Origin of the sequence: Accumulibacter sp. (genome assembly GCF_029255125.1) — a bacterium.
GTDB lineage: Bacteria > Pseudomonadota > Gammaproteobacteria > Burkholderiales > Rhodocyclaceae > Accumulibacter.
Genome location: NZ_JAPUVR010000101.1, coordinates 1 through 56,446, shown reverse-complemented (window position 1 = coordinate 56,446; position 56,446 = coordinate 1). Strand labels below are relative to the sequence as shown.

The following is a 56,446-nucleotide window of genomic DNA, read 5'->3' as shown; positions in this document are numbered from 1 at the left end:
GTCGCTTGCTGTCGTTCGGATGGAGAAAGGCCATTTCGCCAATCACCTCGCCCGGCCCGAGGCGGCAGATGACGCGCCCGCTTGATGATACCTCGACGAAGCCGTCTACGATGATGCCGAACTTGCGATGGCTGTCGCCCTCGCGAATCAGCGTCACCTTCTCCGAGATTTCCCGCCAGACGCTGATGCGCAGAACCTCCCAGAGTTCGATATCCTCGAATTCGCTGAAGAATTCCAGATTGCGCAGGCGCAGGAAGCGCGCCTCATCCTGCTGCGTCTGATCGTCCTCCATGATCTGATAGCGCACCGCGGAAAGGTCCTTGGCAAAATCCGCACCATTGCGATAGCGGTTGTAAAGGTCCTTCTCGAGCGCTTTCTTGATGATCGGATCGAGTCCTGCCGGCAGATTGGGGTTGAGCGCGCAGACCGACGGCGAGTCCATGTTGATGATCTTGTAGACCAGCGTGGCCGGATTGTTTGCGCGATACGGCAGGCGCCCAGTGAGCAATTGGAAGAGAACGACGCCGAGCGAGTAAAGGTCGGTCTTCTGGTTCAGCGGGTAGTTCTTCACCTGCTCCGGTGACATGTAGGCCGGCGATCCCACGCCCATCACGAAGGTCGAATCCTTTCCCATGTCTTTCAGCAGGTTGAGACCGAGGCCGAAGTCGGTGATCTTGGGATTGTCGGCGCCGTCGATCAGGATGTTGGCTGGCTTGATGTCGCGGTGAACGATTCCCTTGCGAAAAGCGTGGTCGAGCGCCAGACAGCACTTGAAGACGATGCCGATCACCCGGTGCAAAGGCAACAGACGATTGATCGCGCAGAACTTGTCGAGCGCCGTACCTTCGACGAATTCCATGACCAGGTAGGCCTGGTCGGCCTCGACGACCGCATCGTAGACGCGAACGATGTTGGGATGCTCCAGGCGCCGACCAATTGCGTCTTCGGTCTGGAAGATCTTGCGCAGGCGCCTCGACATGGCCGCGCTGTCCTCACCGAAACGGATCAACTTGATTGCCACCTCGCGTGCGGCCGATGGGTCGCGCGCCAGATAGACGTTGGCTGTCGCTCCTTTGCCCAGGAAGCGAACGATCTCGTACTTGCCAATTTTCTCCGCCATGCCTTCCTATGCTCACCCGACAAGGATCAAAACCGCCACCACGATGCGCCGCGCTTCTCCGCGGACGAGATTATGCTTGAAATGGCCGCCCCGATGGGCTGACTGCGCGCGCGAGAAAGCCTTGAAATCCGGTAACTCGTCCCCATATGCCGAGCGTTTTCCCGGAGACCGACAACCATGGATGTGAACGACAAGACAATCGACGAGATTCCCGTCGCCGTTACGGAGTCCGAGGCGGCTGCTGCCGCCCCCGTTGAAGAGGCACCCGCAGACCCTTCGCATGCCCTCGAGGAGGCGCTCAGGCAGGCCGAAGCGAAGGCCGCCGAGCACTATGATTCCTGGTTGCGGGCCAAGGCCGAGACCGAGAACATACGCCGTCGCGCGCAGGAAGACATCGCCAAGGCGGCCAAATTCGCGGCCGAGCGCTTTGCCAAGGATCTCCTGCCGGTCAAGGACAGCCTCGAGGCAGCGCTGGCCAGCGATGCAGCGAGTGCCGAGAGCCTGCGCGCGGGGACCGAACTGACGTTGAAGCAACTGATCGCTGCTTTTGAGAAATCTGCCCTCAGCGAAATCAATCCGCTCGGCGCGAAGTTCGACCCGCATCGCCATCAGGCGATCAGCGTCGTCGAATCGGCCGAGGAAGCGAACACCGTGGTGACCGTCCTGCAGAAAGGCTACCTGCTGGCCGACCGCGTCCTGCGCCCGGCGCTCGTCATCGTTGCCAAGGCGGCGACTTGAAAGCCCTGTCGTAGTCCCCATCTAGGCAGCGTCTTCCGACATTCGCGACAAGCATAGGAATGTCGCCACAAATTTACCGAAACAGGAAAGGATTCAGACATGGGCAAGATCATTGGCATTGATCTGGGAACGACCAACTCGTGCGTCGCCGTCATGGAAAACGGCAAGCCGAAGGTCATCGAGAATTCCGAGGGCGCACGCACGACCCCCTCGATCGTTGCCTACGCCGACGATGGCGAGATTCTCTGCGGCGCGCCGGCCAAGCGGCAGGCGGTGACCAATCCGAAGAACACGCTGTACGCGGTCAAGCGCCTGATCGGCCGACGCTTCGAGGAAAAGGAAGTCCAGAAGGACATTTCCTTGATGCCGTTCAAGATCCTGCGCGCCGACAACGGTGATGCCTGGGTCGAAGTGCGCGGCAAGAAGATCGCGCCGCCGCAGGTCTCGGCGGAAGTCCTGCGCAAGATGAAGAAGACGGCCGAGGACTACCTGGGCGAGGAAGTCAGCGAGGCGGTGATCACCGTCCCGGCCTACTTCAACGACAGCCAGCGGCAAGCGACCAAGGACGCAGGCCGGATTGCCGGCCTGGAAGTAAAGCGGATCATCAACGAGCCGACTGCCGCGGCGCTTGCCTTCGGCATGGACAAGAAGCAGGGTGACAAGAAGATCGCGGTCTACGACCTGGGCGGTGGGACCTTCGACATCTCGATCATCGAGATTGCTGAAGTCGACGGCGAGCACCAGTTCGAAGTCCTGTCGACGAATGGCGACACCTTCCTCGGCGGCGAGGATTTTGATCAGCGCTTGATCGACTACATCATCGAGCAGTTCAAGAAGGAGTCCGGGGTCAACCTGAAGAACGACGTTCTTGCCCTGCAGCGCCTGAAGGATGCGGCGGAGAAAGCGAAGATCGAGCTTTCCTCGGGCCAGCAGACCGAGATCAATCTGCCCTACATCACGGCCGACAGTTCGGGCCCGAAGCACCTGACGCAAAAGATCACGCGCGCCAAGTTCGAATCACTGGTCGACGAGCTGATCGAACGCACGATCGAACCCTGCCGGATCGCCCTCAAGGACGCTGGCTGCAAGATCGGCGACATCAACGACGTGATTCTGGTTGGCGGCCAAAGCCGTATGCCGAAAGTACAGGAGATGGTCAAGGAGTTCTTCGGCCGCGAGCCGCGACGTGACGTCAACCCGGACGAAGCGGTCGCCGTCGGCGCGGCAATTCAGGGCGGCGTTCTGCACGGCGAAGTCAAGGACGTTCTGCTGCTTGACGTCACGCCGCTGTCGCTGGGCATCGAGACGCTGGGCGGCGTGATGACCAAGCTGATCAAGAAGAACACGACGATTCCGACGAAAGCGCAGCAGGTCTTCTCGACCGCCGACGACAACCAGTCGGCGGTGACGATTCACGTCTTGCAGGGCGAACGTGAAATGGCGGCCGGCAACAAGAGCCTCGGCCAGTTCAACCTGACCGACATCCCGCCAGCCCCGCGCGGCATGCCGCAGATCGAGGTGACCTTCGACATCGACGCCAACGGGATTCTGCACGTGTCGGCCAAGGACAAGGCGACTGGTCGCGAGAACAAGATCAAGATTCAGGCTTCGTCCGGGCTCAACGAGGAGGAAGTGCAGCGCATGGTGCGTGACGCCGAGCTACACGCTGAAGAAGACCGCAAGGCGCATGAGTTGGCCGAGGCGCGCAATCAGTGCGATGCGATGATCCACACGGTCAAGAAGTCGCTCGCGGAGTACGGCAAGGAACTGTCGGACGACGAGAAGGCGAGCATAGACAAGGCGATGAAGGCAGCCGAGGACGCGATTCGCGGCAACGAGATCGACGACATTCGGGCCAAGAGCGAGGCGCTTGGCAGCGCGGCGCAGAAGCTGGGCGAGAAGATGTACGCCAAGCAACAGGCGCAGGCGGGTGGCGGCGATGCCCACCAGACGGCCGGCAGTGAAGCCAAGAAAGACGACAGCGATGTCGTCGACGCGGAATTCACCGAAGTCAAAGACAAGAAGTAAGCCGGGCAAGCAACTGCCCGCCAGGGGAGGCGCGTATAATCGCGCCTCCCCTTCGTCCCATCGAGTGTTCGAGAACCAATGGCTAAACGCGACTTTTACGACATTCTGGGCGTCAATCGCGACGCATCTGACGAAGAAATCAAGAAGGCCTATCGCAAGCTGGCTATGAAGTACCATCCCGACCGTAATCCGGACAATCCGAAGGCGGAAGAGCACTTCAAGGAAGTCAAGGAAGCCTACGAAATCCTCACCGATGGACAAAAGCGGGCGGCCTACGATCAGTATGGTCACGCCGGCGTCGATCCGCAGGCGGGCATGGGGGGTGGTGGGCCAGGTGGCTTCAGCGACGCCTTCGGCGGCATTTTCGACGAGATCTTCGGTGGCGGCCGGGGCGGACGCTCGAACATCTATCGTGGCGCGGATCTGCGCTACAACCTCGAAATCACCCTCGAACAAGCCGCTTTCGGGACGGAAACCAAGATCCGCATTCCAACCATGGAAGTCTGCGACACCTGTCGCGGGAGCGGTGCGAAACCCGGGACGCAGCCCAAAACCTGTCCGACTTGCCAGGGCAGCGGTCAGGTCCGCTTGCAGCAGGGATTCTTCTCGATCCAGCAGACGTGCCCGAAATGCCACGGCACCGGGCGCTTCATTGCCGATCCGTGTACCTCATGTCACGGCGCCGGGCGCGTCAAGCAGCACAAGACACTGGCGGTGAAGATCCCGGCCGGGGTCGACGAGGGCGATCGCATCCGCCTGTCGGGTGAAGGCGAGCACGGCATCAACGGGGGGCCGGCCGGTGACCTCTACGTGCAGATTCACCTGAAACCACACACGGTGTTCCAGCGCGAGCAGAACAACCTCCACTGCGAGATGCCGATCAGTTTCACCACGGCTGCGCTGGGCGGCGAGATCGACATTCCAACGCTCGACGGGGCGGCCAAGATCCGCGTTCCGCCGGAGACGCAGTCGGGCAAGACCTTCCGTTTGCGTGGAAAGGGAATCAAGGGCGTGCGCAGCCACGGGTACGGCGATCTGTTCTGCCATGTCGTCGTCGAAACGCCGGTGCACCTGACTGAGCGGCAAAAGGAACTGCTGCGCGAACTGGAAGACTCGAGCCGCGAGAACTCGGCGCAGCACAACCCGCGCGCCAAGTCGTGGATGGACCGCGTACGCGAGTTCTTTGCCGCAAACTGACAGGCGGCTAGCCGGGAGACGCCAGGGCGCCCGGACGGGCGGCACCTTGTAAGCGATCTGTCAGTTTTTGGCCCCATCCTGCGAGGAGAGGCGCTCGTTGCACGAGCCCAGCCTGGACCTACGGGGGAGAGAGGCGATGAGACTGGCCAAGGCGTTGCTGCTGGGGCTGTTGACCTGGATGGGCGTCGCCGTTGCCGGCGAAATTGGCGTCGGTGAGCACAGCGTGCTGATCGGCATGTCGGCGCCCTTTTCCGGCCCGAGCGGGGTCTACGGGCTGGACATGAAGTCGGTGATCACGGCCTATTTCCGGCAGGTCAACGACACTGGCGGCGTGCACGGGCGACGTCTCGAATTGCGCGCCTTGGACGACGGGTACGAGACCGAGCGCACGGTTGCCAATACCAAGACGCTGATCAGCAACGAAAAGGTCTTTGCCCTGCTGGCCTACTACGGATCGAGTCCGACGACCGCGGCGATGAACGATGTCTTCGGGTTGGCTCGCGTGCCGCTCGTCGGGACGATTTCCGGGGCTGATTCGCTGCGCCAGTCACCGCGCGAAAATCCGAACAATCGCTACCTGTTCAACGTGCGCGCGAGCTATGCCAACGAAACCGAGGCGATCGTCAACCAGTTGATTTCGCTCGGCTTCAGCAACATTGCCGTGTTTTATCAGAACGACGGTTTTGGCAAATCGGGCCTCGAGGGCGTCGTCGCCGCGCTGAAGAAGCATGGCCAGACGCCTTCGGCGGTGGCGAGCGTCGAACGTAACTCGGTCGATGTCGCAGCGGCCGTGCAGACCATCGGCAAAGCCAATCCACAGGCGGTGGTCATGGTTACGCTGTACAAGGCGACGGCAGCTTTCGTGCGCGAAATGAAACAGGCTGGGCAACGCCCGACCTTGATGACCTTGTCGCCGGTAGGCGCTGACGTTCTCGTCCAGGAACTCGCGGAGAATGCGCGCGGCATCGGCATCTCGCAGGTCATGCCCTATCCCTGGAACGACACGACGCCGATCGTGCGCGATTACCAGAAGCTACTCGGCAAACAGGGTAAACCGTCGTATTTCGGCATCGAGGCCTACGTCATGGCGCGTGTGCTGGTCGAGGCGATGCGCAAGGCGGGCCGCGATCTGACACGCGAGAAGCTGATCGCCAGCCTGGAAGGCATGCAAAATCATGATCTGGGCGGTTACCGCGTAAACTTTTCAGCGAGCGAGCGGCAGGGCTCGCGTTTCGTCGATCTGACCGTCATCGGCAGCGGCGGCCGCGTCTTGCGCTGATTTCCGGCACCGGCGACTGAACTGGCGCGACACGCTCCCGCTGCCGACTGCCCCGCCAGCCAAGTTCAGGCTCGTCGCCAGGTCGTCCCCTGACTACTGTCTTCGAGCACGACACCCGCGCTGGTCAGCGCGCTGCGGATGCGGTCGGCTTCGGCGAAGTTTTTCGCCTTGCGGGCGGCCAACCGATCGGCGATCAAGGCCTCGATCTGCGCCGTTGTCAGGTCTCCCGCCTGGCCCGGCGCGGCTTGCAGGAACGCCGCCGGATCGCGCCCGAGCAGACCGAGGATGCCGGCCAGACCACGCAGCAGCCCGGCGATCGCCGGTGCGCGCTTGCGGTTGAGCTCCGTGGCGAGTTCGAAGAGCACGGCGCACGCTTCGGGGGTGTTGAAGTCGTCGTCCATCGCCTGACGAAAGCGAGCCGCATAAGGCGTCTGCCAGTCGATTGCTGTGCCTTCCACCTCGACATCCTTCAGCGCCGTGTACAAACGCGTCAGGGCGTGCCGGGCGTCGTCCAGATGCGCATCCGAATAGTTCAGCGGGCTGCGGTAGTGCGCGCGCAGGATGAAGAAGCGCAACACTTCCGGATCATAGCGTTCGAGAATCTCCCGGATGGTGAAGAAATTGCCCAGCGACTTCGACATCTTTTCTTCGTCGACGCGGACAAAACCATTGTGCATCCAGTAGTTGACGAATGGACAGCCGTGCGCTCCCTCGGCCTGTGCAATTTCGTTTTCGTGGTGCGGAAACTGCAGATCCTGGCCGCCGCCGTGGATGTCGAACTGCTTGCCGAGCAGTTCGGAGCTCATCGCCGAACACTCGATATGCCAGCCGGGGCGGCCCATTCCCCAGGGCGACGGCCACGTCGGTTCGTTCTCTCTAGCGTGCTTCCAGAGAACGAAATCGAGCGGGTCATGTTTGGCCGTGTCGACTTCCACCCGCTCACCGGCGCGCAGGTCGTCGACCGACTTGCCGGAAAGCTTGCCGTAGCCGGGAAAACGACGCACCGAAAAGTTGACGTCACCATCGACCGCACGGTAGGCGAGTCCATTGGCGTGTAGACGCTCGATCATCGTGAGCATTTGCGGGATGTACTCGGTAGCCCGCGGTTCATGGTCAGGCTTCTCGACACCCAGGGCTGCAGCGTCTTCGTCCATGCAGCGGATGAAGCGTGCGGTGAGTTCGCCGATGCTCTCGCCGTTCTGTTGCGCACGCTGGATGATCTTGTCGTCGATGTCGGTAATATTGCGGACATAGGTCACGTGCAGCCCTGCCGTGCGCAACCAGCGTTGCACGATGTCGAAAACGACCAGTACGCGGGCGTGGCCCAGGTGGCAGTAATCGTAAACCGTCATACCGCAGACGTACATTCGGACATGGCCCGCTGCGAGCGGTACAAAGTCCTGTTTTTCCTTCGTCAGCGAGTTGTAGATTCTCAGCATTCCTGGACTCATCGTGATGGCGCACGCAACCGCGCGCAGAGCATTTTGGATTCGCCCTGCTTCTTGTTAGAATCTCCGGTTTGGGCGACCTCAGGTGGCGTCGAGTATACCATGACGATGCGCTTTTCCTCCTTGTTTGGGCGGTGGCCGGCGGCTCTCCCGGCGCTCCTCGGTGCGCTGCTTACGGTCGGCCTGCCGTCTTTCGCGCTGGCCGACGCCCTGGCCGAAGCGCAGCGCCTGATGAAGCAGGGTCAATGGTCGTTGGCGATGGAGCGGGTGGACGCGCATATCCGCAGCGCACCGCGCGATGCAGAGGGGCTTTTCCTGAAAGGCGTCATCCTGAGCGAGCTGGGGCGCCCGGCGGAGGCGATCGCAGCCTATACCCGGCTGAGCGAGGAGCATCCCGAACTGCCCGAGCCCTACAACAACCTGGCCGTTCTGTATGCGCAGCAGAAGCAATTCGAAAAGGCGCGCGCTTTGCTCGATATGGCGATTCGCGCGCATCCGGGCTTTGCCACCGCGCACGAGAATCTCGCCGACGTCTACCTCAAGCTCGCTAGCCGATCGTATGAGAAAGCACTGCAGTTGAATCCCGGCAGCAAGCAGGCGAAGGCGCGCCTGGCGACGATCAGCAACGTGCTTGCCGTTCCGGCGGGAGCCGAGGGCAAATCGCTTCCGGCGGTGCGCCGCGACGGTGATGGCGCTGCGCAGGCGGGCGCCGATTCCGCACGATCGGTGCCCGCCAGCGGGATCTTGCCCGTAACCGGCGAAACGTCCGGGGATGCGCCGCCGACCGGTGTGGCGGCAAGCGATGAAGCGAGCGTGCGCGAGGCCTTGCTCGCTTGGGCAGCCGCCTGGTCACAGAAGGATACCAGGGCCTACTTCGAACTCTACGCGGCCGACTTTCGCCGGCCTGGGGGCATGTCGCGCAAGGCCTGGGAAGCCGAACGGACGCAGCGTCTTGGTCGGTCGGGCAAGGAGACGATCGAGGTCGACGACATCCGGGTCTCGTTTGTCGACGGCAAGGCGATCGCGCGTTTCAGGCAGGACTACCGCTCGGCTTCGGTAAAATCCTCGGTGGTCAAGACCTTCATCTTCGTCAAGTCGGGCGATCGCTGGCTGATCCAGGAAGAGCGCTCGGGCTGAGTGGTGGCCGGCAGCGCGCCAGTCAAAACAGGATCCTTGAAAGGGAGTCCATGCAAAAGAAGCTTCTCTGTCTGATCGGCAGCGTGCTGCCGCTCATTGCGCTTGCTGCACCAAGCGTCGAACTGCTCACCAGCAAGGGTCGCATCGTCGTCGAACTGGACTCGGAGAAGGCGCCGAAGAGCGTGCAGAACTTCGTTCAGTACGCGCGCGAGGGGTTCTACAACGGCACCGTGTTCCACCGTGTCATCCCGGGCTTCATGATCCAGGGGGGTGGCTTTACCCCGGCGATGGAGCAGAAGAGCGCCAGCCGAAGGGTCGAGAATGAGGCGAAGAATGGCTTGAAGAACGATCGCGGGACGATCGCCATGGCCCGCACCAGCGAGCCGCATTCGGCCAGCTCGCAGTTCTTCATCAATCACCGTGACAACGGTTCGCTCAATCATCCGTCGCCGGATGGCTGGGGCTATGCCGTATTCGGTAAAGTCACCCAGGGGATGGATGTCGTCGACCAGATCGCCAAGGTGCCCACCGCTGCGCGCGGCGGGCACGAGAATGTACCGGTCGAAGCGGTCGTCATCCAGTCCGTCAGAATTCTCCCTTAGCTCAGACGAGGACAAGCATGATCAAGCTGCATACGAATTTCGGCGTCATCGGGATCGAAGTCGATTCGGAAAAAGCGCCGCTCTCGGCGAAGAATTTTGTCGATTACGTGACTGCCGGACACTACGACAATACGATTTTTCATCGGGTCATCCCGGGTTTCATGGTACAGGGGGGTGGTTTTGCCCCGGGAATGAAGCAGAAGCCCTGCCGCGAACCGATTCGCAACGAGGCCGACAACGGCTTGCGCAACGACGCTTACACGGTTGCCATGGCGAGGACGAACGAACCGCATTCGGCGACGGCGCAGTTCTTCATCAATGTCGTCAACAACGACTTCCTCAACCATCGGGCACCCAGTGCCGAGGGTTGGGGCTATTGCGTTTTTGGCCGGGTGGTCGAAGGCAGCGAAGTCGTCGACAAGATCAAGAGCGTCAAGACGGGCAGCTCCGGCTTCCACCGCGACGTTCCGCTCGAGGATGTGGTGATCGAGCGCGCCGAGTTGTGCTGACGCCGGCGGGCGTGCGTAGCGACCAAGCGGAGCGCCGAATCGGCGAGTGGTGCGATGGCCTCATCGCCGCCGTTGACTGGCCGGCAGCAAGCCCGCCCCGAGCGCCCGGCGAGTCTGCCCGACGGAGTTGTTGCGCTTGATTCTGTTCATTTCGGATCTGCATCTCGCCCCCCAGACAGCCGGCGTTCAGCGGCTGTTTCTTGCCTTTCTGGCGGGCCGCGCGCGCACCGCCGAGCAGTTGTTCATTCTTGGTGATCTGTTCGAAGCGTGGCCGGGCGACGACTGCCTGGACGATGCGCAAAATCCACTTGCCGGCGTCGTTGCCGACGCCCTACGCGAATTGACCGACCGTGGCGTCGCCGTTTCGCTGATGCACGGCAACCGGGATTTCCTGCTCGGTCACGCGTTCGCACAGCGCAGCGGCGTTCGCCTGCTGCCTGATCCACATGTGTTGTCGGTTCCCACGTGGCAGTTCGTTCTCTCGCATGGTGATGCCTTGTGCACCGGCGACGCTGACTATCAGCGCTTTCGCGCGCTGGTCCGCCAGCCTGCGTGGCAAAGCGACTTTCTTGCTCGCCCGCTCAGCGAGCGCTACGCGCTGGCGCTGGCGCTACGCCGCGAGAGCGAACTGGCCAGACGCAGCAAGCCCGACTACCTGATGGATGTCGATCCGGCGGCGACTGACGACTTTCTGCGCCGCCATGGCTATGCCAGTCTGATTCATGGTCACACGCACCGGCCGGCGCGTCATGATCACATTGTCGATGGGATTCACGTCGAACGTTGGGTGCTGGCGGATTGGCGGGAGGAGGAGGGCGAGTGCCTGGCCTGGAACGGCGCAACGCTGGCGCGCGAGCGCCTGACCGGATGATCGTGCCACGGCTGGCCGACGGGCGGCGCTTGCCGGTCGGCGGTACGCGGCGCCGGACGGCATCGACCGAAGGGAGCGGCTGGACGCCAGGACGCACATGAAATCGCCGGCCAACGAAATCCTCGCGCGGGTTTTCGGCTACCCGTCGTTTCGCGGGCAGCAGGCGGCGATTGTCGAGCAGATCATTGGCGGCGGTGATGCGCTGGTCCTGATGCCGACCGGCGGCGGCAAGTCGCTGTGCTATCAGATCCCGGCGCTCGTTCGTGCCGGCGTCGGCGTCGTCGTCTCGCCGCTGATCGCCCTGATGCAGGATCAGGTGGACGCCTTGCGCCAGCTTGGCGTCAATGCCGCTTTCCTCAATTCGTCGCAGGACTATCGCAGCGTCGTCGACACCGAGCGGCGCCTGTTGCGTGGCGAACTCGATCTGATCTACGTCGCGCCCGAGCGCCTGCTGGGCGAGCGCTTTCTGGGTCTGCTCGAGCAACTGGTCGCGCGCCGGCAGGTCGCACTCTTTGCCATCGACGAGGCGCACTGCGTGTCGCAGTGGGGGCACGATTTTCGTCCGGAGTACATTCAGCTCGCCCTGCTGCACGAACGCTTTCCAGAGGTTCCGCGGATTGCCCTGACGGCAACGGCCGATCAACTGACGCGTGAGGAAATCCGCACCCGGCTTGGCCTGCACGAAGCGCGCGTCTTCGTCGACAGCTTCGACCGACCGAACATCCGCTACACGGTCGTCGAACGAGACAACCCACGCCAACAGTTGCGCGATTTTCTCCAGCAACACGCCGGCGAGGCGGGCATCGTCTACTGCCTGTCGCGGCGCAAGGTCGACGAAACCGCCGCCTGGCTGAATGCGCAGGGGGTCAGCGCGCTGCCTTACCATGCGGGCATGGCGGCGGACGACCGTCAGCGTCACCAGCAGCGCTTTTTGCGTGAGGAAGGCATCGTCATGGTGGCGACGATTGCTTTCGGGATGGGAATCGACAAACCCGATGTGCGCTTCGTCGCGCACCTCGACCTGCCCCGCAGCATCGAGGCCTACTACCAGGAAACCGGGCGTGCCGGCCGTGACGGCGGCGCCTCGGAAGCGTGGATGACCTACGGGCTGAACGATGTCGTCATCCACCGCCAGATGATCGAGGACTCGGCCGCCGCGAGCGAGCAGAAGCGGATCGAGCGGCAGAAGCTGGACAGCATGCTGGCCTACTGCGAATCGGCCGAATGCCGACGGATCGTCCTGCTCAACTACTTCGGCGAGACCGCTGCGGCCTGCGGCAACTGCGACGTCTGCCTGGAACCGCCGATTGTCTGGGACGGCACGATTGCCGCGCAGAAAGCGCTCTCGGCAGCTTTGCGTACCGGTCAGCGTTTCGGTGCCGGGCACCTGGTCGATATTCTGCGCGGCAAGCTGACCGACAAAGTACAGCAGTTTGACCACAACCGCCTGCCGACTTTCGGTGTCGGGACAGAACTTGATGAAATGGCGTGGCGCTCGGTGTTTCGCCAACTGCTCGTGCGCGGCGTACTTGAGGCCGATGCGACGGCTTATGGCGCCTTGAAGCTCACCGATAGCGCGCGGCCGATTCTGAAAGGCGAGATCGCGCTCGAACTCCGGCGTCGGTTGGCGCCGGCCAAGCCACGCCAGAAAAAGACACGGACGACCGGCCTTGCCGGACAGCCGGCAAAATCTTCACCGTTGTTGGCCGGGCAAGCCGACCGGACCTCTCCGCTGGCGACGAGACTGCGCCAATGGCGCGCCGATTGCGCGCGTGAGCAGGGGGTGCCTGCCTACGTCATCCTGCACGACAGCACGCTGTACGAGCTGGCTGGGCGACGCCCCGCGTCGCTCGCTGAACTGCTTGATGTGCCCGGCATCGGACAGGCCAAGGCGCAGCGTTACGGCGACCAACTGCTCGCGCTGTTGGCTGCCGAGTCTTGCTAGCGCTCGGCAACGCCGCTACGCGAGTGGTAGAATTGCGCGCTTGAACTCTTCATTTAAGGGACTTGTCATGAGCCTTGCCGAACGCCTCGAGAGCGAAATCGAGTGCAATGTCGCGGCGGCGCTGGCGGAGGACGTCGGCAGTGGCGACCTGACGGCACAACTCGTTCCCGCCGATGCATATGGGCGAGCAACGGTCGTTGCGCGTGCGCCGGCGGTGCTGTGTGGCTGCGCCTGGTTCGCGCGCTGTTTCACCAGGCTCGATCCGCAAGTCGAGATCGTCTGGCAGGCGGAGGATGGTCAACGGATTCGTCCGGAGCAGGTGCTCTGTGAGATTGCCGGGCCGGCGCGCGTCTTGTTGACCGCCGAGCGCAGTGCGCTCAACTTTCTGCAGCTCCTTTCCGCTGTGGCGACCAAGGCGCGGCAGTTCGCCGACCAGGTTGCCGGCACCGCAGCGCAGGTGGTCGATACGCGCAAGACGGTTCCCGGCTTGCGTCTGGCGCAAAAGTATGCGGTGCGTTGCGGCGGGGGCGGCAACCATCGTCTTGGGCTGTACGATGGCATCCTGATCAAGGAAAACCACATCCTCGCTGCCGGCAGCATCGCAGCTGCGATCGAGTCGGCGCGCCGGGTTGCCGAACAAGCGGTCGACGCCTGTCAGTTCATTCAGGTCGAGGTCGAGACGCTGGCCGAGTTGCAGCAAGCGCTTGCCGCCGGAGCGACGATGATCCTGCTCGACAACATGACGCTCGACCAGATGCGTCAGGCGGTGGCGCTCGCTGGCGAGCGCGCGGTACTCGAGGCGTCCGGCAATGTCAGTATCGACACTGTACGCCAGATCGCCGAAACCGGAGTACATCGCATTTCGATCGGCGCTTTGACCAAGGACGTGCACGCGCTCGACTTGTCGATGCGCTTCCAGGTCTAGCTTGGCCTGCAATCGAGGCGCGGATGGCGGCCGAACAACGTGGCGGCAGCCAGTGATCGTCGGCGCCAAGTAAGAAAGGGTTGTCTGATGCTTTTCGCGCTGTTTTACATCCTCGCCATTTCGATTCTGATCATGCACTTTACTGGTTATCTGGCGCGCCACAAGCTCGAATGGCTGGTCCTGGTGCTCGCCGCCGCGGTCTTTCCGGCGGTCATCTACCTCAGGTGACCGATGCGCGGATGAGATGGTCGAAAGCACCGAGTGCGGCACGCGCGCCCTCGCCCATGGCGATGATGATCTGTTTGTAGGGCACGGTCGTCACGTCGCCAGCGGCGAAAACGCCAGATAGCGAGGTAGCTCCACGCGCATCGATCTCGATCTCGCCGCGCGGCGAGAGGTCGATCGTTCCCTTCAGCCAGTCGCTGTTCGGGAGCAGGCCGATCTGCACGAAAACGCCTTCCAGATCGATGCGTTGCTTCTGGCCGCTCGGCCGATCGGTGTACACCAGGCCATCGACCTTGCCGCCCGAGCCGGTGACTTCATGGGTCAGTGCCGAGGTGAGCACCTGCACGTTGGGCAGACTGAACAACTTCTTCTGCAGAACGGCGTCGGCGCGCAACATCGCTTCAAATTCGATCAACGTCACGTGGGCGACCACGCCAGCCAGATCGATTGCCGCCTCGACGCCCGAATTGCCGCCGCCGATCACGGCAACGCGCTTGCCCTTGAACAAGGGGCCGTCGCAGTGCGGGCAATACGCGACGCCGTGGCCGCGGTATTCCTTTTCGCCGGGAACATTCATCTCACGCCAGCGGGCGCCGGTGGCAACGATCACCGTCTTGCTGCGCAACGTTGCACCGCTCGCCAGGCGCAGCGTGTGTAGTCCGGTGGCATCCGCCGGCAACAAGGCCGCCGCCTGCTGCAGGTTCATGATGTCAACTTCGTATTCGCGCACGTGCTGTTCCAGTCCGGCGGCGAGGCGCGGCCCGTCGGTTTCCTTCACCGAGATGAAGTTTTCGATCGCCAGCGTGTCGAGCACCTGTCCGCCGAAGCGTTCGCTGACGACGCCGGTGCGGATTCCCTTGCGCGCCGCGTAGATCGCCGCCGCCGCTCCGGCTGGCCCACCGCCGACGATCAGTACGTCGAAGGGGGCGCGTGCGGTGATCTTCTCGGCCTCGCGTTGCTGAGCGTTGCTGTCCAGGCGCCCGACGATTTCCTCCAGCGTCATCCTGCCCTGGCCAAAGTGCTCGTCGTTGAGCAGGACGGTCGGTACGCCCATGATCTGGCGCGCCTCGATCTCGTCCTGAAAGAGCGCGCCGTCGACCATCTCGTGACTGATCCCCGGGTTGACCACCGCCAGCAGGTTGAGCGCCTGGACGACTTCCGGGCAGTTGTGGCACGAAAGGGAAATGAACGTGGTGAAGCGAAACGTACCCGGTATGGCGCGGATCGTCGCGAGCAACTCGGCATCCACTTTCGGCGGGTGGCCGCCAGTTTGCAGCAGGGCGAGAACGAGCGAAGTAAACTCGTGCCCCATGGGGATTCCGGAAAAGCGAATTCGCGCTGCTTCGCCCGGCTGGCCGACCGAAAACGACGGTCGGCGACCTGCCGCAGCGTCCTGCCGCAGGCTGATCTTCGGTGAAAGCGCAGCGATCTCCTGCAGCAGCGTCCACATCTCGCCGGCTTGCTCGCTTTCATCGAGGGCCGCGATCAACTCGATGGGCCGCTGCAGCTTTTCCAGATAACTGCGCAGTTGATTGGCGATGTTGGCGTCCAACATGTCTGTTTTCCTTAACGAGTGGCGTGAAAAAGGGGCCGGCAGGCGGCTCGCCCGCGCGGCCCCTTTGCGCTGCAGCATTCGCCGTGCTGCCGGAACGCTTCCGGCAGCACGGACGCAGCGCGCTCAGATCTTGCCGACGAGGTCGAGCGACGGCTTCAGCGTCGATTCGCCCGGCGTCCACCGGGCGGGGCAGACCTCACCCGGGTGGCTGGCGACGTACTGCGCGGCCTGCACCTTGCGCAGCAGTTCCTTGGCGTCGCGGCCGATGCCGAGGTCATGGATCTCGCAGACCTTGATGACCCCTTCCGGGTTGATCACGAAGGTGCCGCGCAGCGCCAGACCCTCTTCTTCGATCATGACGCCGAAGTTGCGCGTGATCGTTCCGGTGGGATCGCCGATCATCGGGTAGCGAATCTTCTTGATCGTATCCGAGGCATCGTGCCAGGCCTTGTGCGTGAAATGCGTGTCGGTCGACACGGCATAGACCTCGACGCCGATCTTCTGAAAAGCGTCGTACTGATCGGCCAGGTCGCCCAGTTCTGTCGGGCAGACGAAGGTGAAGTCAGCCGGGTAGAAAACGACGACCGACCATTTGCCTTTCAGGTCAGCGTCGGACACCGGGCCAAACTTTCCATTGTGGAAGGCGGTCGCCTTGAAGGGCTTGATTTCGGTATTGATCAAGGACATCTTGAGCTCTCCTTTGAGTTCAGTGAAGGAAACGAATCGTCATGCGACGGAACGCATCGTAGTTGAGTTGCGACAATTGTTCCAATTGATTCTGGTAATTCGTCAGATAGCGACTGGCTATCGGTGCGTCGGCGCGCTTCGGATACCGTCGTCGCCTCGGGGCGCTCTAGCGGTTCAGTGTTTCCAGCGAGTTGTTGCCATTCTCGTCGGCCAGCGGGCCTTCGTCCTTGAACAGCGCCATGTCGCGCACGTTCTTCTGAACGGCGACTGAGGCAAACAAGCTGAGCAGGAAGGCCATCGCGTAGAAGCCCTTTTCGCTCATGTCCAGCGTCGCATTCCAGAGGCCGGCGGTGAGCAGGAGAATCGCCATGCCGACGGCCAGCCAGGCGAGGCCGAAATAGAGGTTGGTTACCGGAATCCCTTCCAGGCGGTCGCGCACCGCTTTCTGTAGCGAGACGGCGGCGAACAGTCCGAACATCAGGACGGTAAAGTAGTAGCCTTTTTCATAGATCGGCATCTCCGCATTCCAGAGTCCGGAAATGAAGCCGGATGCGCCGACCAGCAAGGCCAGCCAGGAGGCGCCGATGAAGGCTGCGGTGGGTTTCTGCGGCTGTGGCTTCATGTTCTGCTCCTCAAGGGCTTCGCTGTGTCGAGCGACGGTGAAGAACGTCGCGTGCCTTGCGTACGGCGCCCGCTACGGGGTATTTTCTCCTTATAAAGGAAGGGGTTCAGGTCGTCAAGAGGCGGGCGTTCGGCTTCTCGCCGTCGATCATCGCGCGCCGCGCGTTCGCCTGCCGGATGAGCGAATTCGTTCAGTTTCGCTGTTTGGCGCGCGGCCGCCGGCTTGCCAATTCCTGCCGGCAGTTACCCCAGGCTCTTGCCGTGATCCGCGCACAGTCGTTACCATGGCCCGATGATCAATCGATACCGTCCGCTGGGCTGAAATGTGCGCGAGCTCCTGGCTGCAACGGCGCGGTGCGGGCGTGTCTTTCGCGCGCGCGCTGATCGGTAGCCCGCGTGTCCCCGGCGATCGTTCGCTGCCTCGCGCCATCACTCCGGCTTGCCGAGCCACGCCGTGCTGGCGCCTGCGCGCCGCGCCGATGTGCGCGGCCGTTTCACCGCTGGTTGTCGGTGCCTTCGCCCATGCAGCCTGAAGCGGGCGATCCCCCGCCCGCCGAGGGCAGGGAAGCCACCAAGCGGCGCGGCGCGGCCGGTCAGACGCTGGCCTTCGGCGATTGCCTGGTCAGCGATCGGCGGCGGTTGGGCGCGCTGGCGCGCGATCTTCGGCACGTTTTCGGGGTCCGCCGGGAGACCTTGCTGGCCGAGCGCGAGACTCTCCTCGCACGCTCGCGCAGTGCCTTTGCCGAGCGTCGTGCGCGTTTGCCGAAGCCGGAATTTTGCGATGATCTGCCGGTCAATGCCCGACGTGACGAGATCGCCGCACTGATCGCCCAGCAGCAGGTGGTCATCGTCTGCGGCGAGACCGGTTCCGGCAAGACGACGCAGATCCCCAAGATTTGTCTTGCACTTGGGCGCGGGGTGAGTGGGCTGATCGGGCATACGCAGCCGCGCCGGATCGCCGCGCGCAGCACCGCGGCGCGGATCGCCCACGAACTGCATAGCGAACTCGGCCGGCTGGTTGGCTACAAGGTGCGTTTCAGCGACCGCAGCGCGCCCGAGGCCTACCTCAAGCTGATGACGGACGGGATTCTGCTGGCGGAAACGCAAAGCGATCCCTGGCTGGAGCAGTACGATACGCTGATCATCGACGAGGCGCACGAACGCAGCCTGAACATCGATTTTCTGCTCGGCTACCTCAAGCAGTTGTTGCCGCGGCGGCCCGATCTGAAGCTGATCGTCACCTCGGCAACGATCGACGCGGAGCGCTTTTCCCGCCATTTCTCCGGCGCTCCGGTGATCGAGGTTTCGGGGCGGCTGCATCCGGTCGAGTTGCGCTATCGACCGCTGGATACGAGCAACACGGGCGAGGCGAACGCAGGCAACGACGAGGAGCGCGACCTTTACCAGGCGATCGCTGAGGCGTGCAGCGAGCTGCATCGCGGCGGACCGGGCGACATTCTTGTCTTCCTGCCCGGCGAACGCGAGATTCGCGAAGCGGCCGAAGCGCTGCGCAAGCAGCATCCGCCGCATACCGAAATCTTACCGCTTTTTGCCCGGCTGTCGGCCGAGGAGCAGGGCCGCATCTTCAAGCCGCACGTGGGCTCGCGCATCGTCCTGGCGACGAACGTCGCCGAGACTTCGCTCACCGTGCCGGGGATTCGCTATGTCGTCGACAGCGGCCTGGCGCGCGTCAAGCGCTACTCGTATCGCTACAAGGTCGAGCAACTGCACATCGAGAAGATCGCGCAGGCGTCGGCGAACCAGCGCGCGGGACGCTGCGGGCGGGTCGCCGCCGGGGTCTGCATCCGCCTCTACGACGAGCCCGAGTATCTGGCCCGAGCGCTCTACGCCGAGCCCGAAATCCTGCGTTCATCGCTCGCCGGCGTCATCCTGCGCATGAAGGCCTTGCGTCTGGGCGCCATCGAGGAGTTTCCCTTTCTCGATCCACCACCGCGCAAGGCGGTGGCCGACGCTTACCAGTTGCTGCTCGAGCTCGGAGCAGTGAATGGCGAGTACGCCTTGACGCCGATCGGTCAGGCATTGGCCAAGATTCCGCTCGATCCGCGCCTGGCGAGGATGGTCGTGGCGGCACGCGACGAAGGCTGCCTGCGCCAGGTGCTGATCATCGCCGCCGCGCTGAGCGTCCAGGACCCGCGCGAGCGGCCGCAGGAGCGCCAGGGAAGCGCCGATGCGGCGCACCGGCAACTGGCCGACGAGCGCTCCGAGTTTCTCTCCTGGCTCAAGCTTTGGGACTGGTATGACAAGGAGATCGAACATCGCAAGTCGCAACGCAAGCTGCACGCCGCCTGCCGCGAACGCTTCCTGTCGCCGCTGCGCATGCGCGAATGGCGCGACATCCACGCGCAGTTGCACGCCTTTGCCGCCGAGCAGCAATGGCGGGAAAACCAGTTGCCGGCGACCTACGAGGCGATCCATCGCGCGCTGCTTGCCGGTCTGCTGGGCAATATTGGCTGCAAGTCGGAGGATTCGGCGCTCTATCTGGGCGCGCGCGGAATCCGCTTCGCGATTCATCCCGCCTCGCCGTTGCAGAAGAAGGCCGGCAAGTGGATCGTCGCCGCGGAGATCAGCGACACGACGCGACTTTTTGCCCGTTGCGTCGCGCGCATCGAAGCCGAGTGGCTTGAACGCGTCGGCGCGCATCTGCTGAAGCGGAGCTGGTTCGACCCGCATTGGGAAAAGTCGTCCATGCAGGTGGTCGCTTTCGAACGCATCACGCTCTACGGGATCGTCGTCGAGCCGCGCCGACGGGTGCATTTCGGTCCGCTCGATCCGGCGGCGGCGCGTGATATCTTCATCCGCCAGGCGCTGGTCGCCGGCGAGGTCAGTCCCGAATACGCACGGCGCTGGGGCTTCTTCACGCACAACCAGCAACTCGTCCTCGACATCGAGATGCTCGAACACAAGTCGCGCCGGCCCGATGTCCTGGTGGACGATGAACTGATCGTTGCCTTCTACGATCGCCTGCTGCCCGCCGGCGTCTACAACGGTGCGAGCTTCGACGACTGGCGGCAGGACGCCGAGCGCGAACACCCGCAGTTGCTCTACCTGCAGCGCGCCGACCTGATGCGGCACGAAGCGGCCGGGATCACCACCGAAGCCTTCCCGCATGCGCTGCGCATCGCCGGCAACGAGTACGAGCTCTGCTATCACTTCGAGCCCGGCAGTCCGCGCGATGGCGTCACGCTGACGCTGCCGCTTGCCCAGCTCAATCAGCTTCCGGCGGCGCGCTGCGAGTGGCTGGTGCCGGGCTTGCTGGCACAAAAGGTCGAGCTTCTGTTGAAGACCTTGCCGCAACGGATTCGCGCCAAGCTGGTGCCGCTGCCCGCTTTTGCCGGCGAGTTCGTCGCCCAGGTCGAGCCGGCTGACAAACCTCTGCTCAGCGCGCTGACCGGCTTCATCCTGCAGACGCGCGGGCTGAACGCGCGCGGTTGGGAGATTACCCCCGACGCGTTTCGTCCGGATGCCTTGCCCGCCCACCTGCAACTCAATTTCCGTCTGGTCGACGACGGCGGGCGACAGATCGGCATGAGCCGCAAGCTGGCCGAGTTGCGCAGCGAGTGGGGCAGGGCGGCGAAGGACGAGTTTTGTCAACTGCACGAAACCCCGGGCGAGTACCGCCGGATGGCCGACTGGGTCTTCGGCGAACTGCCGGAAATGGCGGAGACGGTCGGTAGCGGCGGCCAGCCGACGGTCGGCTATCCGGCGCTGGTCGACGAGGGTGACAGCGTTTCACTGGTCGTTTTCGATTCGCTGGAAGAGGCGCAACGCCAGCACCCGGGCGGCTTGCGCCGACTCTGCATGCTGCAGTTGCGCGACCAGGTGCGCTATCTCGAAAAAAACCTGCCGGGCTTGACCCAGATGGCGATGCAGTTCATGGCGCTGGGAACGCTCGACGATCTGCGCCGGCAGTTGATCGAAGTCACTTTTTCCCGCGCCTGCCTGGGCGAGCCGTGGCCGACCGACGAGGCCGCTTTTCGCCGGCGCTGCAGCGAGGCGAAGCCACGCCTTGCCTTGCTGGCGCAGGAGATCTGTCGGCTGGTCGGGCAAATCCTCGGCGAATGGCAAATGGTGCAGAAAAGGCTGCCCGCGTGTCGGGCTTACCGCAGCGTGCTGCAGGATGTCGAAGCGCAACTTGGGCGACTGATCGGTAAGCGCTTCATCGCCGACACGCCCTTCGTCCGTCTGCAGCACTACCCGCGCTACCTGCAGGCCATTGCGCTGCGCCTCGACAAGCTGAAGGCGGCCGGCGCGCCGGGCGCTGCGCGCGACGCTCGCTTGTTGGCCGAGTATGCGCCGCTCTGGGCCAACTACCAGCGGCGCGCGACGCTGCGCGCCAAACAGGGCGTCTGCGAGCCGCAACTGGAGCAATTTCGCTGGCTGCTCGAGGAGTTGCGCGTGCAGCTCTTTGCCCAGGAACTACGCACGCCGGTACCCGTTTCGAGCAAGCGTTTGCAGAAGATGTGGGAGACGCTGTGAGCGCGACCCTTCCCACCCACGAGAAAGGAAATTCGATGACTTTCGGAGCCCTGATCATTGGCGATGAGATCCTCTCGGGCAAGCGACCTGATCGCCACTTCTCCGCCATCGCCGAACTGCTGGCGGCGCGTGGCCTGCGCCTGTCGTGGGTCGAGTATCTGGGCGACGAGCGCGCGCGCATCGCCGCCACGCTGCGCCGCACTTTCGCGGCAGGGGACATCGTTTTCAGCTTCGGCGGCATCGGCAACACACCCGACGATCACACGCGGCAGGCAGCGGCGGAGGCACTGGCCGTCGACCTCGTCGTGCATCCGGACGCCGAGCGCGAAATCCGCGCCCGTTTCGGCGACGAAACGACCGCCGTTCGCCTGCTTCTCGGCACCTTCCCGCGCGGCGTCGACATTGTGCCCAATCCGTTCAACCGGATTCCCGGCTTCCACGTGCGCCAACACTACTTCCTACCGGGTTTTCCGCAGATGGCGCATCCGATGGCGGAGTGGGCGCTGGACAGCTTCCATGCCGACCTGTTTTCTCGCCAGCCAAAGGTCGAGAAGGCGTTTCTGTTGACCGGCGCCAATGCCTACGAAAGTGCGCTGCTCGACCTGATGGAGCGCATCGTCGCCGACTACCCGAGCCTGCGGCTGTTCAGCCTGCCGTCGATGGGCGAAGATGGCCAGCGGCGGCATCTCGAGCTGGGCGTCGAAGGTGAGCCGGCGCTGGTCGATCGGGCGATGGACAGCATTCGGCAGGAAGTGGAACGGCGGCAGATTGTCTGGCAGTGGCGCGCTTGACCGTGCGCCGGTCGCCCACGCAAAAACCCCGGCGAGTGCCGGGGTTGGTCAGGCGTGACGCGCTGCGCGAACGGCCTACTTCTTGGGCGTCAGCGCTGCCGCGGCTTGGGCAGTTGCGCTTGTCGCTGCCTTGACATTGGTGTCGACGATGTCGGTCATCTGCTTGGCCATCTGCGAAATGTTCTCGAAGGCGGTCGTCGAGGCGTTCATCATCTGCTTCATCGCAGCACCGAAGACTTCGCCGCCGATCGGGCTGGCGAGGCCGGTCTTCTCGATCAAGCCGGAAGCATTGTGGCGCACGTTGTTGTATTGCTCTTCCATCACTGTGGTGATTTCACGCTGCATGTTGGCCGCCAGTTCGTACAGGTTGCGCGAGTACTCGAGCAGCTTGTCGACGTTCGGCCGGGCAACCGACGCGGCAACATCCTTCAGATCTTCCGGGCTCCTGACGTTCAGCAGTTGCTGAGCGCCGCTGGTGCTGGAATTGAACAGCTCGCGACTGGCTGCGAGGTTGAGTGCCGACAACTGTTCCAGGCCATGAAAGGCGGTGCGAACCAGCGTCATCATGACTTGGGCGTTGGCCTTCTGGCTCTGGGCCAGTTGTTCGAGATCGATATTGCTCATGAGTCTCTCCGTGAATGACAAGCGTGACCGGACTTACTTCTTGACGCTGGCAGCCGTTGCGCCGACCGCCTTGACCGTTGCGTTGGTCGCCGCGGCGACGTTCGCTTCGGCGATTTCGGCAACCTGCTTGGCTGCTTTGTTCATGCTGTCGAAGGCTGAAGTGGCGGCCGAAATAGCCGACTTGACGGCAGAAACGGCGACATCGGAGCCGGCCGGCGCGTTCTTTGTTGCCTTCTCGAGCAGCGCCAGCGTTTGTTTCTGGAACTCGGCGAACTGCGCTTCGAGCAGTTTCGACATTTCTTCCTTCGACTGCGCCGAAATCTCGTAGACACTGCGCGTGTAGGCAACCGCCTTTTCCAGGCTGGGTTGGGCAAGAGAAGCCTGCACGGCGAAGAATTCCTGCGCGTCCTTGGCGCCGAGCATCGCCTTCGCATTGGCAACGCCGTCTTCCAGCATCGAGCGGGCGGTGTTGAGGTTCAGCGCGGCGATACGCTCAGCGCTTGCCAGGGCGGTGTTGGCAAGGGTCAGCATGGCGTCAACGGAAGCCTTGTTGGCGGCGGCGAATTGCTCGGGGGTGGTGAACATGGTCAATCTCCTTAAGAAAAGAGGCACAACACAACAACGGCAGGTCTCGTTTGCCGATGCCCGAATCAGGGGCCAAGTTCTTTGCTGCACTGCACCATGACGGCGATTATAGACATCTGTTGCCGCTTGTCAAGCCTTTTTTGTGCGCCGCACAAAAAAGGCTAGGCGACTAATAAAAAAGACTATCCTGTTCTTGTCCGGATTTGTTGTTGCACTGGTGTGGGATGTTGCTGCGCGACAATACCGGCCGCCTGGCGGTCTGCGTCGGCCTAATCGCTTCTTGGCGCGACGTTCGCGGCAGGCTTGAGGATCAAAGGTGGACCCTTCTGGGCGGCAGGAGCCGCGTCCGCCTTGCCCTTGCTCTTTGGCTGAATGATGGCCCGCACCCGCGCCTGACTGGCTCCGCCGACGTTCTTTGCTGCGCCACCGGTCGTCGCCAGATAGGACTCGTTCAGTCCGTCGTAGGAGATATACTGCCCGCGCACTTCGTCGAGTCCGCTGCGCACCCAGGCGCGATTGAAGAACTCGGCTTTTTCGCTGCGCGCATCGTACTCGATGCGCTCGGCTTCGCCTTCGATGTATTCGTCGCGACCTTCGCGCTTCTGCCGGAAGCGCGCCAAGCCGTTTGCGCCACTGGTCGCCGTACCTTTCTGGAAGCCGTCGGCATCCTGCGTGACGACCAGGTGGTTGGTCCGGATCTCGATCGTTCCCTGGATCAGGACAACCCGTCCTTCGAGGGTCTGGATCTTCTTGATGTCGTCGATGCTCATCCGATCCGCCTCCAGGTGGACCGGCTTGTCGCGATCAGCGCGCTCCGCGTGCGCTGGCAAGGCAAGGGCGAGCAAGAGACACGAGGCGACGCTGGCGCAATAGTTGATTTTCATGTTGACGTTTCTCACTTGAGCCTATGGCTGTCGATCAGCCCGCTGACCTGCGTTTCGAGGACGTAGGTCCGCAGCTTGTTGTCGACCTGCATTCCGACCCCTTGAATCGACGATTTTCCCTGAGTGATCATCACGTTGGCCTTGGTAAATGCTTTTTCTTCGTCGGGCAGGGCGGTGAGCTCCGAGGTTCTGACGAACAAGGCCTCGTGTTTGCCGTCAGCTTCGCGCTGTACCTCGACATCCCCGCGCAGATCGACGCGCTCGGCTTGCGAGCTCAGGCGGCCATGCGCTGCCTTGACGATCAGTCGTGGCCGCCCCGGCTGCACGTAGACCAGCGTCGGTTTGATCAACTCGGTTGAATCGTCGTCCGGATAGTGACGCAGTTCTTCGGCAACCAGCGTATGCCGCAGCGTACCCGACCTGTCGAGTTTGCGCACGGTGACCTCGCTCACGACATAGTCCGGATCGTGGCGATGCCTGCCGTCGGCATGGGCGTCCGGGAACTCGGTCGCGTAGCGCAACCAGAAGGTCAGGGCGGCCAGCGTGAGCAGAATGCTGATCGGCAGGACTGCCGTACTCCATTGCCTCATTGGCGGTCCTTCGGCAGAAATGGGGCCCAGGCGGCAGCCAGTTTGTCCTGCGCTGCCAGAATGAACTCGCAAGCCTCGCGTACCGCGCCGCGGCCGCCGCCGCGCGTCGTCGTCAATCGCGCGTGCTGCCTGACGATGGCCTGCCCGTCGCGCGGCGTCGCCGAGAAGGCGCAGGCGGTCATCACCGGCAGGTCGACCAGGTCATCGCCCATGTAACCGGCCTCGCTGAGACCGAGGCCGACTTCGTCGAGCAGTGTGCGCATGACCTCCAGTTTGTCGTGGACGCCTTGAAAGAGATACGGGATGGCAAGATCCTGCGCGCGCAACTCGACACAAGGCGCGCGCCTGCCGGTGATGATGGCAACGCTCACCCCCGCCTGCTGCAACAGTTTCAGGCCCAGGCCGTCAAGCGTGTTGAAGGCCTTCAGCTCGATTCCCTCGTCGCTGTAGATCAGGGAGCCGTCGGTCAGCACGCCGTCGACGTCAAAGGCCATCAGCTTTACCCGGCGTGCGCAATCGACGGCCTGCGCGTGCCTCGCAGCAGGATTCATCTAGATGACCTTGGCCTGGAAGAGATCGTGCATGTTGAGTGCTCCAAGCAGCCGCGACTCCTCGTCGACCACTGGCAACTGGTTGATCTTGAAGTTCTCCATCATCTCGACGGCCTCTACGGCCAGCTTCTCGGGAGTAATCGTGTGGGGACGACGCCCCATGATGTCGGCGGTGGACAAGGTTCGCAGATCGAGGTTGCGCGCGAACGCGCGGCGCAAGTCGCCGTCGGTAACGATGCCGATCACCCGCTGCTGTTCGTCGACTACGGTCGTCATGCCGATACCGCCGCGCGACATTTCGAGGATCGCCGCGGCCAGCGGGGTCTCCGGACGAACGTGCGGCGCCGCCGAGCCGCTGCGCATGACATCGCGTACGTGCGTCAGCAAGCGCCGGCCGAGCGCGCCGCCGGGGTGCGAACGGGCGAAATCGTCGCGACCGAAACCGCGTGCGTCGAGCAAGGCGACTGCCAGTGCGTCACCCAGCGCGAGCGCCGCCGTCGTGCTCGCGGTTGGCGCCAGATTGAACGGACAAGCTTCCTGCGCGACGGCCGCGTCGAGATGGATATCCGCGGTGAGCGCCAGCGACGATCGGCCGTTGCCGGTCATGCTGATCAGCTTGCCGCCCTGGCGCTTGATGATCGGTACGATGGTGAGCAGTTCGGCACTCTCGCCGGAGTTCGACAGCGCGATCAGCACATCATCGCGCGTGATCATGCCGAGGTCGCCATGGCTGGCTTCCGCCGGGTGGACAAAATACGCCGGAGTTCCGGTGCTGGCCAGCGTCGAGGCAAGCTTGCGCGCGATGTGGCCCGATTTGCCCATGCCGCTGACGACGACTCGCCCGCGGCAGTTCAGGATCAGCGCCAGCGCTTCGAGGAACGCGCCGTCGAGCCGCTCGCTCAGCGCCAGTACCGCTTCTGCTTCGATCCGCAGAACCTGGCGGGCAAGGTCGAGAGCCTTGGCTGACGGCTGGGGTCGACTCATGAGCGTGCGGCGCGTGTCATGCGGCGAGTATAGCAGAAGGCTACGGACGGCTGCCTCATCGCGCGCCAGACACTGCTGTGGCGCTCGCTACGCGTCGTCCCTCACGCACCAGAAAAAACTGCCGCACCGGTGGGGCCGGGGCGGCAGCTAGCGCTAGGCGGCGGTCCGCGCGCCACGCGCGGCCGGCGCAAACACGGTCAGGGCTGGCGCATTCTGGCTTGCCTCAGAAACCGGCGCAGACCGTGTACGATGAACCATCGACGATGGCCGTGGTGGCGACTGCCGCAGTGCCACGGGCAGCCGTGTCGAGAACGGCGCGCACCGAGCCGGTCGCCGTGTTGCCGTCATCCATCGTCGAATCGATCTGCTTGACGTAGCGCCCGAGAATTCCGCGCGAGCAGACGAAGAACGAGCCGCGCATGAGCTGGATCCAGGGTGCCGCTGCACCGGCTGCGTTGACGCCGCTTTCGATACCGACGAAGCCGCCATCGGCGTTACGCATCCGGTAGCCGACGTCGGTCAGCACGGTCGGACCGCTGGCCAGATTGGCCAGGCGTACGTGTTGCCAGAAGAGAGAGCTTTCCTCGGTGGCGACGCCCGTTCCGGTCGCGCCGCCCGCGTTCCAGTTGCCGTCGATGCGGCCATTGTTCTGCGCGCACAGGCCGCCAGCGGCGGGTGCGCACGGGGTGGCCGCGGCAGCGGCGCCGAAAGCGTCGGTGAGCTGCGCCGCCGTCTGGTCGCCCGGGAAGGCCTTGAAACGATCCTGGTAGGCATAGACCAGGCTCGACACGGTGCGGAAATCATTCACCATGTTCTTGACTTTGGCGCTGTTGATCAACTCCTGGCCCTTCAGGACCCCGCCCAGAAGCAGGCCGATGATGACGAGTACAATGGCTATTTCGACCAGGGTAAAGCCCGACTGCTGTTTGCGCAACTGGTTCATCTTCTTCTCCGTATTGTTTCAGGACACCGTGACCAGCACAAAGGAGCATGTTCCATGCCAGCCTTGGCAGGCGGATTGAGCCACGCGCGCACCGGCATCTGTCTGCTTTTCGACACTCGTGTCGAGAGTCCGACTGCCTGCGCCGTGTGCACTATGTCACATTCGGACCGTAGCGGGCGCCGCGAGTGACCGCTCTGCAGCGACTGGGAGCTGCCCTGCACGAGCGCCAGCGCTGGCTGGTGACGGCCTTGCTCGCGCTGCTTCACCTGGCCCTGGTCAGCCGCGCTGACGGCGCGATCAGCCTGTTGTGCTGGTTGGTCGATGTCGGTCTGTTCATCCTCTGGCAGCCCTTCATCTATGCCGAGCGCAAGATCGACCTGGGCGGACTGACGGTGATGGCGCTGGTCCTTGGTGCCGGTGTCGTCTGGTACGGCGAATGGCTGCTGATCGTCTGGGTGGTCATGCTTGCTGCGCTGGTCGGCGGGCGCGTGATGTTCATCGATCATCGGCCGACGCGCGTCTTTTACCTGGCCGCTTTTGCCTACTTGCTGGCTGCCCTGCTTTTCGAGCTGGTCCCGCGCGCCGTGCCCGAGACGACGCAGTTGGGGCCGTCGCTCGATCGCGAGTTCGCCTGGGGGATGCCGGTCGTCCTGTTGCTGATGACCTTGCTGCCGTTTTCGCGCGCCAGCGATCGTCGCAGCGGCGGCATGATCGACCTCTTCTACAGTCTTTTCATCTTCCTGTTGATCGCCGTGCTGGTCCTTGGCAGCCTCGCGTTCATGCTCTTCGAGGGAATCAGCTATCTCGCCGCGGTGGTCGACACGCTGCTCGCGATGGCCGCGCTGCTGCTGCTCATCGGCTGGGCCTGGAACACCCGGCCAGGTTTTACCGGGATCGGCGTCTTCTTTTCGCGCTACCTGCTGAGCATTGGTCTGCCACTGGAAAACTGGCTGCATCGTCTGACTACGCTGGCGGCTCAGGAGAGCGATCCGGAAAGCTTTCTCGGTCAGGCGCTGGCCGAGATGCTCGATCTGCCTTGGGTGGCGGGTGGCACGTGGAGCGTCGGCGCACGCGGCGGCAGCTTCGGCAACTCGGCCCGTTTCAGTCACGACTTCACCAGTCAGCCGCTGCATCTGAGCCTGTACACGCGGCACCGCCTGAGTCCGGCGCTCGCCTGGCATTTCCACCTGCTTGCTCGCCTGGCCAATGAACACTATGTCGCCAAGCTGCGCGCGCGCGAACTGCAACAGCTTGGCTATCTGCGGGCGATTCACGAAACAGGCGCGCGGCTGACGCACGATGTGAAGAATCTGTTGCAGTCGCTCAACAATCTGTGCTACCTGGTGCAGACGAGCCGGGACGACGGAGAGCGCTGCGACCTCATTTTGCAGCAGCAACTGCCACAGATCACCCAGCGCCTGCAGCATGCGCTGAACAAGCTGCGCCAGCCGCACAGCGAGTCCGGGAATCTGCTCCCGGCGGAACTGTGGTGGCGGATTCAGCAGCAGCGTTTCGCGCATTCGCCGGTGCTCTTCACGGCCGCCGATTTCGCCCCTGACGTCAGGGTGCCGGCCCCGCTGTTCGACGCGGTGGTCGACAATCTGCTGCACAATGCTCTGGCCAAAGCGGCGGCAGGCGGCGATCTGCAGATTCGGGTCGCGCTGGCGGCGGACGCTTCGCTGCTCACCGTCTGTGACGACGGCGATCCGGTCGGTGACGACATCCTGCGCGATCTGCTGCAGGCGCCGGTGGCTTCGCTCAGCGGGCTGGGGATCGGTCTCTATCAGTCGGCGCGGGAAGCAGCCAATTGCGGCTACTGTCTGCGCCTGGCGAGCAATGTCCGCGGCCGGGTCTGTTTCGAGTTGCGCCGCGCCTCGGGGCGCGTTGGCGATGATTCTTTCACCGGTGCTCAGCCCTGATCGACGCCTGAGGTGCGGCGACCGATCAGCCCGTACACGACCATGTTTCCCTTGCCCTTGACCTGAATGGTGCGCGGCTGGTGAAACACGAAATCCTGGCGCAGACACTGGTAGCTGCGCGCATCGACCTGAACGATGCCCGGAATCGCTTCGCTGGTCACCCGGCTGGCGATGTTGACGGTATCGCCCCAGAGGTCATAGATGAACTTCTTCTTACCCACGACGCCAGCGACAACCGGGCCGCTGGCGATGCCTATGCGCACCGCCAGGCGCCGGTCATTGACGCTGAAGTCGTGCTGCAGGACCGCGCAGATGGCGAGCGCCATGTCGGCCAGCGCGGCAAGGCAATGGCCGCTGCCGTCAAGGCCGCCGGCAACCATATACGCGTCGCCGATCGTCTTGATCTTCTCCAGACCGAAGCTCTCGGCCAGTTCATCGAAGCACGAGAAGATTTTGTTCAGCATGGCGAACACCTGCTGCGGTGTCAGGCCTTCGGCGACCCGGGTGAAATCGACGATGTCGGCAAACATCACCGAGACCTCCGGGAAGCCATCAGCGATCGGCTGATCGCTGTTCTTCAGGCGTTCGGCGATCGCTCCCGGCAGAACGTTGAGCAGCAGTCGCTGCGAACGTTCCTGCTCGCACTGCAACAGACGATGCGCTTCGCGCAGGCGCTCCTGCACACGGTGCTTTTCGCTGTCGGAGTGGCGCAGCAGCAGATAGACGATGGTCGACATGGCGCCGAAATTCAGGGCAAAAAAGAACGTGCTGGTTTGCGCCGAAACGCTCTCCGCACGCGTTGTCCAGAGCTCGACCAGGTAGTACTCGACTCCGCCCGATGCCACCGTTAACGCGACATAGGCGAGGAACCAGACGACCGACTGGCGTGGCCCGACGAAGATCACCGCACCGATCGGAGCGAGCAGCGCCCACAGACTGATCCCGCTCGCCTCGGTGAAGCTGCCGATACTCCATTGCGCAACGAAGGGAATGATCAGGAACAGGCCGAGTTGCGTCGCCCGGAAGACGCGAAAGTTGAGCGTGTGGACGTAGACGAGCAGATTGCCGACAAGCAACAACTGAACACCGAAGGGGAGGGTGGAAGAATACTGCGGGCCGATCAGCCGATAGATCAGCAGCCAGACCATCGAAGCCAGCGTGATCAGGCCGGTCGCGAAGAACAACAGCGACTTCTGCAGCCTCAGATCCTCGGAGTCTCCCGGGTCCGCGCCAGCGCTGCGCAGCCTGGCCAGGAAGGTCGATCGGCGACTCATTGAATCATCAACATGGAGCAGAGCAGGGCATCGGGCTATTGGACTCCAGAATCCTCGCCGCCGTCAATGCGAACGAGTGGCCCAGCGGTCGTCGTCGCGCCGGGCAGTGGCTGCGCAGCTCTTGCGCGCTAAGGCAGCCTGCCGGCCGAGACCATGCGGTTGATCAGGATGAACGGAGAAATCCAGACCAGAATGTCGTCGAACTCGCCGCCGCCGGCCGGGTTGGTCGAGGGCAGGCGGGCGAAGAAGTTGTTGGTCGTCGGGGTGGCTGCGTTGACGTCCTCGTCGAGATTGGTCGCCGAGCTGTCAGCCAGGGGCGTGCCATCCTCGCGCGTGCCCCAGTTGTTTCTGCCATGCGAGAAGACGACGGCGGGCGCGCACGGGAAGCACCCGCCAGCGCTGCCGATCAGGAAACTGGCGTTGCCGGCGGCGTCGCGCGTCTGTACCCTCTTGTTGCCGCTCGTCGTCAGCGTGAACGCCGCGTTGGCATAGGCGGGAGTGACGCTGTAACGGATGATCTTGTTCCACGCGTCGGTTTTCTTCACCCCCAGCGTCGTCCACGGGATGAATCCGGTGCACGCGGCATCGTTCGCACACGGAGCCGGGTTTTCGACGCCATCGATGGCGGTCGTCGCCGGGCGCGGCAAGCGGCCGTTGACCATCGCGAAGCCGTACAGCGCTTCGCGCACGTCGTTGATCTGCTGCTGTGTCTCGTTGTACTGGCGCTGTTCGACGTGGACCGACAAAGGCACGATCACACTGCCAAGCAGCAGCCCGACGATGACCAGGACGACGGCCATCTCGACCAGCGAAAAACCGCGCGCGGGCCGCCTCCGGCACGCCTCGCGGTGGCCGCTGATCATCGGGCACGGCGGCGGTTTCATGGCACGACATCCAGCGTGACGTTGCCAATGGCGATCCGGACCAGATTGGCGTTTAAGCGCTGATAAGCGATCAGTGGCAACCAGGCGTTGTCGTTCAGCCAGGCCTGCGCAGGGGTCATCGTCAGCTCGCGGTACGGCAGGCCACCGCTCGCCTCGCCGCTGTCGGCAAAGCCGTCGCCGCCGCTGTCGGCCCAGGGGAATGCCCCTTGCTCGGCGCGGTAGCGGCGCAGGCCCGAGCTTGTCGGCGCGCCGCGAAGTTCGGCGAGAACCCGCCGCCTGACTGGGCGGAAAAGGTCGTCCTGGGTGATCGCCAGGGCTGTGTCGTTGAACGTCGGCGACGCTGGACCCGAGGCGTAGGCATTGTCGCCGTCAGCGTTCGTGCCGTCGAGATAGTCGGCCACCGCATTGCTCGGCCGACCGTTCTGACCGGCCAGCGAAGCACCTGCGGAAAAGATGATTGCCGCAACGTTCGGCCTGCCGTCGAGTGAAAGCTGTGCGACGAGCTGCGCGTTGATCGGTTGCGCGCTCGGGTGGTCACGCAGGTTGGTGGAGAGCGCGTACCACAGACGTTCGCCGTTGCCGTCCAGCGCTTCGGGCACGTGCAGCGTCCTCCAAGGCAGGCGGCCGATGTAGGCGGGGCAGTTCACACCGGCGAACATTTCGCTATCGCCGTCGTTATCGGTATCCGGACAAGGCAGGCTGCCGGGGCGATTGTCATCGCTCGCCGCGCGGCCGAGCAACGCCTCTTTGGCCTGGGCGAGAGCGGTACTCGTCGTTCGGTCGACTGCACCGCGTGCGTTGGCCGCCGATTCGCCGCCGCGCTGCTGGATCAACCAGTTCGCGGCAGCGAGAAACGCGAGCAGCATCAGAACCAGCAAGGCCGCCCCCTGCTCGCTGGCGGGCGACTGGTGCCGCGGGTGGTAGTGGCGAGTGTACACGACCTAGTGCCGGGCACCTGACCGGGCGCTGACCTGCCCGCCGTTCAGGCCGTCGCTTATCTCGCCGGTCTGCCGGTTGAGCGTATCGCCGACGCGTGCCCCGAGGTTTCGTGCATCGCTCGTGCGGACGACGATGCGCCCCGGATCGGTTGCTTGCGGCCGAACCGTCACTTGGCTTCCGCTTTGCCGCTCGTCGTGTGCGATCCCGTTGATCCAGGTCGTTCGCCGACCGCTGCTGCGTAGTACGACGCCGTCGATCGTCAGGCGGGGTTCGCCGCTGACCTCCTTCTGTTCGAGGGTGTTCATCTGTCGCTTGCGGTCGAGCTGTTGTCGCTGTTCGGCGGTGAAGAAGAGCCGCCCAAGTGGCTCCTCCGCCGCGTTCGGCAAGCCCGCCGAGAGCGCCAGGGCAAGGGCCAGCGTGCGCCCACCTCGGCTCAGCAAAGTGCCGATGTTCATCGGTGTGGCTCCTCCTCGTCAGGAGCAGTAGCGCGCGGCCATCGGTTTTCTCGGTTCATCGCCAGCGCCTATCTCGCTACGCTGTCACGTAGCGTCAACCAGTCGATTTCGCAGTCGGCCGACAGATTGGCCAAGCCCTTGCTGCGTTCTTCGGTTTCCGCCGGCAGCAGTGCCAGATTGCAGATGCGCACGCGGATCAGCGCCCTCGCGTCCTTGCGCAGGTCGCCGATCAGACGGGTCAGATCCTCTTCGTGCAACAGCTTGGCGTGCAGCTTCATCAAGCTGGCGTAGAAGACGAAGCCGCCAGTCGGATTGCCCTCGAGCTGGCGCTGCGGCATGATTTCATACTCCAGGTCCGCCAAGTGGTACTTGCCGCGCAGATCCTTCAGGAGCTCGACCCATTCCAGGCGCTGCTCCTCGCCAATCGTACCGCGTGCCTCGAGGGCCTTGAAGACGAGCGAGCGTTGCCTGATGTCCGCCTCTTCCTGGCGTACCTGCTGCAGTTTGCTTGCCGCCTCATTGCGTTCCGCGATGGTGCCATCCCTCGCCGCCTGCGCGGCCTCCCGGTTGGTATGCGAAACATATACTGCGACGACGCCGGCCGCCAGCATCAGCACCGCTGCCAAAAGGCTGAAGCGAACCTTGGGGAAATCTGCGCGGCCGAGTTTCATGCACCGGCCGCCCGGCTGAGCCTGACGCTGAACACGCGCGGCTGGCGATTATCGAGATCGGCGCTGCTGCTCTTCAGCGACTTGCCCGAAGCGACATCAAAGGGCTGTCTGAGGACGACCACATCCAGCCCGGGGTTGCGACGCAGCGCGTTGATAAAGGCATGCAGCGCGTGCAGCACCTGGCGTGGATTGCTCGCCTCGTCGAATCCGATTCGGCCGTGCACGACGATCGTTTCGCGCTCGCCGCCAGCTTCTCGGTGGCGCTCGTCACTCCCCTCGCTGACGCCTTCGGCCGACGGCGATGCGCCGCCTATCTTCCACTCGATCGCTTCCAGCTCGACCGAACCGGCGAGCGCCAGCGCCCGACTGATCATTCGGTACGAGGCATCGGGCAGGGGGCTGTTTCTTTCGAGGTCGGTGTAGCGCTCGATCACGGCGCGCAGGTTGTCGGTCGTCGTGGGAATCGGGGGGAACGTTGTGACGATCTCGTCGTATCGCCGGCGCGCTGCGCCTGCGTCGCCCTGCAAGCTACGGATCTCCTCGTGCAAGGCGTAGGTGTCGAGTACCTCGGTGCCGGCGAGAAGCAGGCAGCCGATCAGGGCAGCGGCGCCGGCGCTGCGCAGTATCGAGCGCAAGAGCCAGAGGTGATAGTCGTGCCGCTGTTCGTCGTCGGCGAACTGTTCGCGCGGGGGCGCGTTGGCGAGCAGGCCGAGGAAGATCGCTTCGCAGCCGCTGTCGGCCGGTGCCGTCTTGAGTTTGCATTTCCTGGCCGTCTCGTCGCTATCGAGGATGACGAACGACAGCGAAGCGGTGTCGATACACCGGTTTTCGATCGCCCGGCGCGCTCCGGCGTGCGCGAGCAGATAAGCGGTGATCGGCTGCTGCCGCGTCAGCAGGCGCTGGCTGACCAGATACTGCTGCAGTTTGAGCGTTTCGCTGGCAAAGCTCTGCGCGATGTCCTCGACGCCGTCGCCGTGCAGCGGTGTCAGTCGGCTGAAGTGCAGGCGGCCGTTCTCCAGATAGCTCTGCCGGATGCTCTGATCCTGAATGCTCAGCAGGAGGCAGCGTTCGTCGCCAACGGCCAGCGCGCGCAGCAGCAGAGGTCCAAGCAGCGACAGCGAATGGATGCCGGCGAGCGGCGCTTCGGCGGCCGCGATTGCTGCCAGCCAGGGCGCAAGAAAAACGCGGTCGGTCAGCGCGGCGAGCAGGATGCGCTCGTCCTTGCGCCGGGATTTCGCGTATCCGAGCGACAGCGAAGTTGCCAGCGGCGCATTGAAGAAGATCTGGCTGAGCTTGCGCTCGACGATCGCCCGCCGATCGGCACGGCGCAGAAAGGGGATGGTTTCTGTGTGAAAGCCTTCCTCGGCGACGTTGGCCAGCAATAGGTAGATGCTTCGGGCGTGATCGGCGAGATAGCGGGCAAACTGCGCGTGCCCGCTCTCATTTGCCGGGAAGGACAGTGTTTCGCTCAGTCGGCCACCTTGCCAGGCGTAGACGACAGCCTGGTGTACGGTGAGATAGATCAGACGGCGACCGGGCATGGCGGGTTCAGGGCCTGATCCGGCTGATGACCTCGTACACCGGGCCGAGAACAGAAAGCATGATCCAGCCAAGCAGGCACCCCATGACGACGGTAAGGATCGGCTCGATCAGTTGCTGAATCCTCTGGACCGATTCGTGCACGTCGCGCGTATAGAAGTAGCTGACGTTGGCCAGTGCCTCGTCGAGTGCGCCGGTGTTCTCGCCGACGCGCAGCATGCGGATGACCAGCGGCGGAAAGAATCCGGTCTGTTGAAAGGCTCCGGTGACATTGTTTCCTTCGCCGATCAATTGCTCGACGCGTGCGAGGCCTTGCCGAATGACCAGGTTGCCGACTACTCCCTGGGTTGCGTGGATCGACTCGATGATCGGTATTCCGGAAGCGAAGAGCAGGGCGAAAGTATTGGCGAAGCGCGAGAGGATGATCTTGCGCTGTATCTGGCCGAGCAGGGGCATTTCGAGCAGGATGAGGTCGAAGCGGTAGCGCGCTTGCGGGTTCCTCTGCAGAACGAGGCGCAAAGCGAGGGCGGCGAGGACGAGGACGAGCAGCAAGACGTACCAGTAGCCGGCGAGCAGGTCGGACACGAAAAAAAGCACTTGCGTTTGTGTCGGCAGCGCTTGTCCCATGTTTCTGACGAACAGCTTGAGCTGGGGAACCATGTAGATCATCAGAAACGCGGTTGCGGCGAGGACGACGGTCCCGACGAAGGCCGGGTAGGCGATCATCTTCTTGGTCTGGGCGGCAAGTTCGTCTTCCCAGCGCAGTGATTCGTGCAGACTCTTGAGGACTTCGGGGAGTCGGCCGCTGGTTTCGCCGGCACGCACAAGGTTCACGAAGATGCCGTCGAAAACGCGGGGATGCGCTTCCATTGCCTGCGACAGCGTCTGCCCGCCTTCGATCGCCTCGATCAGGCTGGCGACGACTTCACGAAAGCGCGGCTGGTCTACGCTGTCGCGCAGGTCGGACAGCCCTTCGAGCACGGGAACGCCGGCGCGCAGCAGTTGCTGCAGGTGAAAGCAGAAGTGGATCAGTTCCTGGCGCGGCACACGGTCGCCAGCAAACAGGCGGCGGTTGCCGACTGGCGCGCCGCGCACCAGGTCGAGATCCATTCGGCGCAGGCGCATGTCGAGATCGACCAGGTTGCGTGCGTCGATCCGTCCGAGAACGATACGTCCGTCGGGATTGACCGCCTTGTAGCTGTACAGTGGCATGACCCTACATCCGGTCGGTCAGGTCGACGACTCGGCCGACCTCTTCGAGTGAGGTCGAGCCGTCGAGCACGCGGCGCAGACCGTCGTCGGCGAGTGTGGCAAAACCCTGACGAGTGGCTAGCTGGCGCATCTCGCGCACGGTGCTGCGGCGCGCGATCAGTTCGTCCATGTCGCCGTTGACGCGTAGGAGTTCCATGATCGCCATGCGGCCGCGATAGCCCTGGAAGTCGCAGCGCTCGCAGCCGCCCGGCCGGTAGATGATCGGCCGCGCGCCGTCGGTCAGACTGCCCAGCACGTGTGCTTCATGCGCTTCCGCCTGGTAGGGCACCTTGCAGCGTACGCACAGGCGGCGGATCAGACGTTGCGCGATGATGCCTATGATGTTGCCAGCCATGATGTCGGGCAGGACGCCAATGTCGAGCAGCCGTGGAATGGCGCCGATCGCCGAATTGGTGTGCAGCGTCGAATAAACCTGATGCCCGGTCATCGCTGCGCGTAGAGCCATCGCCGCCGTATCCGCGTCGCGTACTTCGCCAACCAGGATGATGTCCGGATCTTGGCGCATGATCGAGCGGATGCCGCTGGCAAAGTCGAGCTTCAGCGATTCGCTGGCCGAAGTCTGGCGAACAAGCGTCATCGGATACTCGACCGGGTCCTCGAGGGTCATGATGTTGACCCCCTCGGAATTGATGTGGTTGAGTATCGAGTAGAGCGTCGTCGTCTTGCCGCTGCCGGTTGGTCCGGTGACGAAGACGATCCCCTCTGGCCGGGCGATCATCAGCTTGAGCTGATCGAGCTGCCGCTCGGCAAGACCGAGTCCATCGAGCGGCACGATGCCCTTTTGCCGGTCGAGAATGCGCAGGACGATGTTTTCGCCGTGGATCGTCGGCTGCACGGATGCGCGGAAATCGATCTGGCGACCACGCATGTTGAGCGCAATGCGGCCATCCTGCGGCGCGCGTGTTTCAGCGATGTTCATTCCCGCCAGAACCTTGATGCGCACAGCCATCGCTGGCCAGTACGTCTTGTGCAGCGAACGGATCTGCCGCAGCATCCCGTCGATTCGGTAGCGAATGCGCAGAAAGCCCGCTTCCGGTTCGAAATGGATGTCCGATGATTCGCGCTTGACCGCGTCGGTGAGGATCGAATCGATCAGGCGAACGACCGGCTGGCTATACTCATCGGCCGACGATTGCAGGCCGCGAAAGTCGATCTCGCCGGTCTCGATTTCGTGCAGAATCCCGTCGATCGATAGCTCGTGCCCGTACGATTGGTCGATCGCGCGATCGATTTCCGTTTCACCGGCGAGCAGCGTGTCGATCTCGATGTCGTCGCCAGCCAGTCCGCGCAGCTTGTCGAGCGCGACGATGTCGTTGATGTCGGCAATGGCGATCGTCAGTCGCCGACTCTCCTGGTCGTAATCGAGCGGCAGCAGATGGTGGCGTTTGGCCAGTTCGCGCGGAATCAGCTTGAGACCGGAAGGGTCGACGATCGCGTTGCTCAGGTCGATGCTCTGCTTGCCCAGACTCTCCGAGAGCGCGTCGCGCAAGGTCGCCTCGGAGACGAAGCCCAGCGAGACCAGCAGCTTGCCGATCGGCTGGTTCGACTTCATCTGCTCGAGCAGCGAAATGCGCAGTTGATCCTCGCTCAGGATGCCCTTGTTGATCAGCACCTGACCGAGGGGTTTCGCATGGCTTTGCGTCGGGGAGGCCTTCATCTGCGGATCAGCCGTCGGTCAGAGTCGCTGCGCGCGGGGCGTACGTCGCTCTCATGGCTGCAGCTCCTGGATTCGTCTGGCGGCAAGGCTCTTGTCGAAAGCGCTCGGTTGCTTGTCGGCAGCGACCAGTGCCATGCCGTAGTACTGCGCCGCGAGCTTGCCCTGGCGCAGGTGGTCGAGGCTTACCGCCAGATTGTAGAGATGGTCTGCGTTGTCGGGGTCCAGCCGGCAGGCATCGAAGTACGCCTGCTGCGCATCGCTCCAGCGGCCGCTGCGCGCGTAATGGTTGCCCAGGGCGAAATGCAGTGCCGGCGAATCGGGCTGGCTGGCGAGCAGCGTCTTCAGGCGGCTCTCCGTCTGGCCGCTGTCGCCCGCCCCGCGCAGATTGACCAGGGCGGCCTGCGCCGTCGCGTCGCTCGGGTCAGACTCGACTACGCGCAGGTAGAGCTCGTGCGCGCGTTCGTTCTGGCCACGACGCAGGGCGATGGCCGCCAGCCCGAGCAGTGCGTCGGAGTTCTTCCGGTCGGTGCGCAAGACCTGTTCGTAGCCGCGCTGCGCGTCGTCCACGCGATTCGCCAGCCAGGCCTCGTAGGCCAAAGCGAGCATCGTCTCGACTTGCTCGGTCGGCCGCGGCAAACTTGGATGCAGACGTACGCTGGCGGCGCGCGGCGGTGACGGGTCCTTGTCTCTCTCCTTCTCCCGGTCCTTCTCACTGTCCTTCTCACTGTCCTTGCTGATCGCCCCGAGCGGCGCGCTGGCTGTCGGTAGAGCTGCCGGTGGCGGGCGCACGGGGGTTGGCGCAATCTCGGCCGGCGGCGGCAGTGCGGGTGCAGCCGTGCTGGGTGTACCAGCCAGCGGTGCAGTCGGCGCGCCCGTCGGCACTGCTGTTGGTGCTGCCGGCGGTGCTTCGCCGAGCGCCGCGCCGGGTAGCACCGGGGCGCTCGCTGGCGGAGCTGGCGCGGGTGTCGGCGGCGTCCCGTCAAGCGCCTGCAGTTGCCACCAGAAGTAGCCGCCGATGATCACGGCGAACGCTGCGAGCAGGCCGAGAATCGGCCATAACGCCGGACGTGAGCCAGCCGGTTGCTTGGCAGCGAATACCTTGCGTGCCGTTTCGCGCTGGTCGCTCGCTTCGGCGCGCTGAATCGCTTCGCTGGTCGGCTTGACATCCGCCGCGGGCGGACGCCTGATCGGTGACGCGGCCGCCGCCGCCAGATCGGCGTCGAGCGCTTCAAGGTGGCGAGCCAGCGGCGGCAGCGTGCGCTCGGGTTCCGGCGCGGTCAGCTCCAGCGGGTCCAGGCTGAGCTCAGTCGGCGGCTGGTTGGACGCTGGACTTGGGGTCGTCGAGCCGACCTTCAGCTTGGCTTCCTCGGCGCGCCGCAGGGCATCCATCAACAGGCTCACCGCAGCGGCTCCGGCGTCGTTCCAGGCAGCGAGAAGGGCTGGAAGACCGGGTTGCTGTGGAAGAAATCCTTTTTCGGAAGAATGTCCCGGAAGCCGCTGAAGTCGCCTTCGAGCGAGGCGTCCCTGATCACCGTCGGGCGCAGCAGGACGACGAGTTCCGATTTCGCCGACGAGTTGGCGCGATTGTTCAGGACTTCGCCGATGAACGGCAGGTCGCCGAGACCCGGCACTCGGCCGGTGCGGTTGTCCAGGCGGTCTTCCATCAATCCGCCGAGGACGGCGATGTCGCCGCTCTCGATGCGCAAGACCGACTCGATCTCGCGCGTGCGGATTTGCGGCACCAGGTTTTTGATGTTGTTCTTGGCCAGGTCGGGATTGGGATCCTGCTTCAGTTCGGCGATGCTCGAGATCGACGGACGGACGTTCAGGGTGACCGTTCCGCTGTCGCTGATCTGCGCGGTCAGGCTCATGAAAAAACCGATAGAGACGGATTGCGGGGTGGTCGTCGTCGTCACCGTTGCGTTGGTATTGGTATTGCCGGGGACGATGTCCTGCTTGACGCTGAAGTAGACGAAATCCTCGGAAACCTTGAGCGTTGCTGTCTGATTGTTGAGCACCGCGAGCTTCGGGCTGGACAGGACCTTGACCGTGCCGAAGGTGCGCAGCAGCTCGACCGTAGTCATCAGATTGAGCGGGTTGGTATTGCCGTACTTGATGATGTAGGGCGTCACCGCGCTCGGCACGTTGGTCGTCAGCACCGGCTTGTTGACGGTGAAACCGCTGTTGTCGCTGCGCAGGCGGCTCCATTCGATTCCCTGCTGGTAGCCGTCGCTCAGCGTCACCTCGATGATCGTTGCTTCGATCAGCACCTGACGGCGCGCGCTGCCCATCACCCGATCAAGGAACTCCTGGACTTTTTCATGTTGCCGGCTGGTCGCTCGTACGGTGATCACGCCACCTTCCGGGTTGGCGATCACCGAGGCGGCTTCACGGAAAGTCAGCCGTTTGACCACCGTTGCCCCGCTGTTCTGCAGCGTCGCGGGATTGGGACTGGTCGCCAGTGTCGGCTGCACCTGGCTGCCGCGCGTCGCCCTGACGACTGGCGCCGGAGCGCCGGTACCGGTGGTGCTCTGCGTTGCCGCCTGCTCGGTGACCGTCTCCGTCGAGCCTTCCGGAAATACTTTGTCGGTTTCGTGCAGCAAGTCCTTCAGGTTCTTTTCCAGCGACTCCCAGAAGCGGTTCTTCGACCTGTTTTCGATCTGCAGGCGGGACGTATTCGCACTCGCCGCGCCGCCGCCTCCGGTGGCCAGCGCGCTGGTCGAGATCTGTGTGTTGGTCGAGATCGTGCCGGTGACATCGCGCGCGATGTTGACGTAATCGACCGTGTAGTTCTTCAGGTACGGCGTGTCGGGCATGACGACCAGGTTCGGGCCGTCGAGTTCGAAGCGCATGTCGATCTGCTTGGCGATACGCACGAGCAATTGCTGCAGGGTCTGGTCGATCGCGTTCAGCGTCACCTCGCCGCTCAGCCCCGGATGAATGTCGACGTTGAGGCGGGCATCGCGCGCCAGAGCAAACAGCAGGTCGTGCACGTTGACGTTGTTGACCACGACGCTATAGGTCTCCGTCTTGCCAGTGGCGCGCGGCCGGGGCAGCGAAACGCTTTGTTGGACAGGCTGCGGAATCGGTCCGGCGGGGCGGGCGCTGGTGGCCGAATCCTGCAGATGGCCGCGCGACGGCCCGCCGCTCAGCGTCGTCGGCGTGCATGCGGCCAGCAGAAGCAGGGATAGAACGACGCCAAGGACTGACGCGAACACGCTCGACACACCTCCGGCTAGAAGACGGGATGATGATACCACGCTCAGGCGCACGCACAAGTTCATGATTTTTAGCGCCTTGAAACTCATTTTCGGGAGTCTTCGCGGGGCGGCTGGCGCAGCTTGCCGACCGAGCGGACATAGGGCTTGCCACTCGGCAGGTTCTCGGCAAGCGCCGCAAGAACAGCATTGGCGGCGCTCCTGGTCGGGAAATCGCCATAGATTACGCCCAGGCGGCTGCGCCCGCCGCTGCTCGCGCGATAGACCCGGATCTGGCGCGCATCCAGAATGCCGGCCTGACGCTCGATGAAGCTGTCCACTTCGCGCTCGTTGTCCGCGTCGGTGAGTAACAACTGGATGAACGAGTGGCTATCCGGCGTCTTTTGCAGCCATTCTTCGGTCGCCGCTATGCGCTCGGCGAGCGATAGTGTCGGCGCATGGGTGGCGGACGCTTCGATGTCGTCGGCCGGAGCGGACGGCATGCGGTTCGTCGGTAGCGCCCCCAGGCGGGCCAAGGCCTGGTGACGGAGGTCGGTCTGCCCGGCGAGCAGTGCGCCCAGCCCGATGACGGCAGCGGCCGCTATGCCGGCCGCCCAAAGTCGGCGGGCGTCGTAGCGCCGGCCGAGCGGTCGGAACTCGGCGTCCCGGATCGCCGCATTGGCCTCTCGTCGGCCTATCTCGTGCCTGCCCTCGGCATACGCCGCGAGCAGTGCCTTGTCGGCCAGGATGTTGATTCTTCGTGTCAATCCCTCGGAAGCCCGGCTGATCAGGCGAACCGCGGCGGGCGTGAACGGATCGGGACCGTGGTAGCCTGCGGCGCGCAAGCGAAAGTCAAGGTAAACGCCGACATCGTTGCGGGAAAGCGCGGCGAGGTGGAAACGGTGCGTGATGCGTTCGTTCAGTTGGCGCATGTCCGTCGCGCTCAGGCGCTGATCGAGTTCGGGCTGGCCAAAAAGGACGATCTGCAGCAACTTGTGCTGTTTCGATTCGAGATTCGACAGCAGGCGGATTTCTTCGAGGGCTTCCGCCGGCATGGCCTGCGCCTCGTCGATCAGAACGACGACCTGCCGTCCGTCGGCGTAGATTTCCAGCAGGCGATCCTGCAAGGCGCCAAGCAAGCGCTGGCCGCGCTCGAGTGGCAGACCAAGTTCGGCGGCAATTGCCAACGGAATCTCGTCGCGCGACAGCATCGGGTTGGCCAGGTAGACCGTTTCGACGTTCGCCGGCAGCCTTTCAAGGAGCATTCGGCAGAGCATCGTCTTGCCGCTGCCGACCTCGCCGCTGACCTTGACGATACCTTCGTCGTGGGTGATCGCATAGAGCAGTGCGTCGAGTGTCGCGCCACGGTTGGCGCCCGGGAAGAAGAACTCGGTGTGCGGTGTGATACGAAACGGAGGCTCGCGCAGGCCAAAATGCTCGAGATACATCAGCCCTCCCGCGCCGAGGATTCCATCCGGTTGTAGAGCGTCGTCCGGTGCAGCCCGAGCAGTCGGGCAGCCTGGCTGACGTTGCCGTGCGCCAGCTTGAGGGCGGCTTCGATGTAGCCGCGCTCGGTCGCGGCGAGCAAACGATCGAGGCTGAACGGTTCGCGCTGGCGCAGGCGCTGGGTGGCGGCGGCGACGATCGCCTCGCTGGCTGTTTCGCCGCTCGCCGAGCTCGGCGGCAAACCGCTCGCCAGCGGTTCATCGGGCAGATCGAGTTCGCTCTCCAGGCGGGCCAGATCAACCACCTGCCCGGCGTACTTGCTCGTCAGGCGGATGACGATGTTGCGCAGCTCGCGAACATTGCCCGGGAAATCGTAGTCCAGCCAGCGGGTGGTGGCTTGTTCGCTGAGCGTGAATGCTTCCTGTTGCGCCTGCTCGGCATAGACCCGGCGAAAGTGGTCGAGCAGGACGATCTTGTCATCGCCCATTTCGCGCAACGGCGGCGCGCTGATCGAACAGACCGACAGGCGATGGTAGAGGTCCGCACGAAAGCTGCCCGACTTGACTTCCTTGCGCAGATCACGGTTGGTCGCGGCGATGATGCGCGCCTGGCTGACGCGTCGCTGGGTTTCGCCAAGACGCTGGTAGTCGCCGTTTTCCAGTACGCGCAGCAGCTTTGCCTGGACCTCGAGCGGCAGCTCGCCGATCTCGTCGAGAAAGAGCGTGCCCTCGCCAGCGTCTTCGAAATAGCCCGGCTTGCTCGTAACGGCGCCGGTAAACGCGCCGCGCGCGTAGCCGAACAGCGTTGCCTCGACGAGGTTGGGCGAGATTGCGGCGCAATTGAGCGCCAGGAAGGGCCGATGCCGCCGCCGCGTGTCGTGATGCAGGCAGCGCGCAGCGATGATTTCCTTGCCGCTGCCCGATTCGCCTTCAATCAGGACCGGGAAAGGCAGCTCGGCGTACTGGCGCAACTGGACCCATAGCTTCTGAATGGCCGGGCTGTTGCCGATCAGCGGCGACACCGCGTCGCCCGCGCCAGCCAACGACTGAAAGGCCAGCGCGCGTTCGAGCACCTGTTGAAGTTCTGCCGGGTGGCATGGCTTGCCGACGAACTCCGCGGCGCCCAGCGTGCGTGCGTGGCGCGCGTTGCCCTCGTCGCTTTGTCCGGAAAGGACGACGATGCGCATTCCTGGCGACAGCCTGAGCAGTTCCGCGATCAGCGCAAAGCCTTCATCGGGGCGATGCGGCAGGGGCGGCAGGCCAAGGTCGATCAGGGCGAGATCAGGCGCCCGGCGCAATTGCCGCAGAAGCTGCAGACAGGACGCGCGCGCATGGCTGGTGACCACCTCGAAGCGCCCGCTCAGCGCCAGGCTCAAGCCGTCGCAAATCAGCGGATCGTCGTCGACCAGCAGCAGGAGGGGCTTGTCCAGGCTTGAGTGATTCGGCAATGAGCGCATGTAATGCCTGTCCGCACAGGAAAAAACAACAAATGTGCATTATTCCACAATTATATTAGCGCCAAGTAAATCACGTCGACGATGATGGCGGTCAGGTATAATGCACGGTCCTTTTTTTCCGGAATGCGCAGTGCCTGCCGACAACCTTGTCGAGATCGAGAGTCTTGATTTTGCCTACGACGACCGGGTCATTCTGAACGGAATAAGCCTGACGATTCCGCGTGGCAAGGTGGTCGCCATCATGGGCGGCTCCGGCTGTGGCAAGACCACGTTGCTCAGACTGATCGGCGGCCAGCTCAGACCCAGCCGCGGCGAAATCCGGGTCGACGGCCTGTCCGTTCCCGCGCTGAGCAGTGCCGATCTCTATGCCTTGCGGCGGCGAATGGGCATGCTCTTCCAGTTTGGCGCCCTGTTCACCGACATTTCGGTTTTCGACAACGTCGCCTATCAGATGCGCGAACATACCACCCTGCCGGAAGAGCTGATTCGCGACATGGTTCTGTTGAAGCTCAACGCGGTCGGCCTGCGCGGGGCGCATGGCTTGATGCCGGCCGAACTGTCGGGCGGCATGGCGCGTCGCGTCGCGCTGGCGCGCGCCATTTCGCTCGATCCGATGCTGATCATGTACGACGAACCCTTCGCCGGCCTCGACCCGATTTCGCTCGGCGTCATCGGCCAACTGATCCGCAAGCTGAACGACGCGCTCGGCGCGACGACGATCATGGTCACCCATGATATTCAGGAATCGCTGCTGATCGTCGATTTCATCTACTTCATGTCGGACGGCAAGGTCGTCGCGCTCGGCACGCCCGACGAGATCAGAGCCTCGCGCCATCCTTTCGTGCACCAGTTCGTCTGCGCCGAAGCGGATGGGCCGGTTCCCTTCCACTATCCGGCCGCTCCGCTGGCCGCTGAACTGCTGGCGGACGGTCGCGCATGAACCAGCCGCGCCAGCCGTGGTCCTTGCCGGTGATCGTCGGCAGCATTGGACGACCGGTCAATAACGCGCTGCAGCGACTGGGTTTCGCCAGCCGCTTCTTCGTCATGCTGCTGTTCTGCTCAGGGCAGTCGTTCCGGCGTTTGCACCTGACCCTGCGCGAGATCTATTTCTCCGGCTTCCAGTCGCTCCTGATCATCATGGTCTCCGGTCTGTTCATCGGCATGGTGCTCGGCATGCAGGGCTACGAGACGCTGCAGCGCTATGGCTCGGCCGAAGCGCTCGGCGTTCTCGTCGCCTTGTCGCTCGTCCGCGAGCTCGGTCCAGTGGTCGCTGCGCTGCTCTTCGCCTCGCGCGCCGGGTCTTCGATCACCGCCGAGATCGGACTGATGAAGGCAACCGAGCAGCTTACGGCGATGGACATGATGGCGGTCAACCCGATCGCCCGCGTCGTTGCCCCACGCTTCTGGGGCGGCGTGCTGTCGATGCCGCTGCTCGCCGCGATCTTCTCGAGCACCGGTGTTTTCGGTGGCTATCTGATCGGCGTCGTCTTCATCGGCGTCGACGAGGGCGCTTTCTGGTCGCAGATGCAGGCCTCGGTCGACTTTCGCTTCGATGTTTGGAGTGGCATCGTCAAGAGCTTCGTCTTCGGTATTGCCGTGTCGCTGATCGCCGTCTTTGAGGGCTACGATGCCGTGCCGACGGCCGAGGGCGTTTCGGGGTCGATCAAGAGCACTGTTGTCAAGTCGGCGCTCGCCATTCTGGCGCTGGACTTCGTATTGACCTCATTCATGTTCCGGGAGGCTTGATGAGTCGCAAGGTACTCGACCTCTGGGTCGGTTTTTTCGTCGCCTTGGGAATGGCTGCCCTGCTCGTGCTGGCGCTCAAGGTGGGCAATCTGTCGGGGGCAAATTTCGCCGAAACGTATGCGCTTACCGCCAAGTTTGCTAACATCGGTGGTCTCAAGGTGCGCGCTCCGGTGAAGAGTGCCGGCGTCGTCGTCGGGCGCGTCACCGACATCCGCTTCGACGCGCAGAGCTATGAAGCCGTGGTGACCCTGTACATCGATGGCCGCTATCGTTTTCCCAAGGATACATTTGCCTTGATTCTTACCGCCGGACTGTTGGGCGAGCAGTACATTGGTCTCGATCCCGGTGGCGACGAGAAGATGCTCGCTGCGGGTGACGCCATCGCCAAGACGCAATCGGCCGTGGTGCTTGAAAAACTGATCAGCCAGTTCATGTTCAACAAGGCGTCCGAAGGGCCCAGCGGCAACTGAAGCAGGGAGGGAATCCAGTGAAACAAGGCCAGTCAACTCCACTCGCCGCTGTCGCAATGGCGCTCGCTTTGTCTTGCGGCGGTTGCGCAACCACCGCGAACAACCCGAAGGATCCCTTCGAATCGTTCAATCGGGCGATGTTTGCCGTCAATGAGGGGATCGATGTCGTCGTCAAGCCGGTCGCGCAAGGCTACGATGCGGCCGCTCCCTTGCCGGTCAAAGTGATCATCGGCAACTTCTTCGGCAACATCTGGGACGGCTGGACGGCGGTCAACAACCTGTTGCAGGGCAAGCCTGAGCAGGCGGTTTCCGATGTCGGGCGCGTGCTGATCAACTCGACGGTCGGCATCGGCGGTGCTTTCGATGTCGCCAGCGAAATGGGGCTGGCCAAACACAGCGAGGAGTTTGGCCAGACGCTGGGGCGCTGGGGAGTGCCGGACGGTCCCTTTTTCTACTGGCCGATCATCGGTCCGCGCACGACGCGTGATACGCTCGGCTGGGGTGTTGACATCCTCTACGATCCGGTAGCGCGCATCGACCGCGTTCCCTTGCGCAACAGCCTGCTGGGAACGCGCATCATCGACATGCGGGCGAGCTTGCTGCCGACCGACAAGGTGGTCGAGGAGGCGGCCTTCGACAAGTACAGCTACATCAGGGACGCCTATCTGCAGCATCGGCGCAGCGAGATTTACGACGGCAACCCGCCGCGGTTGCGCCCGGAGGAGTGATCGTCGCCGTCGTCCGTCACGGCGATGCTGCGTTAAGCCACTAGCCTTTCTGGTTGGGAACCATCTCATGAAATCGTTCTGCTCGCTCCTTGTTGCCCTTTTTCTCAGCCTGTCTGTCGCCCTGGCGCAGGAGGTGGCGCCTGATGCGCTGGTCCGCCAGGTGACCGACGACGTACTGAACATCGTTCGCCAGGACAAGGACATTCAGGGCGGCAACACGCGCAAGGCGATCGATCTGGTTGAAAGCAAGGTATTGCCGTATTTCAACTTCCAGCGCATGACGGCGCTCGCCGTCGGGCGCGACTGGAGCAAGGCGACGCCGGAACAGAAGAAGCGCCTCGCCGATGAGTTCAAGACGCTGCTCGTGCGGACCTACTCGAACGCGCTGACTTCGTACAAGAACCAGACCGTTTCCTACAAGCCGAGCAAGCTGCAGGCGGGCGAGAGCGATGTTCTGATCAAAACCGAAATCCTGCAGCCCGGCAGCAAACCGGTGCAACTCGACTACGCTCTGGAAAAGCAGGGAAATGCGTGGAAGGTCTACGACGTGATCGTTGCCGGCGTCAGCCTGGTGACCAACTACCGTGATACCTTTGGTCAGGAAGTGCGCAACAGCGGAATCGACGGCCTGATCCAGATGCTGGTCAACCGGAACAAGCAGCTTGAATCCGGAAAGAAATGATTGCTCGCGACAACGGTACCCTGTGCGTCAGTGCCCCGATGCTGATCGCCAACGCAGCGGATCTGCTGGCGGCCGGGCGTGACAGCCTGCGCTCCGCGCCGCCGGCGGGACTCGTCCTGATCGACCTCGGCCAGGTGCAAGAGGTCGACTCGTCAGCCCTGAGCGTCGTTTTTGCCTGGTTGCGTACGGCAGCCCGACAGGGTGTCGGCGTGCGCCTGGTCAACCCGCCGGCGAGCATGCTCAGCCTGGCCGAGCTCTACGGAGTGTCCGAACTCCTGCCGCTCGCCTGATGGCGCCAGACGGCTTCGTCCACTGACCTGGCATGAACGTTGCCGTATCGATTGATCGGGTCGAGAAACGCTTCTCTTCTCTGCAGGCGTTGGCCGGCGTCTCGCTGCAGATTGGTGAGGGTGAGTTTTTCGGTCTGCTGGGCCCGAATGGCGCCGGCAAGACGACGCTGATTTCCTGTCTGGCCGGTCTCGTCCGTCCCGACGCCGGCCGCCTCGACGTGCTTGGCCACGATGTCGTCAGCGACTACCGCGCCGCCCGCCGGCTGCTTGGCGTCGTGCCGCAGGAACTGGTCTTCGACCCCTTTTTCTCGGTGCGCGAAACCTTGCGCATCCAGTCGGGTTACTTCGGCATTCGACGCAACGACGACTGGATCGACGAGATTCTCGCCAACCTCGACCTGACCGGCAAGGCCGATGTCAACATGCGCCGCCTTTCGGGCGGCATGAAGCGTCGCGTCCTGGTCGCCCAGGCGCTGGTCCACAAGCCGCCGGTGATCGTCCTCGACGAGCCGACGGCGGGCGTGGACGTCGAGCTGCGCCAGGGTCTGTGGCAGTTCATTCGCCGGCTCAATCGCGACGGACACACAGTCATCCTGACCACGCACTATCTCGAGGAAGCGGAGGCGCTGTGCAGCCGAATTGCCATGCTCAAGCAGGGGCGCATCGTCGCGCTCGACACGACGAGCAACCTGCTGGCCCGCTTTGCCGGACAGACGTTGACGGTACGCCTGGCAGGTGCGGTGCCGCTGCCGCCGGAACTGCACGCGCGTGCGACCGGCGGCGAGGGAAGCTGGAGTTTCCACCTCAGCCGCCTGGGCGAGATTGAGCCGGTATTGGCGACGCTGCGCCAATCTGGCTGCCTGATCGACGACCTGCGTCTGAGCCAGGCCGATCTCGAAGACGTCTTTCTCGGCGTGATGCAAAGCAGCTGCGACAGCGGCGGGGCGCGCGCAGCACGATGATCGGTTTCCGTACGCTGCTTTACAAGGAAGTGCTGCGCTTCTGGAAAGTCAGTTTCCAGACCGTTGCCGCGCCCGTGCTCACCGCTTTGCTTTACCTGCTGATTTTTTCGCACGTCCTCGACCGGCACGTCGAAGTTCACGGCGTGCCCTACACGGCTTTCCTGATTCCCGGTCTGGTCATGATGTCGGCGCTGCAGAACGCTTTTGCCAACACCTCATCGAGCTTGATCCAGTCGAAGGTCACCGGCAGCGTCGTTTTCGTCCTGTTGCCGCCGATTTCCTATGGCGAATTCTTTCTTGCCTACGTCGTCGCCGCCATCCTGCGCGGCTTGCTGGTCGGTGTCGGCGTTCTCCTGGTGACCCTATGGTTTGCCGTTCCCGATTTTGCCTCGCCCTTGTGGATTCTCGTCTTCGTCGTTCTCGGTGGCGGCATCATGGGAGCGCTGGGAATGGTCGCCGGGATTTGGGCCGACAAGTTCGATCAACTGGCGGCTTTCCAGAACTTCCTGATCATGCCGCTGACGATGCTCTCGGGCGTCTTCTACTCGATTCACTCCTTGCCCGCCTTCTGGCAGAACGTTTCGCACTTCAATCCGGTGTTCTACATGATTGACGGCTTCCGCTACGGCTTCTTCGGCGTCTCCGACGTGCCGCCCGAAGTCAGTCTGGCAGTCATTCTCACCAGTCTTCTGGTGGTCTCCGCGGCAACGCTGGCGTTGCTCAGAAGTGGTTACAAACTGAGGTCCTGAAACATGATGCTTCCCGAAACGATCCACGCCATCATCGCCGAAGCGCTGCCTTGCGAGCATCTGCAGGTGACCGGTGACGGCCAGCACTTCGCCGCCCTGATCGTCAGTGCCGCTTTCGCCGGCAAGAGCCGCGTGCAACGGCAGCAGCAGGTCAACCAGGTGCTGCGCTCGCATTTCGACAGTGGCGAACTGCACGCGCTGTCGATGACCACGCGCACGCCTGAGGAATGGAGCGCCTTGAATGGATAAGCTGCTGATTCGCGGCGGTACGGCGCTGCGCGGTGAGGTCGCCATTTCGGGCGCAAAGAACGCCGCGTTACCCATCCTCTGCGCCAGTCTCCTGGCGGCTGAACCGCTCTATCTGAGCAATCTCCCGCAGCTCAGGGACGTGTCGACGATGCTGCGGCTACTCGAACAGATGGGCGTCGAAGTCGTTTGCCACGCGCCCGACATGGTGTCGCTGAACAGTCGCGGCTTGCACAACCCGCTCGCTCCGTACGACATGGTCAAGACGATGCGGGCGTCGATCCTGGTGCTTGGCCCCTTGCTCGCACGGCACGGTGAAGCACGCGTTTCACTGCCTGGCGGGTGCGCCATCGGCGCGCGCCCGGTGGAACAGCATATCAAGGGCCTGCAGGCGATGGGGGCAGAGGTCAACGTCGAGCACGGTTACATCCATGCCTGCTGCGCAGCGGACAAGGGCCGCCTGCAAGGCGCCTGCATCGTCACGGACATGGTGACGGTGACCGGCACGGAAAACCTGATGATGGCTGCCGTCCTGGCCGAAGGCGAGACGATCATCGAAAACGCGGCGCGCGAACCGGAAGTGGTCGACCTGGCCGATTGTCTGATTTCGATGGGGGCGCAGATCTCCGGTGCCGGCACCGACAAGATCCGGATTCGCGGCGTCGAACGTCTGCATGGCGCACGGCACTCGATCATGGCCGATCGCATCGAAACCGGTACGTATCTCTGCGCCGCAGCAGCAACCGGCGGTGAGGTCAGGCTGACCAGAACCTCGGCTGCCTACCTCGACGCCGTGGTCGACAAGCTGCTCGACGCCGGCTGCGACATCGTCACCGAACGCGACGCCATTCGGCTGAAAGCCCCTGCCCGCCTGAAGGCGGTCAGCGTCCGCACCTCGCCGTATCCGGCGTTTCCCACCGACATGCAGGCGCAGTTCATGGCGATCAACTGCGTCGCCGAGGGCTCGGCAGTCATTCGCGAGACGATCTTCGAGAATCGTTTCATGCACGCCGTCGAACTCATCCGCCTCGGGGCGGACATCAGGATCGACGCCAACAATGCGATGGTGACCGGTGTCGAGCGCCTCGATGGGGCAACGGTGATGGCCACCGACCTGCGCGCTTCGGCCAGCCTGGTCATCGCCGGGCTGGTCGCGCAAGGCGAGACAGTGATCGACCGGATCTACCACCTGGATCGCGGCTACGAAAAGATCGAGGAGAAGCTCAGACAGCTTGGCGCGCGCGTCGAGCGGATCCGCTGAGCGGCAGCGCGGCGAGTCGAGGCGACGCCGTCAGTCTGCGCCAGCGAGCGCGCGCAGACCCCATCCTGGCGGGGCTTGCCAGGCGCTTGCCGGGCTTGTCGTTCTAGGCCGGGACGGCCGCCGGTGCATCCTGGATGAGCTGCAGGTCGTTGTCCTGGGCGAAATGCAGAACGAAGCGATAGGCCATCGGTTCGATCTCGTACAAGCGCCCATCGACGAAAACCGCCTTCTCGCCCTTATGGTTGCGCGGGCCGACGTAGGGCGAATAACGCATTCTCTTTTCGGCGCCAAAAGCCGAGAGAACACCGCATAGTCTCTCGGCCCAGTCGCTGGGCCGGAACCGCTTGCCGGAAGTCGTCACACCGACGATGATGAACGAGGAGTGCGTTGAAGTGGTCATGTCCTGGTGAAGTCGTAACGCGGCGCACCGCAGTGGTCTCGATAGCGGGTTTCGCCTGCCGTCGTTCGGCTGGAAACGGCATCGATCATCCGATTCTACCAGAAAGAACGGCCGCTCATCGTCTCTTACCGCCGGCCCCTGAACGCTTGCCGGTGCACTTGCGGCCCGCGGTTCAAGCGAAGAGCGGTGCGACCAGCCGCATGACGCGCGCCGGCAGATCGCTCGCCAGGCAATCGACGACCTGTGGCCGCAGCGTATTGGCCAGCCAGGTGATCTGGCGCTTGGCCAGTTGGCGCGTGGCGTAGATCCCGCGCTCGCGCAGTTCCTCGCGTGGCGCTTTCCCCTCGATGACCTCCCAGACCTGTCGGTAGCCGACGCAGCGCATCGCCGGCAGCTCGCCGTGCAGTCGATAAGTGCTGCGCAGACGTTCGACTTCGCTTTCCAGACCCGCCGCCAGCATGCCGTCGAAGCGCTCCGCGATGCGTTGATGCAAGTCGCTGCGCGCGCTCGGGAGCAGACCGACGGCGAGAAGCTGGTGCGTCGGCGGTGGCCGTTCGCGCCTAGCGAGCAGCGCAGATAGCGGGCGTCCGGTGAGCTCGAAGACTTCGAGCGCGCGCTGAATGCGCTGCGCGTCGGTAGTCGGCAGGCGTGCGGCGGTGGCCGGGTCGACCGCGGCAAGCTCGGCGTGCAGCGCCGGCCAACCGTGCGCCGCGGCCTTCAGATCGAGCGCTGCGCGCAGCCCGGCGTCGGCCGACGGGAGTTCGGCGAGGCCGTCGAGCAGCGCCTTGAAGTACAGCATCGTTCCGCCGACGAGCAGCGGTACGCGCCCGGCCTGGCTGATTTCGTTCATCGCGGCGAGTGCATCGCGCCGGAAGCGCGCCGCTGAATACGCTTCTTCCGGGCTGATCAGGTCGATCAGGCGATGTGGAAAAGCGGCCAGCGTTGCCGCGTCGGGCTTCGCCGTGCCGATCACCATGTCACGGAAGACCTGCGCCGAATCGACGCTGATCAGCTCGACCGGGAATCGGCGGGCAAGCTCGAGCGCGACCGCGGTCTTTCCGGCGGCGGTCGGCCCCATCAGCAGGATCGCCGGCGGCAGCGCAGGAGCGGGCGGCGCGCCGGCGTTCATCGGCCGCGCAGAAATTGACGGTCGAGATCGGCCAGCGTCAGTTGCATCCACGTCGGGCGGCCGTGATTGCAATGGCCGGCGCGCTCGGTGGCTTCCATCTGGCGCAGCAGGGCGTTCATCTCGGCCGGTGCAAGCTGGCGCCGGGCACGCACGGCGCCGTGGCAGGCCAGTTCGGCGAGAAACTCGTTACGCCGCGTCGTCATCAGTTGCGTCACGCCGTGCGTGCGCAGTTCGCTGAGCAAGGTGCGCACCAGCGGCGCGGGATCGGCGCCGACGAGCAGCGTGGGCAGACTGCGGACGGCAAGCTGGCGTGGTCCGACCACCGCCAGATCGAAACCCAGCTCGTGTAGCGTCTCGGCGTTCTCGTCGGCTGCCGCCAGATCAAGTGGTTCGAGGTGAATCACCGCTGGAATCAGCAGTGCCTGGGTCGCCAGCTTCTGCCCGTCCAGCGCCTGCTTCAGCTTCTCGTAGAGGATGCGCTCGTGCGCCGCGTGCAGGTCGACGACGACCAGACCCTGGCTGTTCTGAGCCAGGATATAGACGCCGTGCAACTGGCCCAGCGCGTAGCCGAGAAGCGGCGTCGCCGCCAGTTCCGGCGCGCCGTCGCCGTTCGTCGCATCAGCCGGCGCGCGGGCGAAGGCCGCGTAATCGGCCGCCAGCGGGGGTTCGGCGGCGACCGGCGGCGTGCTGAAGGTCGGTCGCTGGCCACTCGAGGCGGCAGAACGCCCGGCAAATGGCAGACTCGCGGCGCGCTCGGGCAGCGGCTTGAACGGACTACCGAAAGCGCTGCCGAAGCGGGTGCCGAAAACGCCGGCTGACGCGCCGAGGACCGGGTTTGCGCGAGCAGCCGACGAGTCCGACGTGGCGGTCGAAGAAGCGTCTGGGGCGCTGGGGGGGGCCAGCGCGCGCGTACCGCCGCCGCCGTCGGCCAAGGGGCTGGCGAGGACGCGCTGTACGGCGTGATAGACCAGTTGGTGGACGCTGCGCGGATCGCGGAAGCGGACCTCGGTTTTCTGCGGGTGGACGTTGACGTCGACGGTCGCCGGGTCGACTTCGATGAACAGGCAGTATGCTGGGTAGCGGCTACCGTGCAGCAGGTCCTGGTAGGCTTCGCGCACGGCGTGCGCGAGCAGCTTGTCGCGCACGAAGCGGCCGTTGACGTAGCAATACTGTGCGTCGGCGCGGGCCCGCGAATAGGCGGGCAGCGCACAGTGGCCGGCGACGCGCAGGCTGGCGCCGGCCACATCGACGGAACGCGATTCGGCGAGAAAGTCGTCGCCGAGGATGGCGCCGACACGCTCGCGCGCCTCGCCGGCGGTGAGCCGGAAACTTTGCCGGCCGTTGTGCGTCAGCGTGAAAGCGACCGCCGGATGCGCCAGCGCGGTGCGTCGGACGATTTCCGCGCAGTGCGCGAATTCGGTGTTGTCCGACTTGAGGAACTTGCGCCGTGCCGGCGTGTTGTAATACAGGTCGCGCATTTCGACGACCGTCCCGGCGGCCAGCGCCGCTGGTTCGAGCGACGCGCCGGGCTGGCCGGCGAGCCGCCAGGCGTGCCCGCCGGCGTCGCGCTCGCTGCTTGACCGGCTGGTCAGCGTCAGGTGCGCAACGGCCGCTACCGAGGCGAGTGCCTCGCCGCGAAAACCGAGTGTGGCGACGCGTTCGAGGTCGTCCAACGAAGCAATTTTCGACGTTGCGTGTCGAGTGAGCGCCAACGCCAGCTCGTCGCGCGCGATTCCGCAGCCGTCGTCACTGACCCGGATCAGCTTGACGCCGCCTTCCTCGAGCTCGATGCGGATCGCCGAACTGCCGGCATCGAGCGCGTTCTCGAGCAGTTCCTTGAGCACTGAAGCCGGCCGTTCGACGACCTCGCCGGCGGCGATCTGGCTGATCAGCAGCTCGGGCAGCAGATGAATGCGGGGTGCGGCGGGCATGCGCGGATTATACCGGCAGGGCCGCAGACGCGCCGTCGGTCCGCGTGCCGGGCTGCCGGCGATACAATGCGCGGCGCGAAGTCGGTTCGCCGGGAACCCGTCCGGCGGCATCTCGCTCAGGAGGAGAAGTCGATGGAACTGAGTAGCGCCCCCGCACAGCCCGAGGCCGAGCAGCGCGTGCGACACTTCCGCCAGATCCTGCTCTGGCCGCTGCAACTGATGCCGCTCGCTGACGACGCACCGTTCACCGAGCCCTACGAGCTGCTGCTCGCAGGCGGCCCCGACAATCCCTGGCGCGAATTGCTCGACGAGTTTTCCGGCGACGCGCAGGCGTTTCAGGAACGCCACTACAGCGAATTCGTCACCTTCCTGCCCTACGTCCAGCGCTTCCTGTATGGCGAAAGCGGCGGCGAGGCGGGCGACCGGCGCGCTGGCGAGTCGCCGATCCGTGTCTTTCGCCGCTACGACATCGCGTTCGCGCGCATGAGCTTCAAGGACAGCGAACAGCCGCTCGATTTCACCGTCGTCCATCTCGACCTCTATTTCTTCTACGACATCGACGTCGTCATCCTGGCGCTCGAAATCGCCGCCGACGATCTCGACTTGGCGCGCGTGCAGGACACGCTCTATCGCTTCGGGCGCGCCTATCCGCCATACTGGGACGACGATGGGAGCGGCGGCCATTGCCTGCGGCGCAGCGAATGGATCGCCGCCGACGGGCGTGTGCTTGCCGTTTCCGACTACGAGGAACGGCAGAAATACCTTGCCTTCGTCAGCCGCTTCCGCGCTCCGTGCATCGCCGCGCACTGGGAATTCCTTCTCCGGCCTCTGGTCTTTCACCACTCCGACGAAGCGGGCGCGGTCCGTTACCGGCAGATCGAATACCACCGCATGCCGCTGCTCGCCTACCTGGCGCTCGACGACCCGGCGAGCCTCAGCCGGGGCGATTTCGCTCGTCTGGTATTCGTTGCCGGGCCTGGCCGCAAAGGCTCGCTGCCCTATTCGGACCAGCATCTCGCCGGCTTCGAAGCGCGGTACTGCCACGATCGCTACTGGCACCCGCAAGCGGCCGAACCGGGTACCCGGCTGCTCTCCTGTGGGCACGCCTTCGTCATGGTCGGCAGCGCGCGCGACGCCTACTTCACCGGCAGCGAGAACGGCCTGCTCGGCCAGTTTCGCCACCAGTTCTTTCTGCTCGCGCTCATCCCGCACTTCCACAAGGCGGCGCTGCTGATGCTCTCCGACCGTCTGGTCAGCGAACTCAACCGGCTGCAGATCGGCAACGCCGAGTCGGTCAAGCGCTTCAAGCGGGCGATTCGCCAAATCCTCGAAATCTTTCTGCGTTTCACGCATCGCTACTGGTTTACCGAGATCTCCGATCAGGCGCAGGCGCGCGCCATTTTCACGATGACGCGCGACCATCTGGGCAGCGAGCAGCTCTACCGCGAACTGCGCGAAGAAATCCAGGACATGAGCCAGTACCTCGACAGCGACAGCCTGCGCCGACAAGCCAATACCGTCGTCCGCCTGACCGTCGTCACCACCGCCGGACTGGTCGCGACGATCACCACCGGTTTCCTGGGAATCAACCTGATCGACGCTGCCGCCTCGTCCTTGCTCGAAAAGATCATCTTCTTCACCGCCGTCGCCATCCCCTCGGCGCTGCTCACCGGCTTCGCCATTGTCAAATCCAAGGCGCTGTCCGACTTCCTCGAAGCGCTTTCCGACGAACGCCTGACGCAGCGCCAAAAGCTGGCCTCGCTGCTTGCCGTCTGGGGGAAGAAAGGGCGCCGCACGCTGCGCTGAG

General features: G+C 63.8%; 52 protein-coding genes (1 of these 52 cut by a window edge). 25 read left to right on the top strand and 27 right to left on the bottom strand.

Annotated features, from left to right (window positions below; translation table 11 throughout):
* On the bottom strand, positions 1-1,120 hold the 5' portion of the coding sequence (locus tag Q1L59_RS10065) for a serine/threonine-protein kinase (RefSeq protein ID WP_300331684.1). It extends 230 nt beyond the left edge of the window; 1,120 of the gene's 1,350 nt are visible here — the first part of the coding sequence; the start codon lies at positions 1,118-1,120; the stop codon falls past the left edge of the window.
* A gap of 177 nt (positions 1,121-1,297) precedes the next feature.
* On the opposite strand from Q1L59_RS10065, the gene grpE reads away from it, so the two are divergent.
* The 4 genes from grpE (at position 1,298) to Q1L59_RS10045 (ending at position 6,362) form a co-directional block, all read left to right on the top strand.
* Positions 1,298-1,858: a nucleotide exchange factor GrpE gene (grpE, locus tag Q1L59_RS10060; RefSeq protein ID WP_300331681.1), complete on the top strand. Its 561-nt coding sequence runs from the start codon at positions 1,298-1,300 to the stop codon at positions 1,856-1,858.
* A gap of 99 nt (positions 1,859-1,957) precedes the next feature.
* A complete protein-coding gene (gene dnaK / locus Q1L59_RS10055) occupies positions 1,958-3,886 on the top strand; it encodes a molecular chaperone DnaK (RefSeq protein ID WP_300331679.1) in 1,929 nt (642 codons plus the stop codon).
* 78 nt (positions 3,887-3,964) lie between these two features.
* Positions 3,965-5,083 (top strand): molecular chaperone DnaJ, encoded by a 1,119-nt coding sequence (gene dnaJ, locus Q1L59_RS10050; RefSeq protein ID WP_300331676.1) that lies wholly within the window; start codon positions 3,965-3,967, stop codon positions 5,081-5,083.
* Positions 5,084-5,219: 136 nt separating this feature from the next.
* The gene (locus Q1L59_RS10045) at positions 5,220-6,362 is read left to right on the top strand and encodes an ABC transporter substrate-binding protein (protein WP_300331673.1); all 1,143 of its coding nucleotides are present in this window, start codon (positions 5,220-5,222) and stop codon (positions 6,360-6,362) included.
* 65 nt (positions 6,363-6,427) lie between these two features.
* On the opposite strand, the gene cysS is transcribed toward Q1L59_RS10045, so the two are convergent.
* Complete coding sequence (cysS, locus tag Q1L59_RS10040) at positions 6,428-7,801, bottom strand: cysteine--tRNA ligase (protein ID WP_300331670.1); 1,374 nt, start codon at positions 7,799-7,801, stop codon at positions 6,428-6,430.
* A gap of 111 nt (positions 7,802-7,912) precedes the next feature.
* On the opposite strand from cysS, the gene Q1L59_RS10035 reads away from it, so the two are divergent.
* The 7 genes from Q1L59_RS10035 to Q1L59_RS10005 all read left to right on the top strand — a co-directional run bounded on the left by Q1L59_RS10035 (position 7,913) and on the right by Q1L59_RS10005 (position 14,027).
* Positions 7,913-8,947, top strand: a complete 1,035-nt coding sequence (locus tag Q1L59_RS10035; RefSeq protein WP_300331667.1) for a tetratricopeptide repeat protein — start codon at positions 7,913-7,915, stop codon at positions 8,945-8,947.
* A gap of 50 nt (positions 8,948-8,997) precedes the next feature.
* Positions 8,998-9,549 (top strand): peptidylprolyl isomerase, encoded by a 552-nt coding sequence (locus Q1L59_RS10030; RefSeq protein WP_300331664.1) that lies wholly within the window; start codon positions 8,998-9,000, stop codon positions 9,547-9,549.
* Between the two features lie 17 nt (positions 9,550-9,566).
* The gene (locus tag Q1L59_RS10025; RefSeq protein WP_300331661.1) at positions 9,567-10,058 is read left to right on the top strand and encodes a peptidylprolyl isomerase; all 492 of its coding nucleotides are present in this window, start codon (positions 9,567-9,569) and stop codon (positions 10,056-10,058) included.
* 136 nt (positions 10,059-10,194) lie between these two features.
* The gene (locus tag Q1L59_RS10020) at positions 10,195-10,929 is read left to right on the top strand and encodes a UDP-2,3-diacylglucosamine diphosphatase (RefSeq protein ID WP_300331658.1); all 735 of its coding nucleotides are present in this window, start codon (positions 10,195-10,197) and stop codon (positions 10,927-10,929) included.
* A 97-nt stretch (positions 10,930-11,026) separates the two neighbouring features.
* Positions 11,027-12,874 carry a DNA helicase RecQ gene (gene recQ, locus Q1L59_RS10015; protein WP_300331655.1) on the top strand — a complete coding sequence of 616 codons (1,848 nt, stop codon included), beginning with the start codon at positions 11,027-11,029 and terminating at the stop codon, positions 12,872-12,874.
* A gap of 67 nt (positions 12,875-12,941) precedes the next feature.
* Complete coding sequence (gene nadC, locus Q1L59_RS10010) at positions 12,942-13,799, top strand: carboxylating nicotinate-nucleotide diphosphorylase (RefSeq protein ID WP_300331652.1); 858 nt, start codon at positions 12,942-12,944, stop codon at positions 13,797-13,799.
* A gap of 87 nt (positions 13,800-13,886) precedes the next feature.
* Positions 13,887-14,027: a hypothetical protein gene (locus Q1L59_RS10005; protein ID WP_300331649.1), complete on the top strand. Its 141-nt coding sequence runs from the start codon at positions 13,887-13,889 to the stop codon at positions 14,025-14,027.
* Here Q1L59_RS10005 and ahpF read toward each other — a convergent pair.
* The 3 genes from ahpF to yiaA form a co-directional block, all read right to left on the bottom strand.
* Positions 14,020-15,579, bottom strand: a complete 1,560-nt coding sequence (gene ahpF / locus Q1L59_RS10000; protein ID WP_300331647.1) for an alkyl hydroperoxide reductase subunit F — start codon at positions 15,577-15,579, stop codon at positions 14,020-14,022. The two genes, Q1L59_RS10005 and ahpF, sit on opposite strands and share 8 nt — an antisense overlap.
* Positions 15,580-15,702: 123 nt before the next feature.
* Complete coding sequence (ahpC, locus tag Q1L59_RS09995) at positions 15,703-16,266, bottom strand: alkyl hydroperoxide reductase subunit C (protein ID WP_300331644.1); 564 nt, start codon at positions 16,264-16,266, stop codon at positions 15,703-15,705.
* Positions 16,267-16,432: 166 nt separating this feature from the next.
* The gene (gene yiaA, locus Q1L59_RS09990) at positions 16,433-16,888 is read right to left on the bottom strand and encodes an inner membrane protein YiaA (protein ID WP_300331641.1); all 456 of its coding nucleotides are present in this window, start codon (positions 16,886-16,888) and stop codon (positions 16,433-16,435) included.
* Between the two features lie 521 nt (positions 16,889-17,409).
* Between yiaA and hrpA the strand changes: the two genes are divergently transcribed.
* Both hrpA and Q1L59_RS09980 read left to right on the top strand, forming a co-directional pair.
* Entirely contained in the window at positions 17,410-21,384 is a 3,975-nt protein-coding gene (gene hrpA / locus Q1L59_RS09985) for an ATP-dependent RNA helicase HrpA (protein ID WP_300331639.1), read from the top strand.
* Positions 21,385-21,419: 35 nt separating this feature from the next.
* Positions 21,420-22,175, top strand: coding sequence for a molybdopterin-binding protein (locus Q1L59_RS09980; protein WP_300331636.1), 756 nt, complete (start codon positions 21,420-21,422; stop codon positions 22,173-22,175).
* 75 nt (positions 22,176-22,250) lie between these two features.
* On the opposite strand, the gene Q1L59_RS09975 is transcribed toward Q1L59_RS09980, so the two are convergent.
* The 7 genes from Q1L59_RS09975 to Q1L59_RS09945 form a co-directional block, all read right to left on the bottom strand.
* Positions 22,251-22,799 carry a phasin family protein gene (locus tag Q1L59_RS09975; RefSeq protein WP_300331633.1) on the bottom strand — a complete coding sequence of 183 codons (549 nt, stop codon included), beginning with the start codon at positions 22,797-22,799 and terminating at the stop codon, positions 22,251-22,253.
* Between the two features lie 33 nt (positions 22,800-22,832).
* Entirely contained in the window at positions 22,833-23,384 is a 552-nt protein-coding gene (locus Q1L59_RS09970) for a phasin family protein (RefSeq protein WP_300331631.1), read from the bottom strand.
* Between the two features lie 269 nt (positions 23,385-23,653).
* Complete coding sequence (lptA, locus tag Q1L59_RS09965) at positions 23,654-24,268, bottom strand: lipopolysaccharide transport periplasmic protein LptA (RefSeq protein ID WP_300331628.1); 615 nt, start codon at positions 24,266-24,268, stop codon at positions 23,654-23,656.
* 11 nt (positions 24,269-24,279) lie between these two features.
* A complete protein-coding gene (gene lptC / locus Q1L59_RS09960; RefSeq protein ID WP_300331626.1) occupies positions 24,280-24,858 on the bottom strand; it encodes an LPS export ABC transporter periplasmic protein LptC in 579 nt (192 codons plus the stop codon).
* On the bottom strand, positions 24,855-25,409 hold the full coding sequence (locus tag Q1L59_RS09955; protein WP_300331623.1) for a phenylphosphate carboxylase subunit delta: 555 nt from the start codon (positions 25,407-25,409) through the stop codon (positions 24,855-24,857). Before Q1L59_RS09955 ends, lptC begins: the two co-directional genes overlap by 4 nt.
* Positions 25,410-26,393: a KpsF/GutQ family sugar-phosphate isomerase gene (locus Q1L59_RS09950; RefSeq protein ID WP_300331621.1), complete on the bottom strand. Its 984-nt coding sequence runs from the start codon at positions 26,391-26,393 to the stop codon at positions 25,410-25,412. It lies immediately after the preceding gene.
* Positions 26,394-26,616: 223 nt separating this feature from the next.
* Positions 26,617-27,336, bottom strand: a complete 720-nt coding sequence (locus tag Q1L59_RS09945) for a prepilin-type N-terminal cleavage/methylation domain-containing protein (RefSeq protein WP_300331618.1) — start codon at positions 27,334-27,336, stop codon at positions 26,617-26,619.
* 185 nt (positions 27,337-27,521) lie between these two features.
* Here Q1L59_RS09945 and Q1L59_RS09940 point away from each other — a divergent pair, with 185 nt between their 5' ends.
* Positions 27,522-29,255 (top strand): sensor histidine kinase, encoded by a 1,734-nt coding sequence (locus tag Q1L59_RS09940; protein WP_300331616.1) that lies wholly within the window; start codon positions 27,522-27,524, stop codon positions 29,253-29,255.
* Here the strand turns inward: Q1L59_RS09940 and Q1L59_RS09935 are convergent.
* From Q1L59_RS09935 to Q1L59_RS09880, 12 genes are all read right to left on the bottom strand, one after another.
* On the bottom strand, positions 29,246-30,529 hold the full coding sequence (locus Q1L59_RS09935) for an adenylate/guanylate cyclase domain-containing protein (RefSeq protein ID WP_300331613.1): 1,284 nt from the start codon (positions 30,527-30,529) through the stop codon (positions 29,246-29,248). The genes Q1L59_RS09940 and Q1L59_RS09935 overlap by 10 nt on opposite strands.
* A 128-nt stretch (positions 30,530-30,657) precedes the next feature.
* The gene (locus Q1L59_RS09930) at positions 30,658-31,413 is read right to left on the bottom strand and encodes a prepilin-type N-terminal cleavage/methylation domain-containing protein (protein WP_300331611.1); all 756 of its coding nucleotides are present in this window, start codon (positions 31,411-31,413) and stop codon (positions 30,658-30,660) included.
* The gene (locus Q1L59_RS09925; protein ID WP_300331608.1) at positions 31,410-32,351 is read right to left on the bottom strand and encodes a hypothetical protein; all 942 of its coding nucleotides are present in this window, start codon (positions 32,349-32,351) and stop codon (positions 31,410-31,412) included. Before Q1L59_RS09925 ends, Q1L59_RS09930 begins: the two co-directional genes overlap by 4 nt.
* 3 nt (positions 32,352-32,354) lie before the next feature.
* Positions 32,355-32,807 carry a hypothetical protein gene (locus tag Q1L59_RS09920; RefSeq protein ID WP_300331606.1) on the bottom strand — a complete coding sequence of 151 codons (453 nt, stop codon included), beginning with the start codon at positions 32,805-32,807 and terminating at the stop codon, positions 32,355-32,357.
* A gap of 68 nt (positions 32,808-32,875) precedes the next feature.
* Positions 32,876-33,478, bottom strand: coding sequence for a hypothetical protein (locus Q1L59_RS09915; RefSeq protein ID WP_300331603.1), 603 nt, complete (start codon positions 33,476-33,478; stop codon positions 32,876-32,878).
* Positions 33,475-35,019 carry a hypothetical protein gene (locus Q1L59_RS09910; protein ID WP_300331600.1) on the bottom strand — a complete coding sequence of 515 codons (1,545 nt, stop codon included), beginning with the start codon at positions 35,017-35,019 and terminating at the stop codon, positions 33,475-33,477. The genes Q1L59_RS09915 and Q1L59_RS09910 overlap by 4 nt, the downstream gene beginning before the upstream one ends.
* A gap of 7 nt (positions 35,020-35,026) precedes the next feature.
* On the bottom strand, positions 35,027-36,229 hold the full coding sequence (locus tag Q1L59_RS09905; RefSeq protein WP_300331597.1) for a type II secretion system F family protein: 1,203 nt from the start codon (positions 36,227-36,229) through the stop codon (positions 35,027-35,029).
* A 4-nt stretch (positions 36,230-36,233) separates the two neighbouring features.
* Positions 36,234-37,946 carry a type II/IV secretion system protein gene (locus tag Q1L59_RS09900; protein WP_300331594.1) on the bottom strand — a complete coding sequence of 571 codons (1,713 nt, stop codon included), beginning with the start codon at positions 37,944-37,946 and terminating at the stop codon, positions 36,234-36,236.
* Positions 37,947-37,997: 51 nt separating this feature from the next.
* Positions 37,998-39,347: a tetratricopeptide repeat protein gene (locus Q1L59_RS09895; RefSeq protein WP_300331591.1), complete on the bottom strand. Its 1,350-nt coding sequence runs from the start codon at positions 39,345-39,347 to the stop codon at positions 37,998-38,000.
* Positions 39,344-41,164, bottom strand: a complete 1,821-nt coding sequence (locus tag Q1L59_RS09890; protein WP_300331588.1) for a type II and III secretion system protein — start codon at positions 41,162-41,164, stop codon at positions 39,344-39,346. The genes Q1L59_RS09895 and Q1L59_RS09890 overlap by 4 nt, the downstream gene beginning before the upstream one ends.
* Before the next feature lie 86 nt (positions 41,165-41,250).
* Positions 41,251-42,591, bottom strand: coding sequence for an AAA family ATPase (locus Q1L59_RS09885; RefSeq protein ID WP_300331585.1), 1,341 nt, complete (start codon positions 42,589-42,591; stop codon positions 41,251-41,253).
* Complete coding sequence (locus tag Q1L59_RS09880; protein ID WP_300331582.1) at positions 42,591-44,045, bottom strand: sigma-54 dependent transcriptional regulator; 1,455 nt, start codon at positions 44,043-44,045, stop codon at positions 42,591-42,593. The genes Q1L59_RS09885 and Q1L59_RS09880 overlap by 1 nt, the downstream gene beginning before the upstream one ends.
* A 100-nt stretch (positions 44,046-44,145) precedes the next feature.
* Between Q1L59_RS09880 and Q1L59_RS09875 the strand changes: the two genes are divergently transcribed.
* The 10 genes from Q1L59_RS09875 (at position 44,146) to murA (ending at position 51,179) form a co-directional block, all read left to right on the top strand.
* The gene (locus Q1L59_RS09875; protein ID WP_300331580.1) at positions 44,146-44,985 is read left to right on the top strand and encodes an ABC transporter ATP-binding protein; all 840 of its coding nucleotides are present in this window, start codon (positions 44,146-44,148) and stop codon (positions 44,983-44,985) included.
* A 23-nt stretch (positions 44,986-45,008) separates the two neighbouring features.
* A complete protein-coding gene (gene mlaE, locus Q1L59_RS09870) occupies positions 45,009-45,791 on the top strand; it encodes a lipid asymmetry maintenance ABC transporter permease subunit MlaE (protein WP_300331716.1) in 783 nt (260 codons plus the stop codon).
* Positions 45,791-46,261 carry an outer membrane lipid asymmetry maintenance protein MlaD gene (gene mlaD, locus Q1L59_RS09865; RefSeq protein ID WP_300331577.1) on the top strand — a complete coding sequence of 157 codons (471 nt, stop codon included), beginning with the start codon at positions 45,791-45,793 and terminating at the stop codon, positions 46,259-46,261. Before mlaE ends, mlaD begins: the two co-directional genes overlap by 1 nt.
* 17 nt (positions 46,262-46,278) lie before the next feature.
* Entirely contained in the window at positions 46,279-46,989 is a 711-nt protein-coding gene (locus tag Q1L59_RS09860; RefSeq protein WP_300331575.1) for a VacJ family lipoprotein, read from the top strand.
* Positions 46,990-47,056: 67 nt separating this feature from the next.
* The gene (locus Q1L59_RS09855; protein ID WP_300331572.1) at positions 47,057-47,671 is read left to right on the top strand and encodes a phospholipid-binding protein MlaC; all 615 of its coding nucleotides are present in this window, start codon (positions 47,057-47,059) and stop codon (positions 47,669-47,671) included.
* A complete protein-coding gene (locus tag Q1L59_RS09850) occupies positions 47,668-47,961 on the top strand; it encodes an STAS domain-containing protein (protein ID WP_300331569.1) in 294 nt (97 codons plus the stop codon). Before Q1L59_RS09855 ends, Q1L59_RS09850 begins: the two co-directional genes overlap by 4 nt.
* A gap of 32 nt (positions 47,962-47,993) precedes the next feature.
* Complete coding sequence (locus Q1L59_RS09845; protein ID WP_300331566.1) at positions 47,994-48,923, top strand: ABC transporter ATP-binding protein; 930 nt, start codon at positions 47,994-47,996, stop codon at positions 48,921-48,923.
* Positions 48,920-49,672 (top strand): ABC transporter permease, encoded by a 753-nt coding sequence (locus tag Q1L59_RS09840; RefSeq protein WP_300331563.1) that lies wholly within the window; start codon positions 48,920-48,922, stop codon positions 49,670-49,672. Before Q1L59_RS09845 ends, Q1L59_RS09840 begins: the two co-directional genes overlap by 4 nt.
* A gap of 3 nt (positions 49,673-49,675) precedes the next feature.
* Positions 49,676-49,921 carry a BolA/IbaG family iron-sulfur metabolism protein gene (locus tag Q1L59_RS09835; RefSeq protein WP_300331561.1) on the top strand — a complete coding sequence of 82 codons (246 nt, stop codon included), beginning with the start codon at positions 49,676-49,678 and terminating at the stop codon, positions 49,919-49,921.
* Positions 49,914-51,179 carry a UDP-N-acetylglucosamine 1-carboxyvinyltransferase gene (gene murA / locus Q1L59_RS09830; RefSeq protein ID WP_300331558.1) on the top strand — a complete coding sequence of 422 codons (1,266 nt, stop codon included), beginning with the start codon at positions 49,914-49,916 and terminating at the stop codon, positions 51,177-51,179. The genes Q1L59_RS09835 and murA overlap by 8 nt, the downstream gene beginning before the upstream one ends.
* Before the next feature lie 103 nt (positions 51,180-51,282).
* Here the strand turns inward: murA and Q1L59_RS09825 are convergent, their stop codons facing one another.
* From Q1L59_RS09825 to mutL, 3 genes are all read right to left on the bottom strand, one after another.
* Positions 51,283-51,579: a DUF3579 domain-containing protein gene (locus tag Q1L59_RS09825; RefSeq protein WP_300331555.1), complete on the bottom strand. Its 297-nt coding sequence runs from the start codon at positions 51,577-51,579 to the stop codon at positions 51,283-51,285.
* Between the two features lie 172 nt (positions 51,580-51,751).
* Entirely contained in the window at positions 51,752-52,708 is a 957-nt protein-coding gene (gene miaA, locus Q1L59_RS09820) for a tRNA (adenosine(37)-N6)-dimethylallyltransferase MiaA (RefSeq protein WP_300331552.1), read from the bottom strand.
* On the bottom strand, positions 52,705-54,639 hold the full coding sequence (mutL, locus tag Q1L59_RS09815; RefSeq protein WP_300331549.1) for a DNA mismatch repair endonuclease MutL: 1,935 nt from the start codon (positions 54,637-54,639) through the stop codon (positions 52,705-52,707). The genes miaA and mutL overlap by 4 nt, the downstream gene beginning before the upstream one ends.
* A 132-nt stretch (positions 54,640-54,771) precedes the next feature.
* Here mutL and Q1L59_RS09810 point away from each other — a divergent pair, with 132 nt between their 5' ends.
* Entirely contained in the window at positions 54,772-56,445 is a 1,674-nt protein-coding gene (locus Q1L59_RS09810; protein ID WP_300331546.1) for a hypothetical protein, read from the top strand.
* Position 56,446 lies beyond the last annotated feature (1 nt).

Bases quoted from the DNA above. Each gene is read 5' to 3' on its own strand.
- Q1L59_RS09905 (WP_300331597.1), bottom strand. From the start codon at position 36,229: ATGCCACTGTACAGCTACAAGGCGGTCAATCCCGACGGACGTATCGTT.
- Q1L59_RS10045 (WP_300331673.1), top strand. From the start codon at position 5,220: ATGAGACTGGCCAAGGCGTTGCTGCTGGGGCTGTTGACCTGGATGGGC.
- Q1L59_RS09955 (WP_300331623.1), bottom strand. From the start codon at position 25,409: ATGAATCCTGCTGCGAGGCACGCGCAGGCCGTCGATTGCGCACGCCGG.
- Q1L59_RS09855 (WP_300331572.1), top strand. From the start codon at position 47,057: ATGAAATCGTTCTGCTCGCTCCTTGTTGCCCTTTTTCTCAGCCTGTCT.
- recQ (WP_300331655.1), top strand. From the start codon at position 11,027: ATGAAATCGCCGGCCAACGAAATCCTCGCGCGGGTTTTCGGCTACCCG.
- Q1L59_RS09950 (WP_300331621.1), bottom strand. From the start codon at position 26,393: ATGAGTCGACCCCAGCCGTCAGCCAAGGCTCTCGACCTTGCCCGCCAG.
- cysS (WP_300331670.1), bottom strand. From the start codon at position 7,801: ATGCTGAGAATCTACAACTCGCTGACGAAGGAAAAACAGGACTTTGTA.
- ahpC (WP_300331644.1), bottom strand. From the start codon at position 16,266: ATGTCCTTGATCAATACCGAAATCAAGCCCTTCAAGGCGACCGCCTTC.
- Q1L59_RS09885 (WP_300331585.1), bottom strand. From the start codon at position 42,591: ATGTATCTCGAGCATTTTGGCCTGCGCGAGCCTCCGTTTCGTATCACA.
- Q1L59_RS09975 (WP_300331633.1), bottom strand. From the start codon at position 22,799: ATGAGCAATATCGATCTCGAACAACTGGCCCAGAGCCAGAAGGCCAAC.
- lptC (WP_300331626.1), bottom strand. From the start codon at position 24,858: ATGAGGCAATGGAGTACGGCAGTCCTGCCGATCAGCATTCTGCTCACG.
- grpE (WP_300331681.1), top strand. From the start codon at position 1,298: ATGGATGTGAACGACAAGACAATCGACGAGATTCCCGTCGCCGTTACG.
- miaA (WP_300331552.1), bottom strand. From the start codon at position 52,708: ATGAACGCCGGCGCGCCGCCCGCTCCTGCGCTGCCGCCGGCGATCCTG.
- nadC (WP_300331652.1), top strand. From the start codon at position 12,942: ATGAGCCTTGCCGAACGCCTCGAGAGCGAAATCGAGTGCAATGTCGCG.
- Q1L59_RS09915 (WP_300331603.1), bottom strand. From the start codon at position 33,478: ATGAAACTCGGCCGCGCAGATTTCCCCAAGGTTCGCTTCAGCCTTTTG.
- Q1L59_RS10025 (WP_300331661.1), top strand. From the start codon at position 9,567: ATGATCAAGCTGCATACGAATTTCGGCGTCATCGGGATCGAAGTCGAT.
- Q1L59_RS09845 (WP_300331566.1), top strand. From the start codon at position 47,994: ATGAACGTTGCCGTATCGATTGATCGGGTCGAGAAACGCTTCTCTTCT.
- Q1L59_RS09970 (WP_300331631.1), bottom strand. From the start codon at position 23,384: ATGTTCACCACCCCCGAGCAATTCGCCGCCGCCAACAAGGCTTCCGTT.
- mutL (WP_300331549.1), bottom strand. From the start codon at position 54,639: ATGCCCGCCGCACCCCGCATTCATCTGCTGCCCGAGCTGCTGATCAGC.
- Q1L59_RS09920 (WP_300331606.1), bottom strand. From the start codon at position 32,807: ATGAACATCGGCACTTTGCTGAGCCGAGGTGGGCGCACGCTGGCCCTT.
- Q1L59_RS10035 (WP_300331667.1), top strand. From the start codon at position 7,913: ATGACGATGCGCTTTTCCTCCTTGTTTGGGCGGTGGCCGGCGGCTCTC.
- mlaD (WP_300331577.1), top strand. From the start codon at position 45,791: ATGAGTCGCAAGGTACTCGACCTCTGGGTCGGTTTTTTCGTCGCCTTG.
- yiaA (WP_300331641.1), bottom strand. From the start codon at position 16,888: ATGAAGCCACAGCCGCAGAAACCCACCGCAGCCTTCATCGGCGCCTCC.
- Q1L59_RS09810 (WP_300331546.1), top strand. From the start codon at position 54,772: ATGGAACTGAGTAGCGCCCCCGCACAGCCCGAGGCCGAGCAGCGCGTG.
- murA (WP_300331558.1), top strand. From the start codon at position 49,914: ATGGATAAGCTGCTGATTCGCGGCGGTACGGCGCTGCGCGGTGAGGTC.
- Q1L59_RS09945 (WP_300331618.1), bottom strand. From the start codon at position 27,336: ATGAACCAGTTGCGCAAACAGCAGTCGGGCTTTACCCTGGTCGAAATA.
- Q1L59_RS10030 (WP_300331664.1), top strand. From the start codon at position 8,998: ATGCAAAAGAAGCTTCTCTGTCTGATCGGCAGCGTGCTGCCGCTCATT.
- Q1L59_RS09835 (WP_300331561.1), top strand. From the start codon at position 49,676: ATGATGCTTCCCGAAACGATCCACGCCATCATCGCCGAAGCGCTGCCT.
- Q1L59_RS09980 (WP_300331636.1), top strand. From the start codon at position 21,420: ATGACTTTCGGAGCCCTGATCATTGGCGATGAGATCCTCTCGGGCAAG.
- Q1L59_RS10005 (WP_300331649.1), top strand. From the start codon at position 13,887: ATGCTTTTCGCGCTGTTTTACATCCTCGCCATTTCGATTCTGATCATG.
- lptA (WP_300331628.1), bottom strand. From the start codon at position 24,268: ATGAAAATCAACTATTGCGCCAGCGTCGCCTCGTGTCTCTTGCTCGCC.
- Q1L59_RS09880 (WP_300331582.1), bottom strand. From the start codon at position 44,045: ATGCGCTCATTGCCGAATCACTCAAGCCTGGACAAGCCCCTCCTGCTG.
- ahpF (WP_300331647.1), bottom strand. From the start codon at position 15,579: ATGTTGGACGCCAACATCGCCAATCAACTGCGCAGTTATCTGGAAAAG.
- dnaK (WP_300331679.1), top strand. From the start codon at position 1,958: ATGGGCAAGATCATTGGCATTGATCTGGGAACGACCAACTCGTGCGTC.
- Q1L59_RS09875 (WP_300331580.1), top strand. From the start codon at position 44,146: ATGCACGGTCCTTTTTTTCCGGAATGCGCAGTGCCTGCCGACAACCTT.
- Q1L59_RS09900 (WP_300331594.1), bottom strand. From the start codon at position 37,946: ATGAAGGCCTCCCCGACGCAAAGCCATGCGAAACCCCTCGGTCAGGTG.
- Q1L59_RS09935 (WP_300331613.1), bottom strand. From the start codon at position 30,529: ATGAGTCGCCGATCGACCTTCCTGGCCAGGCTGCGCAGCGCTGGCGCG.
- hrpA (WP_300331639.1), top strand. From the start codon at position 17,410: ATGCAGCCTGAAGCGGGCGATCCCCCGCCCGCCGAGGGCAGGGAAGCC.
- Q1L59_RS09930 (WP_300331611.1), bottom strand. From the start codon at position 31,413: ATGAAACCGCCGCCGTGCCCGATGATCAGCGGCCACCGCGAGGCGTGC.
- dnaJ (WP_300331676.1), top strand. From the start codon at position 3,965: ATGGCTAAACGCGACTTTTACGACATTCTGGGCGTCAATCGCGACGCA.
- Q1L59_RS09910 (WP_300331600.1), bottom strand. From the start codon at position 35,019: ATGCCCGGTCGCCGTCTGATCTATCTCACCGTACACCAGGCTGTCGTC.
- Q1L59_RS09840 (WP_300331563.1), top strand. From the start codon at position 48,920: ATGATCGGTTTCCGTACGCTGCTTTACAAGGAAGTGCTGCGCTTCTGG.
- Q1L59_RS09850 (WP_300331569.1), top strand. From the start codon at position 47,668: ATGATTGCTCGCGACAACGGTACCCTGTGCGTCAGTGCCCCGATGCTG.
- Q1L59_RS09825 (WP_300331555.1), bottom strand. From the start codon at position 51,579: ATGACCACTTCAACGCACTCCTCGTTCATCATCGTCGGTGTGACGACT.